This is a genomic window from Streptomyces sp. ISL-87 (assembly GCF_018614095.1).
GTDB lineage: Bacteria > Actinomycetota > Actinomycetes > Streptomycetales > Streptomycetaceae > Streptomyces.
In genome coordinates this window covers 1-56,687 of record NZ_JAGGOY010000145.1, presented here as the reverse complement: position 1 = coordinate 56,687, position 56,687 = coordinate 1, and the positions used below count along the sequence as shown (strand labels likewise).

55 protein-coding genes and 1 pseudogene (1 of these 56 running past the window's edge) are annotated in these 56,687 nt (G+C 70.8%); 34 read left to right on the top strand and 22 right to left on the bottom strand.

Features of this window, described 5'->3' with window-relative positions; genetic code table 11:
* On the bottom strand, positions 1 to 836 hold the 5' portion of the coding sequence (locus tag J7I97_RS37275; protein WP_214944561.1) for an AraC family transcriptional regulator. It extends 175 nt beyond the left edge of the window; 836 of the gene's 1,011 nt are visible here — the first part of the coding sequence; it begins with the start codon at positions 834 to 836; the stop codon falls past the left edge of the window.
* A gap of 118 nt (positions 837 to 954) precedes the next feature.
* On the opposite strand from J7I97_RS37275, the gene J7I97_RS37270 reads away from it, so the two are divergent.
* Positions 955 to 2,703, top strand: a complete 1,749-nt coding sequence (locus J7I97_RS37270) for a long-chain fatty acid--CoA ligase (protein ID WP_251059524.1) — start codon at positions 955 to 957, stop codon at positions 2,701 to 2,703.
* 88 nt (positions 2,704 to 2,791) lie between these two features.
* Here the strand turns inward: J7I97_RS37270 and J7I97_RS37265 are convergent, their stop codons facing one another.
* On the bottom strand, positions 2,792 to 3,193 hold the full coding sequence (locus J7I97_RS37265; protein ID WP_214944559.1) for a hypothetical protein: 402 nt from the start codon (positions 3,191 to 3,193) through the stop codon (positions 2,792 to 2,794).
* Positions 3,194 to 3,418: 225 nt separating this feature from the next.
* On the opposite strand from J7I97_RS37265, the gene J7I97_RS37260 reads away from it, so the two are divergent.
* Entirely contained in the window at positions 3,419 to 5,131 is a 1,713-nt protein-coding gene (locus J7I97_RS37260; protein ID WP_308369339.1) for a hypothetical protein, read from the top strand.
* A 215-nt stretch (positions 5,132 to 5,346) separates the two neighbouring features.
* Here the strand turns inward: J7I97_RS37260 and J7I97_RS37255 are convergent, their stop codons facing one another.
* The gene (locus J7I97_RS37255; protein ID WP_030012116.1) at positions 5,347 to 5,550 is read right to left on the bottom strand and encodes a cold-shock protein; all 204 of its coding nucleotides are present in this window, start codon (positions 5,548 to 5,550) and stop codon (positions 5,347 to 5,349) included.
* Between the two features lie 237 nt (positions 5,551 to 5,787).
* Between J7I97_RS37255 and J7I97_RS37250 the strand changes: the two genes are divergently transcribed.
* The 4 genes from J7I97_RS37250 to J7I97_RS37235 all read left to right on the top strand — a co-directional run bounded on the left by J7I97_RS37250 (position 5,788) and on the right by J7I97_RS37235 (position 10,865).
* Complete coding sequence (locus J7I97_RS37250) at positions 5,788 to 6,636, top strand: menaquinone biosynthetic enzyme MqnA/MqnD family protein (RefSeq protein ID WP_214944558.1); 849 nt, start codon at positions 5,788 to 5,790, stop codon at positions 6,634 to 6,636.
* 224 nt (positions 6,637 to 6,860) lie between these two features.
* Entirely contained in the window at positions 6,861 to 8,885 is a 2,025-nt protein-coding gene (locus tag J7I97_RS37245; protein WP_214944556.1) for a serine/threonine-protein kinase, read from the top strand.
* Between the two features lie 74 nt (positions 8,886 to 8,959).
* Positions 8,960 to 10,159, top strand: a complete 1,200-nt coding sequence (gene mqnC, locus J7I97_RS37240; protein ID WP_214944554.1) for a cyclic dehypoxanthinyl futalosine synthase — start codon at positions 8,960 to 8,962, stop codon at positions 10,157 to 10,159.
* 7 nt (positions 10,160 to 10,166) lie between these two features.
* On the top strand, positions 10,167 to 10,865 hold the full coding sequence (locus J7I97_RS37235) for a hypothetical protein (RefSeq protein ID WP_214944552.1): 699 nt from the start codon (positions 10,167 to 10,169) through the stop codon (positions 10,863 to 10,865).
* On the opposite strand, the gene J7I97_RS37230 is transcribed toward J7I97_RS37235, so the two are convergent.
* Both J7I97_RS37230 and J7I97_RS37225 read right to left on the bottom strand, forming a co-directional pair.
* On the bottom strand, positions 10,831 to 11,184 hold the full coding sequence (locus J7I97_RS37230) for a response regulator transcription factor (protein WP_214944550.1): 354 nt from the start codon (positions 11,182 to 11,184) through the stop codon (positions 10,831 to 10,833). The two genes, J7I97_RS37235 and J7I97_RS37230, sit on opposite strands and share 35 nt — an antisense overlap.
* A gap of 75 nt (positions 11,185 to 11,259) precedes the next feature.
* Positions 11,260 to 12,213 (bottom strand): DUF3152 domain-containing protein, encoded by a 954-nt coding sequence (locus J7I97_RS37225; RefSeq protein WP_214944548.1) that lies wholly within the window; start codon positions 12,211 to 12,213, stop codon positions 11,260 to 11,262.
* A 309-nt stretch (positions 12,214 to 12,522) separates the two neighbouring features.
* Here J7I97_RS37225 and J7I97_RS37220 point away from each other — a divergent pair, with 309 nt between their 5' ends.
* Together J7I97_RS37220 and J7I97_RS37215 are read left to right on the top strand one after the other, a co-directional pair.
* A complete protein-coding gene (locus J7I97_RS37220) occupies positions 12,523 to 13,227 on the top strand; it encodes a demethylmenaquinone methyltransferase (RefSeq protein WP_214944546.1) in 705 nt (234 codons plus the stop codon).
* 5 nt (positions 13,228 to 13,232) lie between these two features.
* Positions 13,233 to 14,144 (top strand): glutaminase, encoded by a 912-nt coding sequence (locus J7I97_RS37215; protein ID WP_214944544.1) that lies wholly within the window; start codon positions 13,233 to 13,235, stop codon positions 14,142 to 14,144.
* 21 nt (positions 14,145 to 14,165) lie between these two features.
* Here J7I97_RS37215 and J7I97_RS37210 read toward each other — a convergent pair whose 3' ends face one another.
* Positions 14,166 to 14,684, bottom strand: coding sequence for a GNAT family N-acetyltransferase (locus J7I97_RS37210; protein WP_214944542.1), 519 nt, complete (start codon positions 14,682 to 14,684; stop codon positions 14,166 to 14,168).
* Between the two features lie 97 nt (positions 14,685 to 14,781).
* Between J7I97_RS37210 and J7I97_RS37205 the strand changes: the two genes are divergently transcribed.
* Positions 14,782 to 16,065, top strand: a complete 1,284-nt coding sequence (locus J7I97_RS37205; protein ID WP_214944540.1) for a geranylgeranyl reductase family protein — start codon at positions 14,782 to 14,784, stop codon at positions 16,063 to 16,065.
* 61 nt (positions 16,066 to 16,126) lie between these two features.
* On the opposite strand, the gene J7I97_RS37200 is transcribed toward J7I97_RS37205, so the two are convergent.
* The 5 genes from J7I97_RS37200 to J7I97_RS37180 form a co-directional block, all read right to left on the bottom strand.
* A complete protein-coding gene (locus J7I97_RS37200) occupies positions 16,127 to 16,576 on the bottom strand; it encodes a DNA-binding protein (RefSeq protein WP_214944538.1) in 450 nt (149 codons plus the stop codon).
* A complete protein-coding gene (locus J7I97_RS37195; RefSeq protein ID WP_214944536.1) occupies positions 16,570 to 16,812 on the bottom strand; it encodes a hypothetical protein in 243 nt (80 codons plus the stop codon). The genes J7I97_RS37200 and J7I97_RS37195 overlap by 7 nt, the downstream gene beginning before the upstream one ends.
* Positions 16,813 to 16,958: 146 nt before the next feature.
* Positions 16,959 to 17,342 carry a hypothetical protein gene (locus tag J7I97_RS37190; protein WP_214944534.1) on the bottom strand — a complete coding sequence of 128 codons (384 nt, stop codon included), beginning with the start codon at positions 17,340 to 17,342 and terminating at the stop codon, positions 16,959 to 16,961.
* A gap of 59 nt (positions 17,343 to 17,401) precedes the next feature.
* Positions 17,402 to 17,710 carry a hypothetical protein gene (locus tag J7I97_RS37185; protein WP_214944531.1) on the bottom strand — a complete coding sequence of 103 codons (309 nt, stop codon included), beginning with the start codon at positions 17,708 to 17,710 and terminating at the stop codon, positions 17,402 to 17,404.
* A 194-nt stretch (positions 17,711 to 17,904) separates the two neighbouring features.
* Positions 17,905 to 18,765, bottom strand: coding sequence for a C40 family peptidase (locus J7I97_RS37180; RefSeq protein WP_214944529.1), 861 nt, complete (start codon positions 18,763 to 18,765; stop codon positions 17,905 to 17,907).
* 777 nt (positions 18,766 to 19,542) lie between these two features.
* Here J7I97_RS37180 and J7I97_RS37175 point away from each other — a divergent pair.
* Genes J7I97_RS37175 through nuoN form a run of 14 tightly spaced genes read left to right on the top strand, consistent with a single transcriptional unit; the run spans position 19,543 to position 35,476 of the window.
* A complete protein-coding gene (locus tag J7I97_RS37175; RefSeq protein WP_008738438.1) occupies positions 19,543 to 19,902 on the top strand; it encodes an NADH-quinone oxidoreductase subunit A in 360 nt (119 codons plus the stop codon).
* A 14-nt stretch (positions 19,903 to 19,916) separates the two neighbouring features.
* Positions 19,917 to 20,471, top strand: coding sequence for an NADH-quinone oxidoreductase subunit B family protein (locus J7I97_RS37170; RefSeq protein ID WP_007265818.1), 555 nt, complete (start codon positions 19,917 to 19,919; stop codon positions 20,469 to 20,471).
* The gene (locus tag J7I97_RS37165; RefSeq protein WP_214944527.1) at positions 20,468 to 21,190 is read left to right on the top strand and encodes an NADH-quinone oxidoreductase subunit C; all 723 of its coding nucleotides are present in this window, start codon (positions 20,468 to 20,470) and stop codon (positions 21,188 to 21,190) included. The genes J7I97_RS37170 and J7I97_RS37165 overlap by 4 nt, the downstream gene beginning before the upstream one ends.
* The gene (locus tag J7I97_RS37160) at positions 21,190 to 22,515 is read left to right on the top strand and encodes an NADH-quinone oxidoreductase subunit D (RefSeq protein ID WP_214944525.1); all 1,326 of its coding nucleotides are present in this window, start codon (positions 21,190 to 21,192) and stop codon (positions 22,513 to 22,515) included. Before J7I97_RS37165 ends, J7I97_RS37160 begins: the two co-directional genes overlap by 1 nt.
* Positions 22,512 to 23,258 (top strand): NADH-quinone oxidoreductase subunit NuoE, encoded by a 747-nt coding sequence (nuoE, locus tag J7I97_RS37155; RefSeq protein WP_214944523.1) that lies wholly within the window; start codon positions 22,512 to 22,514, stop codon positions 23,256 to 23,258. The genes J7I97_RS37160 and nuoE overlap by 4 nt, the downstream gene beginning before the upstream one ends.
* A complete protein-coding gene (gene nuoF / locus J7I97_RS37150) occupies positions 23,255 to 24,604 on the top strand; it encodes an NADH-quinone oxidoreductase subunit NuoF (RefSeq protein WP_214944521.1) in 1,350 nt (449 codons plus the stop codon). Before nuoE ends, nuoF begins: the two co-directional genes overlap by 4 nt.
* Positions 24,601 to 27,150 (top strand): NADH-quinone oxidoreductase subunit G, encoded by a 2,550-nt coding sequence (locus tag J7I97_RS37145; protein WP_214944519.1) that lies wholly within the window; start codon positions 24,601 to 24,603, stop codon positions 27,148 to 27,150. The genes nuoF and J7I97_RS37145 overlap by 4 nt, the downstream gene beginning before the upstream one ends.
* Positions 27,147 to 28,517 carry an NADH-quinone oxidoreductase subunit NuoH gene (gene nuoH, locus J7I97_RS37140; RefSeq protein ID WP_214944517.1) on the top strand — a complete coding sequence of 457 codons (1,371 nt, stop codon included), beginning with the start codon at positions 27,147 to 27,149 and terminating at the stop codon, positions 28,515 to 28,517. The genes J7I97_RS37145 and nuoH overlap by 4 nt, the downstream gene beginning before the upstream one ends.
* Entirely contained in the window at positions 28,510 to 29,145 is a 636-nt protein-coding gene (gene nuoI / locus J7I97_RS37135; protein WP_214944515.1) for an NADH-quinone oxidoreductase subunit NuoI, read from the top strand. Before nuoH ends, nuoI begins: the two co-directional genes overlap by 8 nt.
* The gene (locus J7I97_RS37130; RefSeq protein ID WP_214944513.1) at positions 29,142 to 29,945 is read left to right on the top strand and encodes an NADH-quinone oxidoreductase subunit J; all 804 of its coding nucleotides are present in this window, start codon (positions 29,142 to 29,144) and stop codon (positions 29,943 to 29,945) included. Before nuoI ends, J7I97_RS37130 begins: the two co-directional genes overlap by 4 nt.
* A complete protein-coding gene (gene nuoK / locus J7I97_RS37125; RefSeq protein WP_214944511.1) occupies positions 29,942 to 30,241 on the top strand; it encodes an NADH-quinone oxidoreductase subunit NuoK in 300 nt (99 codons plus the stop codon). The genes J7I97_RS37130 and nuoK overlap by 4 nt, the downstream gene beginning before the upstream one ends.
* A gap of 12 nt (positions 30,242 to 30,253) precedes the next feature.
* Positions 30,254 to 32,194, top strand: a complete 1,941-nt coding sequence (gene nuoL / locus J7I97_RS37120; RefSeq protein WP_214944509.1) for an NADH-quinone oxidoreductase subunit L — start codon at positions 30,254 to 30,256, stop codon at positions 32,192 to 32,194.
* Between the two features lies 1 nt (position 32,195).
* Entirely contained in the window at positions 32,196 to 33,824 is a 1,629-nt protein-coding gene (locus tag J7I97_RS37115; protein ID WP_214944507.1) for an NADH-quinone oxidoreductase subunit M, read from the top strand.
* Positions 33,825 to 33,829: 5 nt separating this feature from the next.
* Positions 33,830 to 35,476 (top strand): NADH-quinone oxidoreductase subunit NuoN, encoded by a 1,647-nt coding sequence (nuoN, locus tag J7I97_RS37110; protein WP_374195544.1) that lies wholly within the window; start codon positions 33,830 to 33,832, stop codon positions 35,474 to 35,476.
* Between the two features lie 65 nt (positions 35,477 to 35,541).
* On the opposite strand, the pseudogene J7I97_RS37105 reads toward nuoN, so the two are convergent.
* Positions 35,542 to 35,793: pseudogene (locus J7I97_RS37105) on the bottom strand (Uma2 family endonuclease); the annotation flags it as partial.
* An 88-nt stretch (positions 35,794 to 35,881) separates the two neighbouring features.
* Between J7I97_RS37105 and J7I97_RS37100 the strand changes: the two are divergent.
* Positions 35,882 to 36,070: a hypothetical protein gene (locus tag J7I97_RS37100; RefSeq protein ID WP_214944503.1), complete on the top strand. Its 189-nt coding sequence runs from the start codon at positions 35,882 to 35,884 to the stop codon at positions 36,068 to 36,070.
* Here J7I97_RS37100 and fahA read toward each other — a convergent pair.
* The gene (gene fahA / locus J7I97_RS37095) at positions 36,067 to 37,290 is read right to left on the bottom strand and encodes a fumarylacetoacetase (RefSeq protein ID WP_214944501.1); all 1,224 of its coding nucleotides are present in this window, start codon (positions 37,288 to 37,290) and stop codon (positions 36,067 to 36,069) included. The genes J7I97_RS37100 and fahA overlap by 4 nt on opposite strands.
* A gap of 140 nt (positions 37,291 to 37,430) precedes the next feature.
* Here fahA and J7I97_RS37090 point away from each other — a divergent pair, with 140 nt between their 5' ends.
* On the top strand, positions 37,431 to 38,252 hold the full coding sequence (locus J7I97_RS37090; protein ID WP_214944499.1) for an HAD family hydrolase: 822 nt from the start codon (positions 37,431 to 37,433) through the stop codon (positions 38,250 to 38,252).
* A 34-nt stretch (positions 38,253 to 38,286) separates the two neighbouring features.
* Here the strand turns inward: J7I97_RS37090 and J7I97_RS37085 are convergent, their stop codons facing one another.
* Positions 38,287 to 40,287, bottom strand: coding sequence for a CocE/NonD family hydrolase (locus J7I97_RS37085; protein ID WP_214944497.1), 2,001 nt, complete (start codon positions 40,285 to 40,287; stop codon positions 38,287 to 38,289).
* On the opposite strand from J7I97_RS37085, the gene J7I97_RS37080 reads away from it, so the two are divergent.
* From J7I97_RS37080 to J7I97_RS37060, 5 genes are all read left to right on the top strand, one after another.
* A complete protein-coding gene (locus J7I97_RS37080) occupies positions 40,280 to 40,507 on the top strand; it encodes a hypothetical protein (protein ID WP_214944495.1) in 228 nt (75 codons plus the stop codon). The genes J7I97_RS37085 and J7I97_RS37080 overlap by 8 nt on opposite strands.
* Before the next feature lie 70 nt (positions 40,508 to 40,577).
* Positions 40,578 to 41,588, top strand: a complete 1,011-nt coding sequence (locus tag J7I97_RS37075; protein WP_214944493.1) for a polyprenyl synthetase family protein — start codon at positions 40,578 to 40,580, stop codon at positions 41,586 to 41,588.
* 310 nt (positions 41,589 to 41,898) lie between these two features.
* Complete coding sequence (locus J7I97_RS37070) at positions 41,899 to 43,122, top strand: sigma-E factor regulatory protein RseB domain-containing protein (protein ID WP_214944491.1); 1,224 nt, start codon at positions 41,899 to 41,901, stop codon at positions 43,120 to 43,122.
* 95 nt (positions 43,123 to 43,217) lie between these two features.
* Entirely contained in the window at positions 43,218 to 43,421 is a 204-nt protein-coding gene (locus J7I97_RS37065) for a hypothetical protein (protein WP_251050317.1), read from the top strand.
* Positions 43,418 to 43,834, top strand: coding sequence for a hypothetical protein (locus tag J7I97_RS37060; protein WP_251050316.1), 417 nt, complete (start codon positions 43,418 to 43,420; stop codon positions 43,832 to 43,834). The genes J7I97_RS37065 and J7I97_RS37060 overlap by 4 nt, the downstream gene beginning before the upstream one ends.
* 39 nt (positions 43,835 to 43,873) lie before the next feature.
* Here the strand turns inward: J7I97_RS37060 and J7I97_RS37055 are convergent, their stop codons facing one another.
* From J7I97_RS37055 to J7I97_RS37045, 3 genes are all read right to left on the bottom strand, one after another.
* The gene (locus tag J7I97_RS37055; RefSeq protein WP_214944487.1) at positions 43,874 to 45,223 is read right to left on the bottom strand and encodes a M28 family metallopeptidase; all 1,350 of its coding nucleotides are present in this window, start codon (positions 45,221 to 45,223) and stop codon (positions 43,874 to 43,876) included.
* 215 nt (positions 45,224 to 45,438) lie between these two features.
* Complete coding sequence (rarD, locus tag J7I97_RS37050) at positions 45,439 to 46,383, bottom strand: EamA family transporter RarD (RefSeq protein WP_214944485.1); 945 nt, start codon at positions 46,381 to 46,383, stop codon at positions 45,439 to 45,441.
* 148 nt (positions 46,384 to 46,531) lie between these two features.
* A complete protein-coding gene (locus J7I97_RS37045) occupies positions 46,532 to 47,386 on the bottom strand; it encodes an SDR family oxidoreductase (protein ID WP_214944483.1) in 855 nt (284 codons plus the stop codon).
* 116 nt (positions 47,387 to 47,502) lie between these two features.
* On the opposite strand from J7I97_RS37045, the gene J7I97_RS37040 reads away from it, so the two are divergent.
* Positions 47,503 to 47,883, top strand: coding sequence for a helix-turn-helix domain-containing protein (locus tag J7I97_RS37040; protein WP_214944481.1), 381 nt, complete (start codon positions 47,503 to 47,505; stop codon positions 47,881 to 47,883).
* Positions 47,884 to 47,945: 62 nt separating this feature from the next.
* Here J7I97_RS37040 and J7I97_RS37035 read toward each other — a convergent pair whose 3' ends face one another.
* The 5 genes from J7I97_RS37035 to J7I97_RS37015 all read right to left on the bottom strand — a co-directional run bounded on the left by J7I97_RS37035 (position 47,946) and on the right by J7I97_RS37015 (position 54,881).
* Entirely contained in the window at positions 47,946 to 48,947 is a 1,002-nt protein-coding gene (locus J7I97_RS37035) for a 2-oxoacid:ferredoxin oxidoreductase subunit beta (protein WP_214944574.1), read from the bottom strand.
* A 109-nt stretch (positions 48,948 to 49,056) separates the two neighbouring features.
* Entirely contained in the window at positions 49,057 to 51,006 is a 1,950-nt protein-coding gene (locus J7I97_RS37030; RefSeq protein WP_214944479.1) for a 2-oxoacid:acceptor oxidoreductase subunit alpha, read from the bottom strand.
* A gap of 154 nt (positions 51,007 to 51,160) precedes the next feature.
* Complete coding sequence (locus J7I97_RS37025; RefSeq protein WP_214944572.1) at positions 51,161 to 51,820, bottom strand: response regulator transcription factor; 660 nt, start codon at positions 51,818 to 51,820, stop codon at positions 51,161 to 51,163.
* A gap of 205 nt (positions 51,821 to 52,025) precedes the next feature.
* Complete coding sequence (locus J7I97_RS37020) at positions 52,026 to 53,315, bottom strand: sensor histidine kinase (protein ID WP_251059521.1); 1,290 nt, start codon at positions 53,313 to 53,315, stop codon at positions 52,026 to 52,028.
* Positions 53,316 to 53,702: 387 nt separating this feature from the next.
* The gene (locus J7I97_RS37015) at positions 53,703 to 54,881 is read right to left on the bottom strand and encodes a sensor histidine kinase (protein ID WP_214944475.1); all 1,179 of its coding nucleotides are present in this window, start codon (positions 54,879 to 54,881) and stop codon (positions 53,703 to 53,705) included.
* 146 nt (positions 54,882 to 55,027) lie between these two features.
* Between J7I97_RS37015 and J7I97_RS37010 the strand changes: the two genes are divergently transcribed.
* The 3 genes from J7I97_RS37010 to J7I97_RS37000 form a co-directional block, all read left to right on the top strand.
* Entirely contained in the window at positions 55,028 to 55,435 is a 408-nt protein-coding gene (locus J7I97_RS37010; RefSeq protein ID WP_214944473.1) for an NADH-quinone oxidoreductase subunit A, read from the top strand.
* A complete protein-coding gene (locus J7I97_RS37005; protein WP_214944471.1) occupies positions 55,426 to 56,019 on the top strand; it encodes an NADH-quinone oxidoreductase subunit B in 594 nt (197 codons plus the stop codon). Before J7I97_RS37010 ends, J7I97_RS37005 begins: the two co-directional genes overlap by 10 nt.
* A partial coding sequence (locus J7I97_RS37000; RefSeq protein WP_214944469.1) for an NADH-quinone oxidoreductase subunit C occupies positions 56,016 to 56,687 on the top strand: 672 nt, incomplete at its 3' end. The genes J7I97_RS37005 and J7I97_RS37000, both read left to right, overlap by 4 nt.

Here is a 56,687-nt window from a genome sequence, read left to right as displayed (position 1 = left end):
TGCTGGAACGAGGTCCCCTCCCGCTGGAGCCGGCGCCGCAGCGTCGCCGGCGACACCGCCAGCCGGGCCGCCACCTCCCCGAGCGCCGGCAGCCGCGGCGAGCTGCGCAGCTGCTGGGTCAGGGTCCGGCGCACCTGCTCCGCGACCGTGGTCCCGTACTCCGGCCGGAACAGCAGGTCGAAGGGGGCGCGGCGCAGCATCGCGTCGAGCGCGGGTTCGTCCCGTACCAGCGGCGCGGTCAGCCAGTGCGCGGCGAAGGCGGCCTCCGTGCGGTCCCCGCCGAAGCGGACCGGGCAGTCGAACAGGACCTCGTACTCGTCCTTGTGCGGCGGCGGGGGGTACGAGAAGGCGGCATACGCGAGCGGGATGCGGCGCCCGATCAGCCAGCTGCTCAGCCGGTGCCAGATGGCGAGCACACACTCGGTGAGGAAACGTTCCTCGTCGCGGGCGAAGTCGTTGCGCACCGTGAACCGGGCCTCGGAGCCCTCGACTTCGAGGGCCAGCTCCGGCCCGCCGGGGAAGAGCCCGTAGAAGGCGGCCGCGCGCTCGACGGCCGCGCCCAGATCACGGCAGCCCAGCGAGGCGTGACACATCATCGCGAAGGTGCCCGGGCGGCTCGGTACGCAGGACAGCCCGAGGAACTCGTCCTGCGTGGTCCGGTACAGCGCCCGGAACAGCCGGGCGAACTGCGCGGGCGTGATCCGCGCCCGGTCGTCGCCGAGGAGCAGCGGCGGAATCTGCGCCTCCTGGAGCAGCGGCACCGTGTCGATGCCGCCGCGCGCCGCCCCCGCGAGCACGGCGCGCACATGGTGCACGGTGATCGTCCGCCTCCCCATGGGTCTGACGGTAGCCCCATTGAGCGCTGAGGTCAGCGGGGGTGACGCTTCCGGTCATGCCGCCGGGACCTTCCCGGTGCCTAGCTTCGTCGGTACGGACCCCAGGGAGGCGAGGGCGATGGACGCTGCACGGGACATGGCGCGACCGCAGACGCTGGCGGTGTTCACGGAGTGGGCGGGGGAGCGGTACGGGCAGGAGACCGCCCTGCGGTTCCGGCAGGGGGCGGGCTGGGCCACCGTCTCCTACGGGGAACTGCGCGCCCGCGTCCGGGAGGCGGGACGGGCGCTCCTCGGCCTGGGGGTGGCGGCCGGCGAGCGGGTGGCCGTGCTGGCGGAGACCCGGCCGGAGTGGACGTACACCCACTTCGGGATCCTGGCGGCGGGCGCGGTCCTGGTGCCGGTGTACCCGACGGCGGGGGAGGAGGAGCTGGCCTGGGTCCTGTCGGACTCGGAGGCGGTGGTGGCGGTCTGCGACGACACGGCGCAGGCCCGGCGGGTGGAGGTGCTGCGCGGGAAACTGCCGGGGCTGCGGGAGGTGGTGGTGATGGACGGGCTGAGGGGGCTCGACAAGGCCCCGGAGCCGGAACTCCTCGCCAGGGCCGGGTCGGTGGCGGCCTCGGCGGACGCCTCGATCGTGTACACCTCGGGCACGACGGGCCTGCCCAAGGGGTGCCGGCTCACGCACGGGAACCTGGGGGCGATCCAAGACGCGACGCTCCCGCTGATCCAGGGCGGGCCGGGGGACTCGACGTACCTGTACCTGCCGCTGGCGCATCTGCTGGCCCAGCTGATCCAGTTCACGACGCTGCTGGAGGGCGGGGAGCTGTGCTACTTCGGGGGCCGGATCGAGGACGTCCTCTCCGAGCTGGCCGAGGCGCGCCCCACCCACCTCCCGTCGGTGCCCCGGCTGTTCGAGAAGGTCCACGCGGTGGTGCTCTCGCTGGCGGAGTCCCAGGAGGGCGGGCGGAAGCGCTTCGAGGAGGCGGTCCGGGTCGGCGTACTGGAGGCGGAGGGCCGGCTTCCGGAGTCGGATCGCCCGGTCCACGAGGCGGCGGAGAAGTCCCTGTACTCCCTGGTCCGGGCCGCGTTCGGGGGCCGTCTGAAGTGGGCGCTGACCGGCGGGGCACCGATCGCCCCGGCGACGCTGGACTTCCTGCGGGCGTGCGGGATCGCTGTGTACGAGGGATACGGGATGACCGAGTCCGGCGGGGTGATCAGCCTCAACCACCCGGGGGCGGTGCGGTACGGCACGGTGGGCCGCCCGATCGCGGGCTGCGAGGTCCGCATCGCGCCGGACGGGGAGGTACTGGCCCGGGGGCCGATGGTGTTCCCGGGCTACCACGGCAACGCGGCCGAGACGGCGCGGACCCTGGACGCGCGGGGCTGGCTGCACACGGGCGACCTGGGCGAGCTGGACGGCGAGGGCTTCCTGCGCATCACGGGCCGCAAGAAGGAGCTGATCATCACCTCGGCGGGCAAGAACATCACCCCGACGGAGGTGGAGTTCGCCCTCCAGGCCTCCCGTTACGTCTCCCGCGCGGTGCTGATCGGCGACCACCGCCCGCACCCGGTGGCGCTGATCACCCTGGACGCGGAGGAGGTGGCGGCGTGGGCGGTCCGGGAGTCGCTCGACCCCGGGGAGTCCCTGGCCGGCCACCCGTCGGTCCGCGCCCTGATCGAGGAGGCGGTCGCGGCGGCCAACGCGACGGTCTCCCGCCCCGCCCGCGTCCGCGCGTTCCACCTCCTCGACGAGGACTTCTCGGTCGAGGCCGGCACCCTGACCCCCACCCTGAAACTCCGCCGCGCGGCCGTCTCGGCCCGCTACGCGGCGGAGATCGAGGCGCTGTACGGCGGAGCGCACGGGTAGGGCGGGGGCACGGGTAGGGCGGGGCGCACGGGTAGGGCGGGGGCACGGGCATGGGCCGGAGTACGCGGATTAGGGCGCAGCCGCGGACTCAGCTCTCCCGCGCGGCCTCCAGCCGGGCCACTTCCGCCGCGTGCTCGCTCATGCGCAGGGCGAAGGTGCCCGAGGCGTACTGGAAGGCGCCGCCGACGGCGAACGGCAGAGCGAGGAGGAGCAGGGCCAGCGGGTCGGCCAAGTCCCGTTCGGCGGCGCAGCGCTGGCCCTCGGCCTCGGCGTAGGACTTCCTGCCGGACTCCCCGGCGTCGTAGAAGACCCGGGAGCCGCAGTCCAGGTCGTGGCTCGTGCCGCTGATGCTGAACGGCGCCAGCAGCTGGTAGGCGACCCAGAGCCAGATCCCGAGCGCCACCAGGAGCAGGAACACGCCCCAGGTCTGCCTCCGGTCGGCGCGGTCGCGGAACGCCTTGTCGTAGATCAGTGCATTGGCATTGGTCATGGCCTAGAACCTAGCCGCCGCCCGTGAGAGGCGACTTGGGATCTTTTGTCCGCCCGGCTGGACGTCTCGGCCCGAGAGCGGGTGAAGCCGAGACGAATGGTGCGTCATATATGCGTCATATATCCGAGGGCGACGGCGAGTCAGATCCGAAGACCTGATAGACAGAACATTCATGGCTCGACCGGCCTGACGCCTTGCTGGCCGCCTTGGGGGGATCTCCGCACCGTGAAGCCGCTTCACCGTCACCTTGTCAACACCTCGCGCAAGGTCCTGTGCACGGCCGCGCTCGCGGCCAGCCTGACGACCGCAGCGGTGGTGACCAGTCCATCGACCGCCGACGCGGGCGAGTCCGAGCCGAGCCCGGACAGCCCCCAGGCCACCGACCGCGGAGACGCCCGGCTGGATCTGCCCGGCGACATCGCGGACCCGCAGGTGCCCCCGGCCACCACCGGCGGGGTGCCGGAGGGGGCCAGCGGCATACCCGGCACCGCCCTCGACGCCTACAAGCGCGCCGAACTCTCCGTGGCCGCCGCGCTCCCCGGCTGCAAGCTGCCCTGGCAACTGCTCGCGGGCATAGGCAGGATCGAGTCCGTGCACGCCTCCGGATACGGGCTCAAGACCGACGGATACACCGAGAAGCCGATCCGCGGGCCGCGCCTGGACGGCAACGGCTTCGCCGAGGTCCGCGACACGGACAAGGGTGAATGGGACGCGGACACCGCGTACGACCGGGCCGTGGGCCCGATGCAGTTCATCCCCTCGACCTGGGCGAAGTGGGGCGCCGACGGCAACGGCGACACCAAGCGCGACCCGAACAACATCTACGACGCCGCCCTGGGCGCGGGCCTCTACCTGTGCGCGGGCGACCGGAACCTGTCGGACCCGGCCGCGCTCGACCGGGCGATCCTCAGCTACAACAACTCGCGCGAGTACGTGAACACCGTGCTCGGCTACATGCGCCAGTACAAGGAAGGCGGCGTCGGCGAGATCCCGAACCCGCCCGTGGGGAGCTTCCCGACCCCGCCGACGACGGGCACCCTGCCCACGCCGCAGCCGCCGCGGACCACGCCGACGCCGACGCCGACGCCGTCGACCACCCCGTCGACGAAGCCGACGCCGACGCCCACCCCGACGCCGACTCCCAAGCCGACCCCGACGCCCACGCCCAAGCCCACCGAGCCGACGAAGCCGCCCACGCCGCCCGCCCCGAAGCTGGCCAAGCTGGAGGTGCTCGGCGACGCGGAGCTCAAGGCCGAGGCAGGGGCCTTCTTCACCACGGCCCCGCGGGTCAAGGCAGTGCTCAGCGACGGCAAGCCGGCGGCCGGGCAGGACGTCATCTTCGTCGTGGAGAAGGACGAGACGGGTGGCACCGCCTTCGGGACGGACGACAACCTGGTGGTCAAGACGAACGCCGAGGGCATCGCGCAGGCGCCCGGTCTGAAGGCGGGCGCCACGGCCGGCGCCTTCACCCTCCGGGCCTCGGCCTACACCTCGAGCCAGGTCACAGTCACCTTCAAGGGCACGGTCACGCCTCAGCCGGTCGTACTGACCCGGACCGACGGCACGCAGCCGATGGAGGCCGCCGCCGGTACGAGCATCAAGGGCGTGCAGCTGCTGGCCACGGTCGGCGGCAAGCCGGTCGCCGGTACGAAGACCACCGCCGCGCTGGTCGAGAAGGACGAGGCCGGGAAGTGGCAGCCGGTGGACCAGGCGACCGCGAAGGGCCCGTACTTCAAGGACGCGGACGGCGCGAAGCTGAACTCGCTGGACCTGGCCCCGACCACCGCCGACGGCAAGATCGCCCTGCCGGAGCTGTTCACCACGGACGTCGCCCCGGGTACGTACCACCTCCGCGTGATCACCTCGGAGGGCATCGAGCTCGTCCTGGACGTCAAGATCACCGCGAAGCTCGAAGCGGACCCGAAGCCGCAGCCCTAATTCCCTAGCTGTCTGCTCACGCGCCGCCCGCCCCCCCCGGCCCACCGGGGGGCGCGGGCGGCGCGCTTCATTGACGGTTCTCCGCCCGGCCGGGCCAGGCCGAGGCAAAAGGCAGGAGCCGCAAAAGGCAGGAGCCCCGTCCCCTCCGCTCGCACGGAGGAGGCAGGGCTCCTTGGGTACTGCTAATCCAACCGCGATCCGGCTGGCCCAGGCGACTAGGCCGGGGTGACGTTCTCCGCCTGCGGGCCCTTCGGGCCCTGCGTGACGTCGAAGTTCACGGTCTGGTTCTCCTCGAGGGAGCGGAAGCCAGACGCGTTGATCGCGGAGTAGTGGACGAAGACATCCGGGCCGCCGCCGTCCTGGGCGATGAAGCCGAAGCCCTTTTCAGCGTTGAACCACTTCACGGTTCCGGTAGCCATGAGCCCTCCTATGGGCCAAAGGGTCGCCCTGCTCCAGAACCTGCTAAGAAGTCTGAAAACTACAAAAGCCTGCGGGTCACATTCTCCGCAGGCCTCGTACTGCAAGGGAAACCAAACTGCAACTTGCGTCGAGCCTAGCACGCACCCTGCGGCCGAGACCAGAGGGAAAGATCACGTCACTCGGACGTTTGAGACCCGTGCGAAGGCTGACGTGGACACGGGGGCTAGTCTCGCGATGTGGACGTCTATCGCAGCCGGCCCCGCGTCGGCCACATCCAGTTCCTGAACTGCTTGCCGCTCTACTGGGGGCTGGCCAGAACCGGCACGCTGCTGGACCTGGAAATGACCAAGGACACCCCCGAGAAGCTGAGCGAGCGACTGGTCCAGGGGGAGCTGGACATCGCCCCGATCACCCTCGTGGAGTTCCTCCGCAACGCCGACCGGCTCGTCGCCTTCCCCGACCTCGCCGTCGGCTGCGACGGCCCGGTGATGTCCTGCGTGATCGTCTCGCAGGTGCCCCTGGAGCAGCTGGACGGCGCCCGCGTCGCCCTCGGCTCGACCTCCAGGACGTCCGTACGCCTCGCCCAGCTGCTGCTCTCCGAGAGGTACGGGGTCTCGCCCGACTACTACACCTGCCCCCCTGACCTGGGGCTGATGATGCAGGAGGCCGATGCGGCGGTGCTGATCGGCGACGCCGCGCTGCGCGCCTCGCTCCACGACGCCCCCCGGCTCGGCCTGGCCGTGCACGACCTGGGGCTGATGTGGAAGGAGTGGACCGGGCTGCCGTTCGTCTTCGCCGTCTGGGCCGCCCGCAAGGACTACCTCGACCGCGAACCGGCCCTCGTCCGCGAGGTCCACGAGGCCTTCCTCGCCTCCCGTGACGTCTCCCTGGAGGAGGTCACCAAGGTCGCCGAGCAGGCGGCCCGCTGGGAGGCCTTCGACGCCGAGCTGCTGGAGCGGTACTTCACCACCCTCGACTTCCGCTTCGGACCGGAGCAGCTGGCCGGCGTACGCGAATTCGCACGCCGGACGGGACCCACGACGGGCTACGCCGCGGACGTGTCCGTGGAGCTCCTCGACCGCTGATCAGGTTTACCCGGAGGTAGTCCGGAGAGTCCGGGAAGGGCGGATATGCCGTTTCCCGGGAATTCCCGACGCCTTCGCATTCCCGACACCCCGGCCGGGAATGCGAAAGGGAATACGAGAGGCGAATGCCAGGCCTTGTGATCTCCCCCGCTTGCCGTCCGGAAGGCCCGGGCAGCCCATAGGGTGCTGCTTGGCCACAGGGACACACGGGGGAGGGGGACGCGATGCAGCCGCTCGAAGCCGGCGAACCGCGGACCATCGGCGCGTACCGGCTGCTGGGCCGGCTCGGTGCGGGTGGCATGGGGCGGGTCTATCTCGGGCGCAGCGCGGGCGGCAGAACCGTCGCCGTCAAGATCGTGCACCCGCACTTCGCCTCCGACGAGGAGTTCCGGGCCCGGTTCCGGCGCGAGGTCGAGGCCGCGCGGCGGGTGGGCGGCGAGTGGACCGCGCCCGTGCTGGACGCGGATCCGGACGCGCCCGTGCCGTGGGTGGCCACCGGGTATGTGGCGGGCCCCTCGCTGGACAAGGCGGTGGCCGCGTACGGGCCGCTGCCCGAGCTCTCGGTACGGGCCATCGGCGCCGGGCTGGCCCGCGCCCTGGTCGCCGTGCACGGGCTGGGCCTCGTCCACCGGGACGTGAAGCCGTCCAACGTGATGCTGACCCTCGGGGGCACCTCCCGGGCCACGGGCTCCGCCGGAGGGCCCCGGCTGATCGACTTCGGGATCGCGCGGGCCACGGACGGCACGGCCTCGCTCACCTCCACCGGGGTCTCCGTCGGCTCGCCCGGCTACATGTCCCCCGAGCAGATCCTGGGCAAGGGGGTCACCGGGGCGGCCGACGTGTTCTCCCTGGGCGCGGTACTGGCCTTCGCGGCGACCGGGCGGCCCCCGTTCACCGGGGACAACTCGGCGACCCTCCTCTACAAGGTGGTCCACGAGCCGCCGGAGCTCGGCGACATCCCGGCCGGGGAGCTGCGCGAGCTGATCGCGGCCTGCCTGGCCAAGGCGGCCGCCGACCGGCCGACACCGCAGGCCGTCGAGGCCGCCCTCGGCGGCGCCCTGGGCGCCCCCGGCTGGCTGCCCGCGCCCCTGGTCGAGGAGGCCAGCCGGGCGGCCGTCGCCCTGCTGGACCTGGACGCCGGTCCCTCCGGGGGCGGGGCGGGGGATCCCTGGCCGGGGCCCGCGGCCGCCGCGGAATCCGCTTCGGGGCCGGTCCCGTTCACGGACTCCCCGTACGGGGGCCCGGGGGCCGGCTTCGGCGCCCCGGACCCGTCGTACGGCGGCGCGGCCTTCTCCGGCGCGGGCGGTGCGGGTGGCGCGGGCGGTGCGGGTGGTGCCGGTGGCGCGGGCGGTGCGGGTGGCGCGGGTGGCGCGGGCCCCTCGTACGGCGGCCCGGCCGGCTCCGGCGCGGCGGGCGCGGGTGGCTCGTACGGCGGCTCGGCCGTGCCCGGTGCGGGCGGCTCGTACGGCGGCCCACCCGGGCCCGGTGCGGGCGGCTCGTACGGCGGCCCACCCGGGCCCGGCGCGGGCGGCTCGTACGGTGGCGCGGCCGGCGCGGCCGGCCCCTACGGCCCCTACGGCAGCCCCACCGAGACGGCCGGCGGTGGGGTGCCGCAGCCGCGGACCGCGCCCGACGGCGACGGGCGCCAGGTCACCGTCAGCGCGGCCGGGCGCCGGTACAGCTGCACCGTCGTGCTCGCGGCGGCCGCCGTGGTGGCGGGGCTGTCCGCCGGGCTGTACGGGACGGGGCTGCTGCCCGGCCAGGGGGACAAGCGGGACGTGGCCTCCGACCCCGGTCCGCGGCCCTCCTCCTCGGCTCCCGCCGGATCGGTGCCGTCGGCCGGGCCGACCAGGAGCGACGCCACCGGCGGACAGCCCAAGGGCACCCGCAAGGACGTCCCCAAGGAGCTCACCGGTACCTGGAAGGGCACGGTCACCACCGCCCGCATGGGTGTCGCCAGCGAGTTCGAGATCACCATCAGGTCCGGCAAGGTCGGCGAGGTCGTCGCCCGGGACAAGTCGATCCTGCCCGTCCTCGGCACCGACTGCAGCGGCGACTGGAAGCTGTCCTCCGCCACCGACCGCTCCCTCGTGCTGGATACGTCCGGCGGCCCCAACCCGGCTCCCGGTATCTGCTCCAACGGCTCCGCCAACGAGCAGTTCACCCTCAACGGGAACGGAACGCTGCACTACAAGTCGGGCGACAACCCGGCAGGCAACCCCGAGGGCGACCTGACCCGTAGCCCCTGAAATCCACCGAGGGCCGCTGGCGTAGGCTGGATCGGTCCGAACCTCTTGACACACCGCCGAAAGGTGACGCACCGGTGACCGACCAGGCCGCTCTCCAGTCTGTCCTCGACCGTGCCGCCGCAGGGGGCCGGATCACCAAGGAAGAGGCGCTCGACCTCTACCGGCACGCCCCGCTGCACGCGCTCGGCCAGGCCGCCGACGCGGTACGCCGCCGCCGCTACGCCGGCACCGAGCACATCGCGACGTACATCATCGAGCGCAACATCAACTACACCAACGTGTGTGTCACGGCGTGCAAGTTCTGCGCCTTCTACGCGGCCCCGAAGGACACCAAGAAGGGCTGGTCCCGGGACCTCGACGACATCCTGCGCCGCTGCGCGGAGACCGTCGAGCTGGGCGGCACGCAGATCATGTTCCAGGGCGGGCACCACCCGGACTACGGCGTCGAGTACTACGAGCACCACTTCTCCGCCATCAAGAAGGACTTCCCGCAGCTGGTCATCCACTCCCTCGGCGCGTCCGAGGTCGACCACATGGCGCGGATCTCGGGCGTCTCGGCCGAGGAGGCCATCCGCCGTATCCACGCGGCCGGACTCGACTCCTTCGCGGGCGCCGGCGCCGAACTCCTGCCGGAGCGGCCGCGCAAGGCGATCGCCCCGCTCAAGGAGTCCGGCGAGCGCTGGCTGGAGATCATGGAGATCGCCCACAAGCTGGGCGTGGAGTCCACCTCCACCATGCTGATGGGCACCGGCGAGACCAACGCCGAACGCATCGAGCACATCGCGATGATCCGGGACACGCAGGACCGTACGGGCGGCTTCCGCGCCTTCATCCCGTACACCTACCAGCCCGAGAACAACCACCTCAAGGGCCGTACCCAGGCGACGGTGTTCGAGTACCTCCGCATGATCGCGATCGCGCGGCTCTTCCTCGACAACATCGCGCACATCCAGGGTTCCTGGCTGACCGTCGGCAAGGAGGCGGGCCAGCTCTCGCTGCACTACGGCGCGGACGACCTCGGCTCGATCATGCTGGAGGAGAACGTGGTCTCCTCGGCCGGTGCCAAGCACCGCTCCAACCGCCAGGAGATCATCGACCTGATCCGCAAGGCGGGCCGCACCCCGGCGCAGCGCGCGACGACCTACGAGCACCTCCTCGTGCACGACGACCCGGCGAACGACCCGGTCGACGACCGCGTGGTCTCGCACATCTCCTCCACCGCCATCGAAGGCGGTACGGCGCACCCCGAGCTGAAGCTCATCTCCACGAACTGACGCGCCCGTGCTGACGCTTCACACCGCCGAACTCCTCGTCGCCGCAGCGGGGTCCGCTCCGCTGCCCGGCGGGGCGGTCCTCGTCGAGGGCGACCGGATCATCCGGGTGGGCCCGTACGAGGAGCTCGCCGCCGCGTATCCGCACGCGCGGACCCGCCGCTGGCCCGGGGTGCTGACCCCGGGGCTGCTGGTGCACGGGGCGGACGCGCTGCTGGAGCGGACCTACTACCCCGACTACCCCGCCGACCCGTACGAGGTCACCGAGCTCGGTGCCGATCCGATCAGCGGTGCCGAGGCGCTGGACGGCCTGAAGATGACCGAGTCCCGCTGGGGCAACAGCGCCCGGCGGGCCACGCAGAAGCTGCTGGCCCGCGGGGTGGTGGCGGTGACCGGGCGGCTCACGATCCCGGCGGTGCGTACGGCGGTGGTCCGCTCGGGCCTGACCGTCCTGCCGCCCGCCTCCCGGCCGGGGGAGCGGGGGACCGGCGGCGACCCCGGGCAGGCGGCGTCCCACCCTGCGTCTTCCCTGGACCCGTTCGCCGGACGGGACACCGCCGAACAGGCCTTCTACGGGGTCCTGGAGGCGGGCGCCCCGGCCCGCTTCGCGGTGTTCGCGGCGGCGGACCCGCAGGCACTGCTGGAGCAGGGCGCGACCAGCTGCGTGGCCACGGTCATCGGGGGACGGCTGCTGCACCGCCGTCGCTGAGCGGGCCCGCTTCCGCTTCCGCTCCTGCTGCCGCTTCCGCTCCTGCTGCCGCTCCCGCGTCCTTGCGGGCAAGGGCGGCCAGCAGGCACGCTTGCAGCCGGCTGATCCCGCCGAGCTTCGCCCGGATGTTGTGCACGTGGAACTTGACGGTGCTGACGGACAGTTGCAGCTCGCCGGCGAGTTCCGCGTTGGAGGCGCCGGTGGCCAAGCAGAGGAACACGGCCGACTCCTGCTCCGTGAGCTGAACCTCCGTGCTCTGCACCTCCGGTCCGGCAGGCGGGGGGAACCAGGCGGGCACGGTGAAGCTGACGACGCGCACGGTGTGACTCCTTGCCCCCGGCCGGCCCTCGGACGACCAGCTCACCGGCTGATCCTGGGCGTCGGCTCTCCCTGTCTAAGGGACGTGCGGACCGGCCAGGTAGGTTCCGTTTGGGTCGAACGGCCAGGCGTTGGCCGTGCAGCCGAGCAGCCCCTTGATCTGCTGCATCATCGCGGGGGCGGGCTGACCCGGGCCCGGGCAGGTCTCGTGTTCGCGGCCGAGTTCGTGCCCCACCTCGTGGTTGACGATCAGCGCCCGGTACTCCTCCACCGCCCCGCTGAACTGCGGTGATCCCTCCTGCCAGCGTTTGAGGTTCACCACCACCGTGTGCCCGGCCCGGCAGTTGGTCTCGCCGATGAGCTCGGGGGTGACCACCTCGCACAGCCGGTCGGTGGTGGTGGGGGTGGCGATCTTCACGGTGAAGTCCACCGGCTGGCCGGGCCCGGCCAGCTGGAAGCCGTACGCCGGGTCCTTGATCCAGCCCCGCTGGTCCCCGAGGATCGCCTCGACGGAGCGGGCGGCCGTGTCGGGGTCGACCCCGCTGCCCTCCTCGACCTCGACCCGCCAGCGGCGCGCGGGCCCCTTGCCCTGTGGCTGCCCGGACACGGTGGAGGCCGCGAAGACCCCCGGTCCGGTCGAGGGGACCGGGGCCGGCGCCGAGGCGGAGGCCGATGCCGAGGGCGACGGGCTCCCCGACGGCTTGGCGGCCGTGGAACCACCTGCCGTGGAACCACCTGCCGCGGAGGCGGCGTGCGGGGGAGCGGGCGACCGCTTGCCGCCCTGCGGGGCCGGGTGTCCGCCCTCGCCCGCGGAGGCGTCCTCCCCGCCGTGCTCGGACCGCCCGCCCGGGCGGCCGTCCGCGACCGTCGTGAGCTCGCGGTCCGGGGCCATCGTGTACGCGGCCGCCGTGAGCGTGACGAGCGCCGCCGAGCCGATGAGCGTACGGCGGAGCCGCTTGCGCCGCTCGGCCGCCCGGCGGCTGACGCGGAGGCTGCGGCGGGAGCGACCGGTGGAATGGCCTGCCGGCATGGTGTGAAGCCCTTTTTTTGATCGAGGTGTTGATCGAGTTGTTCATGGAGGCGTCCATGGAGGCGTCCATGGAGGTGTCCATGGGGGTGTCCATGGGGGCCACCGAGTGTGACCGGAGCGGTGTCTGCTCCGCGTAAGTGATCACCGCCATGCCGCCCGGCCGCCCGCCGCCAGTCAACGGGGCGCGCCCGGTCCGGCGTAACTGTCCTTCGGGCCAGTTGTGCCCCGGGCGGGTCCGTGGACGGCCGCCTGCGAGAATGGCCCGGTATCCGCCTGCCCGTACCCGATCGACCCGAGGGGCCTACGCCAGTGACCCGCGCTTCCCTGGACAAGCAGCCGCACGAAGTCGCCTCCATGTTCGACGGTGTGGCGGCGAACTACGACCTCACCAACGACGTCCTGTCCCTCGGCCAGGCCCGGCTGTGGCGCAAGGAGGTCGCCAAGGCGGTCGGCGCGCGCCCCGCACAGAAGGTGCTCGACCTGGCCGCCGGTACCGCGACCTCCTCCCTGCCCTTCGCCGCGACCGGCGCGTACGTCGTCCCCTGCGACTTCTCCCTCGGCATGCTCCGCGAGGGCAAGAAGCGCAACCCGTGGCTGCCGCTGACCGCCGGCGACGCGACGAAGCTGCCGTTCAAGGACGACGTCTTCGACACCGTGACGATCTCCTTCGGCCTGCGCAACGTCCAGGACACCGGCGCCGCGCTGCGCGAGCTGTACCGGGTGACCAAGCCCGGCGGCCAGGTCGTCATCTGCGAGTTCTCGCAGCCCACGTGGGCGCTGTTCCGCACCGTCTACACGGAGTACCTGATGCGCGCCCTGCCGCCGGTGGCCCGCGCGGTGTCCTCCAACCCCGACGCGTACGTGTACCTCGCCGAGTCCATCCGCGAGTGGCCGGACCAGGCGGCGCTGGCCGCGCTGCTGCAGAAGGCCGGCTGGGGCAAGGTCGCCTGGCGCAACCTGAGCGGCGGCATCGTGGCGCTGCACCGGGGCGTCAAGCCCGCCGAGGGCCAGTAGGGGCAGTGGACTACCAGGCGCTGCTGGAGCAGATCGGGACCGACATCGCCCCGCTGGTGGGCAGTGGCACGCCCGCCGAGTACATTCCGGCGCTGGCGTCCGTGGACCCCAGGAAGTTCGGGATGGCGATCGCCGACCTCGACGGCAACGTCCACGGGGTGGGGGACTGGCAGGTCCCCTTCTCCACCCAGTCCATCACCAAGGTGTTCGCGCTCGCCCTGGCGCTGGCCGAGGGCGGGAACAGCCTGTGGGAGCGGGTGGGCCGGGAGCCCTCCGGCAACCCGTTCAACTCGCTGGTGCAGCTGGAGTACGAGAACGGCATCCCGCGCAATCCCTTCATCAACGCGGGCGCGCTGGTCGTGACCGACCGGCTCCAGACCCTGACCGGCGACGCGAGCAGCGAACTCCTGAAGTTCCTGCGGGAGGAGAGCGGCAACCCGGACCTCGGCTTCGACCCCGAGGTGGCGGCCTCCGAGCAGGAGCACGGCGACCGCAACGCGGCCGTGGCCCACTTCATGGCCTCGTACGGGAACATCGAGAACCCGGTGCCGACCTTGCTGGACCACTACTTCTGGCAGTGCTCCATCGAGATGAGCTGCGCCGACCTGGCCCGCGCCGGGCGGTTCCTGGCCCGGCACGGGCTGCGCGCGGACGGCTCGCGGCTGCTGACGCGCAGCGAGGCCAAGCAGATCAACGCGGTGATGCTGACCTGCGGGACGTACGACGCGGCAGGCGAGTTCGCCTACCGCGTCGGGCTGCCCGGCAAGAGCGGCGTGGGCGGCGGGATCGTCGCCGTCGTCCCCGGGCTGTGCACGCTGGCCGTGTGGAGCCCGGGGCTGGACAGCCGGGGGAACTCCGTCGCGGGTGTAGCGGCTCTGGACCGCTTCACCACGCTGACCGGCCTGTCCGTGTTCTGAATCTCCAGGTGGTCCCAGGTCTCAGAACTCCAGCCGGTAGCGGCGCCCCGGGTTGCCGCCCGGGGTGGTGAACTCCTCGGCCAGGTCCATCCCGAGCCGCTCGGCCACCGCGACGGACCGGGTGTTGCGGGCGTCGATCATCGCCACCACATGCGGAACGCCTGCCTCCCGCACCCGTTCCAGGGTGGCCAGCGCCGCCGCGTACGCGTAGCCGCGGCCCCAGTGCTCCCGCCCCAGCCGCCAGCCGATCTCGATCTCCCCGACCGGCCCCCAGCCCTTTTCCCGAGGCCAGGGCTGCGCGCCGGTGAAACCGATCACCGCGCCGTCCCCGTCGAGCAGGGTCCACAGGCAGTAGCCGAGCTGTGCGTCGTGCATCCGCTGCCGCGCGGTGAACTCCACGTAGAAGGACAGTTCGGCGGGGCCGCCGAGGAACTCCATGACGTCGGGGTCGTCGAAGACACCGTGCCAGGCGTGCGCGTCCTCGTGCGTGGGCACGCGCAGCTGTACGGCGGGGAGCGGCCGGGTCGGCGAGGTGGTCACAGGGGCAGCCCTTCGGTTCGCGATCTCTCTCGCTGCATAGACTGCACATGTCCGGTGCCGTTGGGCACCCTTTATCGAGCCTTCGGGAGACCCCGCAGTGACCGAGCCCCTCTCCGAACACTCCGCGGATGTGATCGTCGTCGGGGCCGGGCCCGCCGGCTCGACCACCGCCTACTACCTCGCCAAGGCCGGACTGGACGTCCTGCTTCTGGAGAAGACGGCGTTCCCGCGCGAGAAGGTGTGCGGCGACGGCCTGACCCCTCGCGCCACCAAGCAGCTGGTGGCCATGGGCGTCGACATCTCCGAAGAGGCCGGCTGGCTGCGCAACAAGGGCCTGCGGATCATCGGCGGCGGGCAGCGGCTCCAGCTGGACTGGCCGGAACTCGCCTCTTACCCGGACTACGGACTCGTCCGCAAGCGCGACGACTTCGACGAGACGCTGGCCCGGCAGGCGCAGAAGGCCGGCGCGCGGCTCTACGAGCGCTGCAACGTCGGCGAGCCGCTGCGCGACCCGCGCACCGGTCACATCACCGGTGTGCAGGCGAAGCTCGGCGAGGAGAAGACCCCGGTCACCTTCCACGCCCCGCTCGTGGTCGCGGCCGACGGCAACTCCTCCCGGCTCTCCCTCGCGATGGGCCTGCACCGGCGCGAGGACCGCCCGATGGGCGTGGCCGTGCGTACGTACTTCACCTCGCCCCGCCACGACGACGACTACCTGGAGTCCTGGCTGGAGCTGTGGGACCGGCGCGGCCCGCAGGACCGGCTGCTGCCCGGCTACGGCTGGATCTTCGGCATGGGCGACGGTACGTCGAACGTCGGCCTCGGCATCCTCAACTCCTCCGCCGCCTTCAAGGAGCTGGACTGGCGCGAGGTGCTCAAGGCGTGGTGCGCCTCGATGCCGGAGGACTGGGGCTACACCCCGGACAACATGACGCAGCCGATCCGCGGCGCGGCCCTGCCGATGGCCTTCAACCGGCAGCCGCACTACACCAAGGGCCTGCTGCTGGTCGGTGACGCGGGCGGTCTCGTCAACCCCTTCAACGGCGAGGGCATCGCGTACGCGATGGAATCCGGCCAGATCGCGGCCGACGTCATCGTGCAGGCGCACGCCCGGGCCACCCCGGCCCAGCGCGAGCTCGCGCTGCACAGCTATCCGAAGGTGCTCAAGGAGACCTACGGCGGCTACTACACGCTGGGCCGCGCGTTCGTGAAGCTGATCGGCAACCCGAAGGTCATGAAGGTCGCCACTCAGCGCGGCCTGACGCACCCGGTGCTCATGCGCTTCACGCTGAAGATGCTGGCCAACCTGACCGACCCGACGGGCGGCGACGCGATGGACCGCATCATCAACGGCCTCTCGAAGGTGGCCCCGAAGGCCTGATTGTTCAAGGCTGGGCTGCCCGGCACACTGCTGGGCGGCCCAGCGCACACCGGACGAGCTGTCAGACGTTGACGATCTTCACTTTCGGTGAGCCGGGAAGTTCCTCGGCGGCCTTGCATAGCGCCGGGATATGTGACTTGTCGGACGTGACGAGTAGTACCGGGGGTGTGCAGAGCGCCGCCGTGGCCACCACGAGTGCGTCCACGAGGCATTCGTGCCCGTCAAGGCCCGATACGTCCAGCAGCTTCGCCGCGGCGTCCATCACCGCGTCACTGACAGGCTTCACGTCGAAGCGGGACAGCAAGAACTGGAGGCGCTTGGCGGCATCCCCGCTTCTGCGTACCTCCAAGGGAGTCAGGGCGGACAGCGCCACTCGGCGGCCGCTCTGCTGAGCGACCTCGATGCGCGCGCGCATGGCCTCGTCGCCGTCGACGTGCAGCGAGAGCCATTGGGCGTCCAGGACGAGCGTGCCCTCGCTCTTGGCCTTGATCTTGAGGCGCTTGCTTACCACTCCTGTTCCGCCTGCCGCCGTGCCTCGGCGGAGACGGGGCCGTATGCCTTGCGGTCAGCGGCTACGACCTCACGGAGCTTCTGCGCGGCGAGCCACTCCTCCAAGGCTTCGGCCACAACGGAGGAGAAGCCGTTCTTGCCGGTGCGCTCCTCAACTTCCTTGATCAACGATTGTGCCAGCGACACGGATCTCTTACCGGCCCGCTCGGCGGCCTGGTGGGCGACGTGGCTGCTCATACCCAAAACGTAACACCGCCGGTAGGAAAAATCTCGTGGGGGCGTGGTGCGTGTAATCGCCACCGGTCCGCCAGGCCTGGCGCGGGGTATCCCGTGAATCACCGCTACCTCGATGGAATCAAGGTGGCCCCGAAGGCCTGACGGTGCTACCGGGCGGGCTGAGGCGGGGCCTCCCCGCCTCGGCCCGTCTCGTCGTTCCCGCCGCCGCGCGGGGCTTCGTACGAGGTCCCGCGCGAGGTCCCGCGCGAGGTCCCGTACGAGGTTTCGTGGGAGCGCCGGTACGAGCCCCCGTACGGGCTCTGCGTGCCGTGCACCGCGCGTATACACCGGGCCAGCAGCACCACCCCGCACACCATCAGCGCCGCCGAGGCGGTCCAGCTGAGGCCGAGCGTGACGGGGTGCCCGGGCTTTTGCCAGGGGCGGGCGGTGTTCAGCAGCCAGCCGCCGACCGCGAGGAGGGCCAGCCCGGCGGCGGCCGGGAGGGCGGTCGGGTCGCCGGGACCCTGCTGCTCGTACGCCTTGGTGATCACGGATCACCACCTCCTGGGGTGAATCGGGCGGGCGCGCGCCCCCATCTTCGCAGGTCCGGTCACCTCGCCGGCCGGCACTTCCGCAGGGCTTCGACGTAGTCCCGCTTGAGCGAGGACCACTGCTCGGGCGTGCCCCCCTCGGTCTCGTCGACCTCGGCGGTGACCGGGTCCGGATCCGGGTACCAGGAGACGCCCTCGGCCCGCAGGCACTCGGACTGCTGCCGCGCGGCCGCGAGCTGCCCGGGACTGGCCGGATCGGGCGAACGCCGCGGCGGGAGCATCGACTCACAGGCCTCGTGCGCCACTTCGTTCCGGGGCTTCGACTTGTCCTCGCGCGGCATCCCCGAATCCGTCCGCACGATGGTCACGCCCTGCTCCTTCAGGCAGTCCAAGTAAGCGATTTCCTCGGTGGTGGGCGGCGGGCTGTCGCTTGCCCTGGGTTCCGTGAAGCCGCCGCATGCCGTCAGGGAAAGGCCGGTCGCGGAGTTCTCCCCGACGCGAAAGGGCCGGTACTCCACCCCCGAGCGGGGGAGTACCGGCCCAATGCTGGCTTTCAGACGGCTCAGAGGACGCGAACGGCGCCCGTCGGCATGTCGTAGCTCAGGGAGCGCTCGACGATACCCGTGCTGGGGTTCTGGGCGCCCACGAACTTGCCGCCGCCGACGTAAATGGCGACGTGGTAGGCGCTGCCGCGGGAGCCCCAGTACAGGATGTCGCCCGGCTGGAGGGCGTTCAGGGAGACCGAGGAGCCCTTCGCGGACTGGTCCTGCGACATGCGCGGCAGCGTGACGCCGGCCTGGCGGTAGGCGGCCTGGACGAGACCGGAGCAGTCGAACGAGGACATGCCGGTGCCGCCCATGACGTACGGCTTGCCGACCTGCGCCCGGACGAAGTTCACGATGGCCGCGGCGGAGCCGGTGGCCGGGGTGCTGGAGCCGGAAGAGCTCTTGGACGGCGCGATGGCCGAGCCCGAACCGGAGCCGGAGGCGGAGGTGCTGGTCAGCGAGGTGCGGGCGGAGCTGCGGGTGGCGCGCTCGGCCGCGGCCTTGCGGTCCGCCTCCTCCTGCTCCTTCTTCTCGGCGTCGGCCTTCTCCTGGGCCTCTTCCTTGGCCTGCTTCGCCTCGGCGGCGGCTCCCGTACGGGCGCTCTCCTCCTGGGCGTTCAGCTCGCCTTCCAGGGCGGCGGCACGGGTGTTCTCGGCGGCCGTGGTGACGGCGGTGGCGACGTCGGCTGCCAGGTCCAGTTCGAGGACCGGCATTTCGAGGGTCGTCTCGGTCACGGGCTCGGCGGCGGGGGACGCGCTCGCCGTGCCGGCCATGGCCAGGGTGCTGAGGACGCCACCGGCAACTCCGGCGCGGACCGCGAGCTTCGAGGCGCTGCGGCGGGGCTTCCGGTGGCTGGGTATGTGAGCGGTGTGGGACATGAGTACAACCGCTATCAGGGGGTTGCGGTTCCCTTCAAGAAACGTGGTCTGCGCCACAGTTGCGCGCGAAGGGGACTAACCGGGCGCGCCGCGCGTCTTATTGACGCCGTAACGGGCGAAACGGACACGGCGTCACAGGGCTGTGATCATGGGTTTTCTGCAATAAGTCCGAATTGATCTGCTGCCTACCATCCCCGCGGACTCATGGCCAAGCCCTCTTTTTGCGGAATGAATCCCGAGTGGCGCAGGTCACAGGAACGTCACGCTGTACGGACGCTGTGGCCAGTCCGTGACCTCTCTGTGAGGGAGTCGCGCGGCTCGTGAACGGATGCACACCCTCCGCTCGCCTCCGTCCCCCGCCCGTCCGCGTCCACTCCCGTACTCGGGGGCTCCCTCGACCGGGCGACGCGGATCCCCTTACCACTGCTCCCGCAGTGAATGCCAATTTGCCTGCACTGGCCATCGTTTGATAGTGGCCCACGCCCTCCACCTGCGATAACGCGCCCGGATGTCACCTTTGGTGATCATGTGGATGCTTCGCGTATGAAGATCACGGCTCATCGGACTTCATGATCGTTCGTCAGGTGGTGGAGATCACAAACTCGGTGTTGTTACCCGTGTCGCAGATCACAGACCGGCAGGCATAGGATGCGCAGCAGTCCGGCTTGTGAACTGCCTCACATGCGATCCCCCCGGTGGGGTGATCTTCGCGAGGCGGGGCACGTGGCGCCGGCGCAGCGGTCCAACGGTCAAGGACGACTGGAAGGAGCGAGGAGCGTGAATGCGTACGCGCCCATCCTCGTGCTCGGCGCCCTCGGCGCAGGGTTTGCGATCTTCTCCGTGGTCATGGCCACGCTGATCGGTCCAAAACGGTACAACCGGGCAAAGCTCGAAGCGTACGAGTGCGGCATCGAGCCCACTCCGGTGCCGGCCGGCGGCGGTCGCTTCCCCATCAAGTACTACCTGACGGCGATGCTCTTCATCGTCTTCGACATCGAGGTTGTCTTCCTCTACCCCTGGGCCGTCACCTTCGACTCCCTGGGGATCTTCGGGCTCGTCGAGATGCTGCTCTTCGTGCTCACCGTCTTCGTCGCCTACGCCTACGTCTGGCGCCGCGGCGGCCTGGAATGGGACTGAGGGGCTGAATTTCCATGGGACTGGAAGAGAAGCTGCCGAGCGGCTTTCTGCTGACCACCGTCGAACAGGCCGCGGGCTGGGTGCGCAAGTCATCCGTCTTCCCGGCCACCTTCGGCCTCGCGTGCTGCGCCATCGAGATGATGACCACCGGAGCGGGCCGGTACGACCTGGCCCGCTTCGGCATGGAGGTCTTCCGCGGCTCCCCGCGCCAGGCCGATCTGATGATCGTGGCCGGCCGGGTCAGCCAGAAGATGGCGCCGGTGCTGCGGCAGGTGTACGACCAGATGCCCGCTCCCAAGTGGGTCATTTCTATGGGTGTTTGCGCCTCATCAGGCGGAATGTTCAATAACTACGCGATTGTCCAGGGCGTCGATCACATCGTTCCGGTGGACATCTACCTCCCCGGCTGCCCGCCCCGCCCCGAGATGCTGATGGACGCGATCCTCAAGCTCCACCAGAAGATCCAGGGCTCCAAGCTCGGCGTGAACCGGGAAGAGGCGGCGCGCGAGGCGGAGGAGGCGGCCCTCAAGGCCCTCCCCACCATTGAGATGAAGGGGCTCCTCCGGTGAGCGAGAGCACCACTCCCGACAACGGGAACAACGTTCCTGCCCCGAGGGGGTCCGCCGGCCCCGAGGTGATCGGCGTCCGCAAGGGCATGTTCGGCGCCGCGAACGGCGGCGACACCAGCGGCTACGGCGGCCTCGTGCGCACCGTGGCCCTGCCCGGGGCGACGAGCCGCCCCTACGGCTCCTACTTCGACGAGGTGGCCGACGAGCTCGAAGGCGCCCTGGAGGAGCAGGAGCTGGTCCCCGCGAACGCCATCGAGAAGACGGTGGTCGACCGGGGCGAGCTCACCTTCCACATCGCCCGCGAGCACCTGGTGCGGGTGGCCTCCACCCTGCGCGACGACCCGGCCCTGCGCTTCGAGCTCTGCACCGGCGTCTCCGGGGTGCACTTCCCCCACGACAAGGGCCGCGAGCTGCACGCCGTGTACCACCTGCGCTCGATCACTCACGGCCGGGTGGTGCGGCTGGAGGTGTCCGTCCCGGACGGCGACCCGCACCTCCCGTCGCTCGTCTCCGTCTACCCGACCAACGACTGGCACGAGCGCGAGACGTACGACTTCTTCGGCCTGATCTTCGACGGGCACCCCGCCCTCACCCGGATCATGATGCCGGACGACTGGCAGGGCTTCCCGCAGCGCAAGGACTACCCGCTCGGCGGCATCCCCATCGAGTACAAGGGCGCCCAGATCCCGGCTCCCGACCAGCGGAGGTCGTACAGCTGATGTCCACGTCAAACCACGCCTCCTCCCGGGAGACCACCGAAGGCCTCGTCTACACCGTCACCGGCGGCGACTGGGACGAGATCGTCCAGTCGGCGGCCCGCGCGGACGACGAGCGGATCGTCGTCAACATGGGTCCCCAGCACCCGTCCACCCACGGAGTGCTCCGCCTGATCCTGGAGATCGACGGCGAGACCGTCACCGAGGCCCGCTGCGGCATCGGCTACCTGCACACCGGCATCGAGAAGAACCTCGAATACCGGAATTGGACGCAGGGCACCACCTTCGTGACGCGCATGGACTACCTGACGCCGTTCTTCAACGAGACGGCGTACTGCCTGGGTGTCGAGAGGCTGCTCGGCATCACGGACCAGATCCCGGACCGCGCCACCGTCATCCGCGTCCTGCTGATGGAGCTCAACCGGCTCTCCTCCCACCTGGTGTGCATCGCCACCGGCGGTATGGAGCTGGGCGCGACCACGATCATGATCTACGGCTTCCGCGACCGCGAGCTGATCCTCGACGTCTTCGAGCTGATCACCGGCCTGCGGATGAACCACGCGTTCGTCCGCCCCGGCGGCCTCGCCCTGGACCTGCCCCCGGGCGCCGTCGACCAGCTGCGCGACTTGATCAAGACCATGAAGAAGAACCTGCCGGAGTACGACAAGCTCGCCACCGGCAACCCCATCTTCAAGGCCCGCATGCAGGACGTCGGCTACCTCGACCTCACCGGCTGCATGGCGCTGGGCGCCACGGGCCCGATCCTGCGCTCGGCGGGCCTGCCGCACGACCTGCGCAAGTCGGACCCGTACTGCGGCTACGAGAACTACGAGTTCGACGTGCCGACCACCGAGAGCTGCGACGCCTACGGGCGGTTCCTGATCCGCCTGGAGGAGATGCGCCAGTCGCTGCGGATCGTCGAGCAGTGCCTGGAGCGGCTGGAGCCGGGCCCGGTGATGGTCGCCGACAAGAAGATCGCCTGGCCGGCGCAGCTCGCGATGGGCCCGGACGGGCTCGGCAACTCGCTGGACCACATCAGGAACATCATGGGCACCTCCATGGAGGCCCTCATCCACCACTTCAAGCTGGTGACCGAGGGCTTCCGGGTACCGGCCGGCCAGGTGTACGCGGCCGTCGAATCCCCCAAGGGCGAGCTCGGCGTCCACGTCGTCTCCGACGGCGGCACCCGCCCCTACCGGGTCCACTTCCGCGACCCGTCCTTCACCAACCTCCAGGCCATGGCAGCGATGTGCGAGGGCGGCCAGGTCGCCGACGTCATCGTCGCCGTCGCCTCCATCGACCCCGTGATGGGAGGCGTCGACCGATGACAGAGATCTCGCTGGGCATGCCCCAGCTGCCCGCCCCCGACTACCCGGCGGAGGTACGCGAGCGGCTGGCGGCCGACGCCGCCGACGTCATCGCCCGCTACCCCGACAGCCGCTCCGCGCTGCTGCCGCTGCTGCACCTGACGCAGGCGGAGGAGGGCTACGTCTCGCGCACCGGCATCCGGTTCTGCGCCGAGACGCTGGGCCTGACCACCGCCGAGGTCACCGCCGTCGCCACCTTCTACACGATGTACCGGCGAGGTCCCTCCGGCGACTACCAGGTGGGCGTCTGCACGAACACGCTGTGCGCGGTGATGGGCGGCGACGCCATCTTCGAGGAGCTCAAGGAGCACCTCGGGGTCGGCAACAACGAGACCACCCCGGACGGCAAGGTCACGCTGGAGCACATCGAGTGCAACGCGGCCTGCGACTACGCCCCCGTGGTGATGGTCAACTGGGAGTTCTTCGACAACCAGACCCCCGAGTCCGCCAAGGCCATGGTGGACGACCTGCTGGCCGGCCGCCCGGTCCAGCCGACGCGGGGCGCACCGCTGTGCACGTACAAGGAGACCGCCCGGATCCTGGCCGGTTTCCCGGACGAGCGCGCGGGAGCCGTGGAGGCGACCGGCGGCGCCGGCCCGGCCTCCCTCATCGGCCTGCGTATCGCCCGCGGCGAGTCCCCGCAGCACGGCAAGGTCGTGCACCCGCGTGGCGAGGCCGCGGCTGCCACCGAGGAGGGGGAGTGATGACCGTGACCGCGGAGATGCACGAGAACGGCGCGCCCGAGAAGCTGCTGGCACCCGTGCTGTCGGCCTTCTGGGACGAGCCGCAGTCGTGGACGCTGGAGACCTACCGGCGCCACGAGGGGTACGAGGGCCTGCGCAAGGCGCTCGCGATGACCCCGGACGACCTCATCGCGTACGTGAAGGACTCGGGTCTGCGCGGGCGCGGCGGCGCGGGCTTCCCCACCGGAATGAAGTGGCAGTTCATCCCGCAGGGCGACGGAAAGCCGCACTACCTCGTCGTGAACGCGGACGAGTCGGAGCCGGGAACCTGCAAGGACATCCCCCTTCTCTTCGCCAACCCGCATTCCCTCATCGAGGGAATGATCATTGCCTGCTACGCGATCCGGTCGGAGCACGCCTTCATCTACCTGCGCGGTGAGGTCGTGCCGGTGCTGCGGCGCCTGCACGAGGCGGTGCGTGAGGCGTACGAGGCCGGCTACCTCGGCGAGAACATCCTGGGGAGCGGGCTGAAGCTCGACATCACGGTGCACGCGGGAGCGGGCGCGTACATCTGCGGCGAGGAGACGGCGCTGCTCGACTCCCTCGAAGGCCGGCGCGGTCAGCCCCGGCTGCGTCCTCCCTTCCCTGCCGTGGAGGGGCTCTACGCGTGCCCCACTGTCGTCAACAACGTCGAGTCCATCGCCTCGGTTCCCTCGATCCTGAACAGGGGCAAGGACTGGTTCAAGGCGATGGGGACCGAGAAGTCCCCCGGCTTCACGCTGTATTCGCTCTCCGGGCACGTCTCCGGCCCCGGCCAGTACGAGGCCCCGCTCGGCATCACCCTGCGCCAGCTGCTCGACATGAGCGGCGGGATGCGCCCCGGGCACCGGCTGAAGTTCTGGACTCCCGGCGGCTCCTCCACCCCGATGTTCACGGACGAGCACCTCGACGTCCCGCTCGACTACGAGGGCGTGGGCGCGGCCGGGTCGATGCTCGGCACCAAGGCACTCCAGTGCTTCGACGAGACGACCTGCGTGGTCCGGGCGGTGACCCGCTGGACCGAGTTCTACGCCCACGAGTCCTGCGGCAAGTGCACCCCCTGCCGCGAAGGCACCTACTGGCTGGTCCAGCTGCTTCGCGACATCGAGGCGGGCAAGGGCTTGATGTCCGACCTCGACAAGCTGAACGACATCGCCGACAACATCAACGGCAAGTCCTTCTGCGCGCTCGGCGACGGCGCGGCCAGCCCGATCTTCTCCTCGCTCAAGTACTTCCGCTCGGAGTACGAGCAGCACATCACGGGCAAGGGCTGCCCCTTCGACCCCAAGAAGTCGACCCTCTGGGCTGACACGGAGGTGAACGCATGACCGTCACCACCAACGCTCCCGCCGGTGGCGGCGAGGCCGCGGGGCCGTCCAACAACCCCGGGAACCCCGGGAACCCCGAGAACACGGTGTCCCTGACCATCGACGGCATCGAACTGTCGGTGCCCAAGGGGACCCTGGTCATCCGGGCCGCCGAGCAGATCGGCATCGAGATCCCCCGGTTCTGCGACCACCCCCTCCTCGACCCGGTCGGCGCCTGCCGCCAGTGCATCGTCGAGGTCGAGGGCCAGCGCAAGCCGATGGCCTCCTGCACCATCACCTGCACCGACGGCATGGTCGTCAAGACTCAGCTCACCTCCCCGGTCGCCGAGAAGTCCCAGCGCGGGGTGATGGAGCTGCTGCTCATCAACCACCCGCTGGACTGCCCCGTCTGCGACAAGGGCGGCGAGTGCCCGCTGCAGAACCAGGCCATGTCCCACGGCCAGTCCGACTCCCGTTTCGACGGTAAGAAGCGGACCTACGAGAAGCCGGTGGCGATCTCCACCCAGGTGCTGCTCGACCGCGAGCGGTGCGTGCTGTGCGCGCGCTGCACCCGGTTCTCCACCCAGGTGGCCGGCGACCCGATGATCGAGCTCCTGGAACGCGGCGCGCTCCAGCAGGTCGGCATCGGCGAGGGCGACCCCTTCGAGTCGTACTTCTCCGGCAACACCATCCAGATCTGCCCCGTCGGCGCCCTCACCTCGGCCGCCTACCGGTTCCGCTCCCGCCCGTTCGACCTCGTCTCCTCCCCGAGCGTGTGCGAGCACTGCGCGGGCGGCTGCGCGACCCGGACCGACCACCGCCGCGGCAAGGTGCTGCGCCGGCTGGCCGCGGAGGACCCCGAGGTCAACGAGGAGTGGATCTGCGACAAGGGCCGCTTCGGGTTCCGCTACGCGCAGCGCCCGGACCGGCTCACCACCCCGCTGGTGCGCAACGCCGCCGGGACCCTGGAGCCGGCGAGCTGGCCCGAGGCCCTGGAGGCCGCGGCCGCCGGGCTCGCCGCCGCGCGCGGCCGGGCCGGGGTCCTCACCGGCGGCCGGCTCACCGTCGAGGACGCCTACGCGTACGCCAAGTTCGCCCGCGTCGTGCTGGACACCAACGACATCGACTTCCGGGCCCGGATCCACAGCGCGGAGGAGGCCGAGTTCCTGGCCGCCACCGTGGCGGGGACCGGCAAGGACCTCGACGGCAAGGGGCTGACGTATTCCGCGCTGGAGGCGGCGCCCGCGGTGCTGCTCGTCGGCATCGAGGCGGAGGAGGAGGCACCCGGCGTCTTCCTGCGGCTGCGCAAGGCCCACCGCAAGCACAAGCAGCGGACCTTCGCCCTCGCCCCCTTCGCCACCCGGGGCCTGGAGAAGGCGGGCGGCACCCTGCTGGCGTCCGCCCCCGGCACCGAGCCCGAGTGGCTGACGGCGTTGTCCGGAGAGGGCCTGGCCTCCCGGCCCGGGCTGGAGCAGGGCGGCCACGCGGCCGCCGACGCGCTGCGCGAGAGCGGCGCGGTCATCGTCGTAGGGGAGCGCCTCGCGGCGGTGCCCGGTGCGCTGACCGCCGCCGTACGGGCGGCCGCCGCGACCGGCGCGAAGCTGGTGTGGATCCCGCGCCGGGCCGGGGAGCGGGCCGCCGTCGAGGCGGGCGCGCTGCCGTCCCTGCTGCCCGGCGCCCGCCCGGCCACCGATCCGCGGGCCCGCGACGAGGTCGCCACCGCCTGGGACCTGGACGAACTGCCGCACCGCTACGGCCGCGACACCGGACAGATCATCGAGGCCGCCGCCGGACGCGAGCTCTCCGCCCTGCTGGTCGCGGGTGTCGAGGTCGCGGACCTGCCGGACCCGGCCCGGGCGCGGGTCGCCCTCGAGGAGGCCTTCGTGGTCTCCCTGGAACTGCGGCCCACCGAGGTCACCGCCCACGCGGACGTGGTCTTCCCGGTCGCCGCGGTGGCCGAGAAGGCGGGCGCGTTCATCAACTGGGAGGGCAGGCTCCGCCCGTTCGAGGCGGCCCTCAAGCCCGACCAGATGACCCGCCGGCTCGCCCCGGCCGACGCCCGCGTGCTGCACATGCTGGCCGACGCCGCCGACCGGCCGATCGCGCTGCCCGACGTACACGCCGTACGCCGGGAGCTCGACCGGCTCGGCCAGTGGGCCGGGGAGCGGGCGTCCGAGCAGTCCACGGACACCGTGCCGCTGCCCCGTCCGGGCGTCGGCGAGGCGGTCCTCGCGGGCCACCGGCTCCTCCTCGACCAGGGCCGCCTCCAGGACGGCGACGACGCCCTGGCCGGCACCCGGCACGAGGCCAGCGCCCGCCTGTCGGCCGCCACGGCCGCCGAGACGGGCGTCAAGAACGGCGACGTCCTCGCGGTCACCGGCCCGGCCGGCTCCGTGGAACTCCCGCTCCGGATCACCGAGATGCCCGACCGCGTGGTCTGGCTCCCGCTGAACTCCACCGGCTCCGGCGTCCTCGCCGACACCGGAGCCCGCCCGGGCAACCTGGTCCGCATCGGCCCGGCGACCCCGGCCGGCGCGGGCGACACCACTGCGGAGGTGGGCGCGTGAACGCGGTACAGCTTGCCGCCGAGGACCTCTCCCTGTTCGGCAGGGACGTCTGGTGGCTCGTCGTCATCAAGGCGGTCTTCTGCTTCGCCTTCCTGATGGTGACCGTGCTCTTCTCCATCGTGTGGGAGCGCAAGGTCGTCGCCTGGATGCAGCTGCGCATCGGCCCCAACCGGCACGGCCCCTGGGGCATGCTCCAGTCGCTCGCCGACGGCGTGAAGCTGATGCTCAAGGAAGACATCATCGTCAAGCGGGCCGACAAGGTGGTGTACGTCCTGGCTCCGATCGTCGCGGCGATCCCGGCCTTCATGGCCATCGCGGTGATCCCCTTCGGCCCCCCGGGCGACGAGGTGTCCATCTTCGGGCAGCGCACCACGATGCAGCTGACCGACCTGCCGATCGCGATGCTCTACATCCTCGCGGTCGCCTCGGTCGGCATCTACGGCATCGTGCTGGCGGGCTGGTCGTCCGGCTCGACGTACCCGCTGCTCGGCGGCCTGCGCTCCTGCGCGCAGATGATCTCGTACGAGATCGCGATGGGCGCGGCCTTCGCCTCGGTCTTCCTCTACTCCGGGTCGATGTCGACCTCGAAGATCGTGGAGGCGCAGGCGGACCGCTGGTACATCATCCTGCTGCCGGTCTCGTTCATCATCTACGTCATCACGATGGTCGGCGAGACGAACCGCGCCCCCTTCGACATGCCGGAGTCCGAGGGCGACCTGGTCGGCGGCTTCAACACCGAGTACTCGTCGATCAAGTTCGCGCTGTTCATGCTGGCCGAGTACGTCAACATGGTCACCGTCTCGGCGGTCTCGGTCACCCTCTTCCTCGGCGGCTGGCGGGCCCCGGCGCCGATCTCCACGTACTGGGAGGGCGCGAACCACGGCTGGTGGCCGATGCTCTGGTTCGTCATCAAGGTCCAGCTGCTGCTGTTCTTCTTCATCTGGCTCCGCGGCACGCTGCCCCGCGTGCGCTACGACCAGCTGATGAAGCTCGGCTGGAAGGTCCTGATCCCCGTCTCCGTGGTCTGGCTGATGCTGGTCGCCACCGTGCGCGCCCTGCGGAACGAGAACTACGACTTCCAGGAGATCGTGCTCTACGTCGGCGGTGGGGTCATCGCGATCCTGCTGCTGTCCTTCGTCGCCGATCTCTTCCGCGACAAGAAGGAGAAGGCGGCCGCCCAGGAGGCCGCAAAGGCCGGAGCGGCCGCGGAGTTCGACCCGCTGGCGGGCGGCTTCCCCGTACCGCCCAAGCCCGGCCAGCACCTGGCACCCGTACCGCGCCGACGGCCTCGCACCGAGCGGGAGCTGATTGTCAGTGGCGGAGCGAATACTGACAGTGACCGAGAGGAGGGTGCTGAGAATGTCTGACGCCGACCAGAACGAGAAGTGGCAGAACCCGGTGGCCGGCTTCGGCGTGACCTTCAAGGCCATGTTCAAGAAGCGCCTCACCGAGCAGTACCCGGAGCAGCAGAAGACCACCGCTCCGCGCTTCCACGGACGGCACCAGCTCAACCGCCACCCGGACGGTCTGGAGAAGTGCATCGGGTGCGAGCTGTGCGCCTGGGCCTGCCCCGCCGACGCGATCTATGTGGAGGGCGCGGACAACACCGAGGAGGAGCGCTACTCCCCGGGCGAGCGGTACGGCGCGGTCTACCAGATCAACTACGCCCGCTGCATCCTGTGCGGGCTGTGCATCGAGGCGTGCCCGACGCGGGCGCTGACGATGACGAACGAGTTCGAACTGGCCGACGTCAGCCGCGAGTCGCTCATCTACACCAAGGAGCAGCTGCTCGCCGGTCTGACCGAGGGCATGGTCGAGGCCCCGCACGCGATGTACCCGGGCACGGACGACCAGGACTACTACCGCGGTCTGGTGGCCGGGGCGGCTCCCGGCACGGTCCGGCAGGTCGCGCCAAGCAAGGGTGGGCCGGTCAGGGGCGAAACCGCCCCGGAGAACGGCGAATCCCCGGCCGCGTCCGAGGAGGTGGACGCGTGAGCACGCTCGCCGCGGCCGCCTCCACGGCGGAGGCCGTCCAGTTCTGGGTACTCGGCACGGTCGCCGTGATCGGCGCGCTGTGCACCATCCTGATGAAGAAGGCCGTCCACAGCGCCCTGTGCCTGGCCGGGACGATGATCGTCCTGGCGGTCTTCTACCTCGCCAACGGGGCGTACTTCCTGGGCGTCGTCCAGATCATCGTCTACACCGGCGCGATCATGATGCTCTTCCTCTTCGTGGTCATGCTCGTCGGCGTCACCGCCGCGGACTCGCTCAAGGAGACGCTCAAGGGCCAGCGCTGGCTGGCCGTGCTGTGCGCGCTCGGCTTCGGCACCCTGCTGATCGCCGGCATCGGCAACGCGGGGCTCACCCACTTCAACGGGCTCGGCCGGGTTAACTCCGGCGGCCACGTGGAGGGCCTGGCGGAGCTGATCTTCACCAAGTACGTGTTCGCCTTCGAGATCACCGGCGCGCTGCTGATCACCGCGGCCGTCGGCGCGATGGTGCTCACCCACCGCGAGCGCACCGAGCGGGCCGCCACCCAGCGCGAGCTCGCCGAGCGGCGCGTACGCGAGGGCGTCCAGCTCCCGCCGCTGCCCGCCCCCGGTGTCTACGCCCGGCACAACGCGGTGGACGTCGCCGGCCTGCTGCCGGACGGCACCCCGTCCGAGCTGACCGTCAGCAAGACGCTGCGCTCCCGCGGCCAGATCCGGGACGTCTCCAGCGAGGCGCTGGACGACCTGAAGGCGCTGGAGCAGCGGTCGGCGGAGCGCCTCGGCCGTGAGGAGGCCTCGAAGTGAATCCGGTCAACTACCTGTACCTGGCCGCCCTGCTGTTCACCATCGGGGCGTCCGGAGTGCTTATCCGGCGGAACGCGATCGTGCTGTTCATGTGCGTCGAGCTGATGCTCAACGCCTGCAACCTCGCCTTCGTCACCTTCTCCCGGATGCACGGCAACCTCGACGGTCAGATCATCGCGTTCTTCACGATGGTCGTCGCCGCCGCGGAGGTCGTGGTGGGCCTCGCGATCATCGTGTCGCTGTTCCGTACCCGCCACTCGGCCTCGGTCGACGACGCCAGCCTGATGAAGCTGTAAGGGGCGCTCACAGTGGAGAATCTGATTGCGCTGCTGGTAGCGGCCCCCCTGCTCGGAGCGGCGGTGCTGCTGTGCGGCGGCCGGCGCCTCGACAAGGCCGGCCACTGGCTCGGCACCCTGCTCGCCGCCGCCTCCTTCGGCATCGGCGCGGCCCTGTTCGCGGACATGCTGGGGCGCGGCGCCGAGGACCGAGCCCTCCACCAGCGGCTGTTCAGCTGGATTTCGGTGGAGGGATTCCAGGCCGACATCGCCTTCCAGCTCGACCAGCTGTCGATGACCTTCGTCCTGCTCATCACCGGGGTGGGCACGCTCATCCACGTGTACTCGATCGGGTACATGGAGCACGACGAGCGCCGCCGCCGCTTCTTCGGCTACCTGAACCTGTTCCTCGCGGCGATGCTGCTGCTGGTCGTCGCGGACAACTACCTGCTGCTGTACGTCGGGTGGGAGGGCGTGGGCCTGGCCTCGTACCTGCTCATCGGGTTCTGGCAGCACAAGCCCAGCGCGGCCACCGCCGCGAAGAAGGCCTTCCTGGTCAACCGGGTCGGCGACATGGGCCTGTCGATCGCCATCATGCTGATGTTCACCACCTTCGGGACCTTCACCTTCGGGCCGGTGCTCGGCGCGGTGGGGGAGACCTCCGAGGGCAAGCTGACGGCCATCGGCCTGATGCTGCTGCTGGCCGCGTGCGGTAAGTCGGCCCAGGTACCGCTCCAGTCCTGGCTCGGTGACGCGATGGAGGGCCCGACCCCGGTCTCGGCCCTGATCCACGCGGCCACCATGGTCACCGCCGGCGTGTACCTCATCACCCGGTCCGGGGCGATCTTCAACGCCGCGCCGGACGCGCAGACCGCGGTGGTCGCGGTCGGCGCGGTGACGCTCCTCTTCGGTGCGATCGTCGGTTGTGCGAAGGACGACATCAAGAAGGCCCTCGCGGGCTCCACGATGTCCCAGATCGGCTACATGATCCTGGCGGCGGGCCTCGGCCCCATCGGGTACGCCTTCGCGATCATGCACCTGGTGACGCACGGCTTCTTCAAGGCCGGCCTCTTCCTCGGCGCGGGTTCCGTGATGCACGGGATGAACGACGAGGTGGACATGCGGCGCTACGGCGGTCTGCGCAAGTACATGCCGGTCACCTTCGTGACCTTCGGCCTCGGCTACCTCGCCATCATCGGCTTCCCGGGCCTGTCGGGCTTCTGGTCCAAGGACAAGATCATCGAGGCGGCCTTCGCCAAGGGCGGCACCGAGGGCTGGATCCTCGGCGCGGTCACCCTGCTGGGCGCGGGCATCACGGCGTACTACATGACCAGGGTCATGGTCCTCACCTTCTTCGGTGAGAAGCGCTGGCAGCCGGCCCCCGACCCGGACAAGACGCCCAGCGTCGAGCCCGGCGCCGAGGCGCACCCCGGGGAGATGCCGCACCCGCACGAGTCCTCGAAGTCCATGACGATCCCGATGATCGTGCTGGCCTTCGGGTCGGTCTTCGCCGGCGGGCTCCTCAGCCTCAACGAGGTGTTCGTGAAGTGGCTGGAACCGGTCACCTCGTTCGAGCACGGCCACCCGCCCATCGGCGCCGGGGCCATCACCGCCTCGACGGTCGTGGTCATGCTCATCGGCGTGGGCATCGCGTACATGCAGTACGGCCGCAAGCCCGTCCCGGTGGTCGCCCCGCGCGGCTCGCTCCTCACCCGGGCGGCCCGGCGGGACCTGCTCCAGGACGACTTCAACCACGTCGTGCTGGTGCGCGGCGGGGAGCACCTGACCCGCTCGCTCGTGTACGTCGACCACAGCCTGGTCGACGGGGTGGTCAACGGGACGGCCGCCTCGGTCGGCGGACTGTCGGGCCGGCTGCGCAAGCTGCAGAACGGCTACGCCCGCAGCTACGCGGTCTCGATGTTCGGGGGCACGGCGATCCTGATCGCCGCGACCCTGCTGATGAGGGCGGTGTGAGATGAGTTTCCCGCTTCTGACGGTGACGGCCGCGGTCCCCGCGGCCGGCGCGGTCCTGACGGCGGCCGTACCGGCCGCCCGCAGGACCGCCGCCAAGTGGCTCGCCCTGCTCTTCTCGCTGGCGACACTGGCCCTGGCCGTGCTCGTCGCGGTCCGTTTCGAGCCCGGTGGCGGCCGCTACCAGCTCACCGAATCCCACGCCTGGATCGCCGACTTCGGCGTCCGGTACGAACTCGGAGTCGACGGCATCGGGGTGGCGCTCATCGCGCTCACCGCCGTTCTGATGCCGTTCATCATTCTGGCCGGCTGGCACGACGCGGACCCGCTGGAGAACAAGAGTCAGCGCTGGCGGCCGACGCAGGGCTTCTTCGCCCTGATCCTGCTGGTCGAGGCGATGGTGGTCATCTCCTTCGAGGCCACCGACGTCTTCCTCTTCTACATCTTCTTCGAAGCCATGCTCATCCCGATGTACTTCCTCATCGGCGGCTTCGGGGACCGCGCCACTTCCTCCCGATCTGCCGCTGACGCGGCGGGCGGGCCGGACGAGAACGCGGCCGCGCAGCGCTCGTACGCGGCGGTCAAGTTCCTCCTCTACAACCTGGCGGGCGGCCTGATCATGCTGGCCGCGGTCATCGGGCTGTACGTGGTCGCCGGGAGCTTCTCGCTCCAGGAGATCACCGCCGCCCGCGCCGCGGGCACGCTCGACATGGCGACCAACACCGAGCGTCTCCTCTTCCTCGGCTTCTTCTTCGCCTTCGCGGTGAAGGCCCCGCTGTGGCCGCTGCACACCTGGCTGCCGAACGCGATGGGCGAGGCCACCGCACCGGTCGCCGTACTGATCACCGCGGTGGTCGACAAGGTCGGCACCTTCGCGATGCTCCGCTTCTGCCTGGGGCTGTTCCCGGAGGCCAGCAAGTGGGCCACGCCGGTGATCCTGGTCCTGGCCCTGATCAGCATCGTCTACGGCGCGCTGCTCGCGGTCGGGCAGCGGGACATCAAGCGGCTGGTCGCCTACGCCTCGATCTCGCACTTCGGCTTCATCATCCTGGGCATCTTCGCGATGACCTCCCAGGGCCAGTCGGGCGCGACCCTCTACATGGTCAACCACGGGCTGTCGACGGCGGCGCTGATGCTGGTCGCCGGCTTCCTGATCTCCCGGCGCGGCTCGCGGCTCATCGCCGACTACGGCGGCGTGCAGAAGGTGGCCCCGGTCCTGGCCGGCACCTTCCTGATCGGCGGCCTCGCCACCCTGTCACTGCCGGGCCTCGCGCCCTTCGTCAGTGAATTCCTGGTCCTGGTCGGCACGTTCGCCCGGTATCCGGTGGCCGGCGTCATCGCCACCTTCGGCATCGTGCTGGCCGCGCTCTACACCCTGGTGCTCTACCAGCGCACCATGACCGGCCCCGTGAAGGAGGAGGTCCGCGCGATGCCGGACCTGCGCCTGCGGGAGGTGCTGGTGGTCGCCCCGCTGATCGCGCTGCTGATCGGGCTGGGTATCTACCCCAAGCCGCTGACCGAGATCGTCAACCCGGCGGTGCAGCACACCATGTCCGACGTGAAGCGGACGGACCCGAAGCCCGAGGTGGCTGTCGAGGCCGTGCCCGCCAAGAATGGGGAGGCGGCGAAGTGAGCACATTGACTGCTGCCCAGGGCCTGTTGACACTGGCGGCCGCCGATCCGGTGGACCGGATCCCGGCCCCGCACATCGAGTACGGGCAGCTCGCACCCACGCTGATCGTGGTGGGCGCGGCCGTCCTGGGCGTCCTCGTGGAGGCCTTCGTACCGCGCAAGGCCCGGTACTACGTCCAGGTGTTCCTGGCAGTCGCCGCGCTGGCCTCGGCCTTCGCGGCGGTCGTCGGCCTCGCGGCCGGCGGGTACGGGAGCAGCAAGGCGCACATCGCGGCGATGGGCGCCATCGCCGTGGACGGCCCGGCGCTGTTCCTCCAGGGCACCATCCTGCTGGCCTCGATCGTCGCGGTCTTCACCTTCGCCGAGCGGCGCCTCGACCCGGCCGCGCACGGCAACCGGGTGGACTCGTTCGCCGCCCAGGCGGCCTCCGTACCGGGCAGCGAGAGCGAGAAGGCCGCCGTCAAGGCGGGCTTCACCACCACCGAGGTCTTCCCGCTGGCGCTGTTCGCGATCTCCGGGATGCTGATCTTCCCGGCGGCGAACGACCTGCTGACGCTGTTCGTGGCCCTGGAGGTCTTCTCCCTCCCGCTGTACCTGCTCTGCGCCGTCGCCCGCCGCCAGCGGCTGATGTCGCAGGAGGCCGCGGTCAAGTACTTCCTGCTGGGCGCGTTCTCCTCCGCGTTCCTCCTCTTCGGCATCGCGCTGGTCTACGGGTACGCCGGCTCCGTCTCGTACGCGGTGATCGCGGACGTGGTGAACGGCACGGTCCAGCAGATCGACCCGGCGCTGGCCGACACCATGGGCAACGACGCGCTGCTGCTGATCGGCGGCGCGCTGATCCTGATGGGCCTGCTGTTCAAGGTCGGCGCGGTCCCCTTCCACATGTGGACCCCGGACGTCTACCAGGGTGCGCCGACCCCGGTGACGGGCTTCATGGCGGCGGCGACGAAGGTGGCCGCCTTCGGCGCCCTCCTGCGTCTGCTGTACGTGGTCCTGCCGGGGCTGCGCTGGGACTGGCGGCCGGTGATGTGGGCCGTGGCGATCGTGACCATGCTGGCGGGCGCGGTGATCGCCGTGACCCAGACGGATGTGAAGCGGCTGCTGGCCTACTCCTCGATCGCGCACGCGGGGTTCATCCTGGCCGGTGTGATCGCCACCTCGGCGGAGGGCGTCAAGTCCGTCCTCTTCTACCTGGGCGCGTACTCGTTCGTGACGATCGGCGCCTTCGCGGTGGTCACGCTGGTGCGCGACGCGGGCGGGGAGGCCACGCACCTGTCCAAGTGGGCCGGACTGGGACGGCGTTCGCCGCTGACGGCGGCAGTCTTCGCGGTGTTCCTGCTGGCCTTCGCCGGCATCCCGCTGACGTCCGGCTTCGCCGGAAAGTTCGCCGTGTTCAAGGCGGCGGCGGAGGGCGGGGCCGGTGCGCTGGTCGTGGTCGGTGTGATCTCGTCCGCGATCGCCGCGTTCTTCTACATCCGGGTGATCGTGCTGATGTTCTTCAGCGAGCCGAAGGCCGACGGCCCGACGGTGGCCGTGCCGTCGCCGCTGACGATGACCACCATCGCGGTGGGCGTTGCGGTCACGCTGGTGCTGGGTGTGGCGCCGCAGTACTTCCTGGACCTGGCGGGGCAGGCGAGTACGTTCGTGCGGTAGCCGTCACTGGGTACGTGTCAGGGCCCGGCTCCCTTCGGGGGGCCGGGCCTGACTCGTCTGCCGTCCTACTCCGCGCCGCGGCGTTTGGGCGTGATCTCTGTGAGGTCGAGGTCGATGGGGAAGGGGACGGAGACCTTCAGGCGGTCGTGGAAGATGCCGGTGGCCACGTACGCCTTGGTGGCCGGGTCGAGTTCGTAGACGTAGACCACGGCCCGTCCCTCCTTGTTATCCACCCGCCAGAAGTGCGGGATCTTGGCGCGGGCGTATGTGACGGGTTTCGTCTCCCGGTCGCGCTCGACCGACTCCGGGGAGACCACGGGCCGGCGGGCGGGTGGGTGCCGGGCAGGCAGTGGGGGCAGCCGAGGGCGCCCGGGCCGGCCGGCGAGCTTGGCGGTACGAGGAGGCATGCGAGCAGCATCACCTCGGGCCTCCAGGGCCGCCACGTGGGCGGGCTCCACGGGCGACGGGGCGGACGGGGCTTCCGGCCCCGTCCTCGTCCTCGTCCTCGTCCTCGTCCCCGTCCCGGTCCTCGGCCCCGTCCCGGTCCTCGGCCCCGGCCCCGCCGGAGCCGGCCGTCCCAAGGGGCAGGATTAGCGGGATCCCACAATGCGGCCGGTGACCTCGCCGAGGCCCACGCGGGCGCCGTCGGCGCCGGGGGCCCAGGCGGTCATGGTGACCGTGTCGCCGTCCTCCAGGAAGGTGCGCTTGCCGTCGGCGAGCTCGATGGCGTCGCGGCCGTTCCAGGTCAGCTCCAGGAGGGAACCGCGCTGGCCGACCTCCGGGCCGCTGACGGTGCCGGAGCCGAACACGTCGCCGGTACGGAGGGACGCGCCGTTGACCGTCATGTGGGCCAGCTGCTGGGCGGCGGTCCAGTACATCGACGCGAACGGCGGCCGGGCCACCTCCTGCCCGTTGATGGAGACGCTGATGTGCAGGTCGAAGCCGCCGGGCGTCTCGGCGCCGGCATCGTCGAGGTACGGCAGGAGCGGGAAGTCCCGGGCGGGCGGGGCGACGCGGGCCGCGTCCAGGGCCTCCAGCGGGGTGACCCAGGCGGAGACGGAGGTGGCGAAGGACTTGCCGAGGAAGGGGCCGAGCGGCACGTACTCCCAGGCCTGGATGTCCCGCGCGGACCAGTCGTTGAGCAGGAACAGGCCGAAGACGTGGTCCTCGAACTCACCCAGGCCCACCGGTCGGCCCAGCTCGGAGGGGGCGCCGACGACGAAGCCGACCTCGGCCTCGATGTCGAGCTTCACGGACGGGCCGAAGACCGGCGCCGGGTCGGTGGGGGCCTTGCGCTGCCCGGAGGGGCGTACGACGTCGGTGCCGGACACCACGACGGTGCCGGAGCGGCCGTGGTAACCGATGGGCAGGTGCTTCCAGTTGGGGGTGAGCGCGTCCCCGTCGGGCCGGAACATCTTGCCGACGTTGGTGGCGTGGTGCTCGCTCGCGTAGAAGTCGACGTAGTCGGCGACCTCGTACGGGAGGTGCAGGGTGACGGCGTCGAGGGGCGTGAGGTGCGGCTCGACGGTCCCCCGGTGGCCGGGGTCGGTGACCCAGGCGGTCAGTGCGCGGCGCACGTCCCGCCAGGCGGTGCGGCCGGCGGCGAGCAGGGGGTTCAGCGAGGGCTGCCCGAGCAGTCCGGCGTACGGGGACCCGAGCGCGGCCGCGGCCGCCCCGGCGTCGAGCACGTACCCGCCGATCCGCACACCGATCCGGTGGCGCGGGTCCTCCGGTGTGGAGAACACGCCGTAGGGGAGGTTGTGCGGCCCGAACGGGTCGCCCTCGGGAACATCGAGGGGGCTCTGCTGGGGCATGGGGTACTGCCTCGCTTTCGATGCGGCCCGGGGGTGTCCCGGGGACTGGTTGCCACGTTACGTGGCTGGTGGGGCCCGCGGGAGGCCGGATTCGGGCTCTATTTGTAGGACTTGTCCAAAGGGGTCCGTATCCTTGCGCCGTGACTTCCGCCCCGCTTTCGGCCCTCCCCTTCGCCTTGATCGCCACTGACCTGGACGGGACTCTGCTGCGCGCCGGAGACACCGTCTCGGCCCGCTCGTACGCGGCGCTCGCGACGGCGCGCGCCGCCGGCGCCCAGCACATCATCGTCACCGGCCGGCCGGTTCCGCAGGTACGGCATGTCCTGGACGACCTCGGCTACACGGGGCTCGCGGTGTGCGGGCAGGGCGCGCAGGTGTACGACGCGGCGGCCGGGCGCCTGCTGCACTCCGTGGGCATGGACCGGGAGCTGGCGGAGGTGGCGCTGGGGAAGATCGAGGCGGAGATCGGCGAGGTGTACGCGGCGGTCAACCAGGAGGGCGTGGACGCGGAGATGCTGATAGGGCCGGGCTACCGGATGTGGCACCCGCACCTGCCGACGGTCCGGGTGCGGCGGCGGGCCGATCTGTGGGCCGCGCCGATCAACAAGGTGCTGCTCCAGCACCCGGAGCTGGACGACGACGAACTGACCCGGGTCGCGCGGGGGGTGGTCGGGCACCTGGTGAACGTCACCATGGCCGGGGAACACACGGTGGAGCTCCAGCCGCCGGGCATCGACAAGGCGAGCGGGCTGGCGCGGGCGGCGGCCGTCCTGGGGGTCTCGGCGGCGTCGACGATCGCGTTCGGGGACATGCCCAACGACGTCCCCATGTTCGCGTGGGCGGCGCACGGCGTGGCGATGGCGAACGCCCACCGGGAACTGGTGGCCGTCGCCGACGAAGTCACCCTTTCGAACGAGTCGGACGGCATCGCGGTGGTCCTGGAACGCCTGTACGAGAGCTGACGCCCCGACGCGCGGGGAACGAGCCCCGCAGGAGTCAGCAGGCGGCCCGGGGCAGCCGGCGTTCCCACGTCCGGTGGAAGACGATCTCGTCCCCCTCCCGGCACACCACCTCGTTGGACGTCAGGAACCCGCCCTCGTCGCACGAGATCTCCGACCGGGTCTCCACCCTCGCGTCCCACGTCAGCTCGGGCCGGTGCAGCCGGATCCGCCATTCCGAGCGGGTCCGGGCCGAGAGGGGGTCCGCCTCCTGGATCTCGTACACCTCCACCGCGTCCTCGGTGAACTCCAGCCCGTCCGGATACACCCGCGTGCCCCCGTACCGGGGATCCACCTCCAGCCGCCAGACCCCCCGCGCGACGTCCCGTACCACCAGCCGTTCTGGACGCGGTTCGTCCAGCGTGGCCGGGTGGACCACCCCCAGCGGCTCCGACTGTTCCGGTGCCTCGAACACGATCCCGGGCTCTGACGGACCACCGGCCCGTACCGGGAGCTCCAGCGTGCTGCCCGCCGGGTCCAGGGTCCAGCCCGCCTCGGAGCCGGCTCTCGGCCAGATCCACGGCCAGTAGGCGGAGGAAAGGGCGAGGCGGATGCGGTGGCCCGGCGGGAACGAGTGGCCGATTCCGCTCAGCTCGAACGTGACCTCCTCGTGTGAGCCCACCGGCCACGGCACCGCCCGCTCCCGCCCCCGCCGCGCCGAGAGGTTCAGGGCGCCCCGGGTGACCAGGGTGGACGACCCGTCAGGTGCCACATCGCACAGGCGGGCGATGATCTGCCCGTACGGAACGTCCATCCGCAGCCGGGCCGTCACCCGCGGGCGGCCCAGGATCCGCACGGCCTCGTCGCCCACCGGGAACTCGAAGCACGCCGACTTCGCATCCTCCGCCCGCTGATCGGGCGGCAGGTCCGCGTCGTTGCCGAACGGGGAGAGCCGGCCCGCGTCCAGCCCGGTGTGCTGCGGGGACGCTACCGCCACCGGAGGGCCCTGGAGCCCGTAGGAGACGGGGATGACGGACGCGGACGGCCAGGCCGAGTCACCCACCCAGCGGCCCTCCATCCGCTCGTACACCGTCGCCGGCGGGTGTGACTCGCTGATCCAGGAGCGGAGCAGCGGCTCGCCCATCACCCCGTTCTCCACCCCCTTGAGCCAGTGGTCCCACCAGCGCAGCGTCTCCTGGAGGAACCCGATCGCCGGGCCCGGCGGACGGTCCCGGTCGGGGTACTGGTGGGACCAGGGGCCGATGATCCCCCGCACCCGGTCCGACGGCAGCGCCGACACCAGCCGCAGCACCGTGTCCCGGTACGGGTCGTGCCAGCCGCCCACCGCCAGGACGGCCGCGCCGATCGCCCCGTAGTCCTCACAGACGCTGCCGTGCCTCCAGTAGCCGTCCCGCGTCTGGTGCGAGAGCCAGGTGTGGATCAGTGGTTCCACCGATTCGAGGCGGGCCAGCCACTGGTCACGCCAGCCGTCGCCCACGAACAGCGGGTCCGGCGGCCGTGCGGAGAAGGCCAGCATGGCCGCCGCCCACGCGTGCGTGCCCACGGCCAGCACCGAGCCGCCCATGTAGTGCACGTCGTTGTCGTACCGGTCGTCCGTCGAGCAGACCGTGACCACGGCCTTCAGCGCCCGCGGCGCCAGCGCCGCGATCTGGAGGGAGTTGAGGCCGCCCCACGAGATGCCGAACATGCCGACCGAGCCCGTGCACCACGGCTGCGCGGCCAGCCATTGGACGACCGCGACCCCGTCGGCCAGCTCCCGCGCGTCGTACTCGTCGCCCGGCGCGCCCCCGCTGCACCCGTGCCCGCGCACGTCCACCCGTACCGAGGCGTAGCCGTGCCCCGCGTACCAGGGGTGGCGCTGCCAGTCGCGTGGCGCGGTCCAGTCCGTCAGCCGGTACGGGAGGTACTCCAGCAGCGCCGGGACCGGCTCGTCCGTCACCGGGCGCCAGATCCGGGCGTACAGCTCGACACCGTCGGGGAGCGGGATCCGGACATCCTCGCGCGTGGTCTCGTACGGGAATTCGGTACGGATGATCATCGGAAAGATTCCCTCACCAATCGCCTCGGTGGACGGGGTGCGCCGTTCGCCGCCGCCACGGCGTAGTGGCAGCGGGCTGATCTGGACAAAACGCATTCTCCGGTTGATTCGGCTTCTCAAGAACATACCGGTGCGCTTCGGGCGCTGCGCGTGTGGTGACGGGGCCGGAGTCGGACAGGCGCTCTCGGTGATCGAAAACAGACCGGATACGCTGGCTTGAGTGATGGCAGCGACACATCGACAATCCATGTGATCGTCAGCGTGATCGTCAGCAGACAGGAGTACCCCTCGTGACCGTCGTCGGGCCGTTCGGACTGAGCGTGCGGGACCAGGCTCTTGAGACCGATGTCCAGGCCGGACTGGCCGCCGTCGAGGCGGGTCTGCTGGAGGCCACCAAGAGCGAAGTCCCCTTCATCACCGAGGCCGCACAGCACCTGGTGCGCGCCGGAGGCAAGCGCTTCCGGCCGCTGCTGGTGATGCTGGCCTCCCGCTTCGGGGATCCCTACGCACCGGGGATCGTGCCGTCCGCCGTGGTCGTGGAGCTCACCCATCTGGCGACGCTCTACCACGACGACGTCATGGACGAGGCCGACGTCCGCCGCGGGGTGGCCAGCGCCAACGCGCGCTGGGGCAACTCGGTGGCCGTCCTCACGGGTGACTTCCTGTTCGCCCGCGCCTCGCACATCCTGGCGGACCTCGGACCCGAGGCCGTACGGATCCAGGCCGAGGCCTTCGAGCGGCTGGTGACGGGCCAGATCCTGGAGACGGCCGGCCCGCGCGACGGGCGCGACCCCGTCGAGCACTACCTGGACGTCATCGCCGGCAAGACCGGCTCGCTGATCGCGGTTTCCGGCCGTTTCGGCGCGCTGATGTCCGGGGCCGACGAGTCCGTCGTCGACATCCTCACCCAGTACGGCGAGCGGCTCGGCACCGCCTTCCAGCTCGCCGACGACGTCCTCGACATCGCCTCCGACTCGCACGAGTCCGGCAAGACCCCGGGCACCGACCTGCGCGAGGGCATCCCGACGCTGCCCGTGCTGCGGCTGCGCGAGACGGCGGCCCAGGGCGGCGCCCCCGAGGACCTGGAGCTCGTACAGCTCCTGGACGGCGACCTGACCGACGACGCCCGGCACGCCGAGGTGCTGGCCCGGCTGCGGGTGCACCCCGCGCTGGAGCAGGCCCGTCGCGACACGATCCGGTACGCGCAGGACGCGCGGGCCACGCTCGCGCCGCTGCCGGAGTGCTTCGCGAAGTCGGCACTGGAGGAGCTGTGCGACGCGGTGGTGCACCGCGCCGGCTAGTGCCGTGGCCGGAAGGGTTTGCCGGGGCGGCACCTAGCGGCTGCTTCGACCGGCGCGCAGCGCCCGCGTCATACCGATGGCAGAGGCCGGGGCCCTGCATCCCCTACGGGTAGGGGATGCAGGGCCCCGGTCGTCTCATCCCTGGGTTGTACGCGGAGTTGAGTCCGGGGAGTGACGCCTCACCCCCCTCGCCTTTGGTCAGATAGAGGCACATCCCCACCAGATCGGGTGAGAGTGGCGGCGAGGGGTGGACGTGTATTCATGCACTGACGGGTAGTCGCCGCCGTACACACAGAGGCAGGGCAGACAGATGGCAACGAACACGAAGACCCGCAAGGCCGCCCGGTACGCCGTACCGGTCGCGGTGTTCGGTGTGGCCGCGGCGACCATCGCGATGGTCCCCGCCTTCGCCAACGGGGGCGGGCCGGACCTGCCGAAGGTGACGGCACAACAGCTCATCGAGAAGATCGCCGCGTCGGACGTGGAGCAGATCTCCGGCACCGCCAAGATCAGCACCGACCTGGGCCTGCCGACCCTGGCGACCGGCCTGCTCGGCGGCGGGGGCGTTGCCGGGGGTTCGGCCGACCCGCAGGACAAGGTCGCGCAGCTGGCGAACGGCACGCACACCTTCCGGGTCGCGGCCGACGGCCCGGACCGCCAGAAGCTCACGTTCCTGGACGGCAAGGACGAGTACAGCCTCATCCACAACGGCGCCGACGTGTGGGGGTACGACAGCAAGTCCAATGAGGTCTGGCACGAGAACGACCCCGAGGCGGGGAAGCGCGCGGGCGAGCGGCACAAGACGGGCGACCGGCTCCCGGCCTCGCCCCAGCAGCTGGCCCAGGACGTCCTGAAGGCCGCCGGCCCGACCACGGAAGTCAGCGTGGGCGACACCGCGCAGGTGGCCGGGCGGGACGCCTACCAGCTGGTGCTGAAGCCCAAGCAGGCCGGCTCCACCGTCGGCTCCGTCCAGATCGCGGTCGACGCCAAGAACGGTGTGCCGCTGCGCGTGCAGCTGCTGTCCAGCCAGGGCGGCAAGCCGATCGTGGACGCGGGCTTCACCAAGGTGGACTTCGCCAAGCCGTCCGCCGACACCTTCGCCTTCAAGGCCCCCAAGGGTGCGAAGGTGACCGAGGGCGCGGCCGAGGACGCCAAGGGCAAGGGCGACCACGGCAAGGGCGACCACGGCAAGGAGTGGAAGGCCCTGGAGTCCTTCCCGGGCCTGGAGGGCCTGACCGGCGGCGGCGCCGGCAAGGGCGATGTGAAGGTGCTCGGCGAGGGGTGGGCGACCGTCGCCCGCATCGACACCGGGGCCGGCATGAAGGACCTCGAGGGCGCGGCGAACGACAAGAACGCGCCCAAGGAGGCCAAGCAGTTCCTCGACTCCCTCGGGGACAAGGTCAAGGGCAAGTTCGGCGAGGGCCGGGTCTTCTCGACCCGCCTGGTCAACGCCCTGATCACGGACGACGGCAAGGTCTACGTCGGCGCGGTCACCAAGGACGCGCTCGTGAAGGCGGCCGACTCCGCCAAGTAGGCGCCACGCCTGAAGGGTGGGCCGGGACTGTGTCCCTGCCCACCCTTCTGCCGTTCCGGCCCCCCGTACAGCACGCCCGCTGTACCGTGAAAAGCATGTCGAGACATGTCACCATCCGCCTGGACGAAGAGTTCCACGAACGCCTCAAGGCGCGCGCGGCGGCGTTGGGGACGACGGTTACCGCGCTGATCACCGAGGTCACGGAACGCGAGCTCGACGAGGACCGGAAGAGCTTCCTGTCGGGCATCGACGAGTTCGCCGACCACTGGGGCTACTTCCAGGAGCGGTTCGGCAATTGAAGATCACCATGGAGTGGGCCTGGACCGCCCTGGCCCACCATCTCCCCTCGGATCCCGCCGTATGGGACCCCTCCGGGGTGGCCGCCGCCGTCGCCAGGCACCAGAACGACCTCGTTCTAGTGCCCGAACAGCCCGCCCCGGACACCGCGTGGCGGGCTGCCGCGTTTCTGCACACCCTCGCGGTGTGCCCGGCGCTGGAATCCCCGATGAACGAGTTCTACGCGGCCGCGGCCACCCGCTCGTACCTGCGGGTGGCCGGGGCCAAGCAGCTGCCCTCGCCGGAGGAGCTCGGCGATCTGGTCGAGGCGGCGAAGCTGGGGCGCGCGGACATCGCGGCGGTCGCCGAGGAGCTGCGCGCCCGGATCCAGGAGCCGCTGTCGTCCTCGGCGCGGGCGAGCACCGAGGACGCGTAGGCCCTTCGGGGGCGCAGGCGCCTTCGTGGGCAGGGTGCCCTAGAAGGTGATCTTCCAGCTGTTGATGTAGCCGACGTCCTGCGCCGCCACGTCCTTGACCTGGAGCTTCCAGACCCCGTTGGCCACCTCGCTCGACGCGTTCACCGCGTACGAGGCGATCACGTTGTCGGCGGAGTCCGAACCGGAGGAGTTCTTCAGCCGGTAGGCGGTGCCGTCCGGGGCGATCAGGTCGATCACCAGGTCACCGCGGTAGGTGTGGACGATGTTGACGTCGACCTTGGTGGTGGCCGGGGCGTTGCCCGTGACGCCCGACACCGTGATCGGCGAGGTCACCGCGGCAGCGGGGGAGTCCGGGATGTTCACGTCCGCCGTGTTCTCGAAGGACGGGCCGGGCGGCACCGTGGTGGCGGCGCCCAGGTTCCAGACGGCGTAGGCGATGGCGTCGGAATTCCGGTCCAGGGCGGTGTCGTCGATGTTCGCCGTGGTGTCGCAGGAGGCGTGGTAGCAGGCGTCGAAGGCCTTGCCGGAGGTGCCGCCCCACTTCTGGGCCTGCGCCGCCGTCTTGGTGTAGTCGGCGCCGGAGAACAGACCGCCGACCGGGATGCCGGCGTTCTTGAACGGGGCGTGGTCGGAGCGGCCGTCGCCTTCGGTTTCGATCTCCGTCGGGATGTTCAGACCGGCGAAGTACGTCTTGAAGGTCTGCTCGATGGCCGGGTCGTCGTCGTAGACGAAGTAGCCCGGATTCGGCGAGCCGATCATGTCGAAGTTCAGGTAGCCGGAGAACTTCGCCTTCTCGGTGCTCGACAGGCTGTTGACGTAGTACTTCGAGCCGACGAGCCCCAGCTCCTCCGCGCCCCACCAGCCGAAGCGCAAGTGCTTCGTCGGCTGGAGGCCCGCGCGTGACACGGCCAGCGCGGTCTCCAGCACGGCCGCCGAGCCGGAGCCGTTGTCGTTGATGCCCGGGCCCGCGCTCACCGAGTCCAGGTGCGAGCCCGCCATCAGCACGGAGTTGGGGTCGCCGCCCGGCCAGTCGGCGATCAGGTTGTAGCCGGTGGCGCCGCTGGTGGTGAAGGTCTGGAGGGTCGTGGTGAAACCGGCGGCGTCCAGCTTGGCCTTGACGTAGTCGATCGAGGCCTTGTAGCCGGCCTTGCCGTGGGCGCGGTTGCCGCCGTTGTTGCCGGCTATGGACTGAAGCTGCGCCAGGTGTGCCTTGACGTTGGCCAGCGGGATGTCGGGCGGCGTCGGCGCCGCGGTGGCCGCCGCGGTGGCCGCCGCGGTGGCCGCTGGTGCGGCGAGCGCGGCGGGGGCGGCGAGTGCGGCGGGGGCGAACAGGCCGGCGACCGCGATCGCGGTCACGGCGGCGAGGCGCCGGGAGACGGACAGGCTCATGTGGGGGCTCCGGGATTCCGTTTGGGGATGTGAACGGAACGTGCGGGGCTGGCGAGGGTGAGCATGGGTACGCCAGTGCGAGCCTGATGTTCAGCGAGAGTATGACTAGCCGTCAAGAACGCAATTCGGTCAGGGTGGTTCGGTAAGCGGACGATCCCCGCCGCGGGAGTTCCGCAGCGGGGATCGTGGGGGCGATGACGGGTGCTCTGTTGCTGTTACGCCGGTTCGCGCGCCGGTGCGGCCACGACGGCGGGGGCCGCCTCCAGCATGGCCCGGGACCGCCGGGCCGTCCGCAGCGCGTCCCAGGTCAGCAGCGCGAGCGCGCCCCAGACCAGGGAGAAGCCGGCCCAGCGCTCGGGCGGCATAGCCTCGTGGAAGTACAGGACGCCCAGCCCGAACTGGAACACCGGCGCCATGTACTGGAGCAGCCCGAGCGTGGACAGCGGGACCCGGATCGCGGCCGCCCCGAAGAAGACCAGCGGGATCGCGGTGACCAGCCCGGTCGCGGCGAGCAGGGCGGAGTGCCCGAGGCCCTCTGTGGCGAAGGTGGACCGGCCCTGGACGGCGAGCCACAGCAGGTAGCCGAGGGCGGGGAGGAACAGCAGCGCGGTCTCGGCGGCCAGCGACTCCACGCCGCCCATGTTGAGCTTCTTCTTGATCAGCCCGTACGTCGCGAAGGAGAAGGCGAGGACCAGCGAGATCCACGGCGGACGCCCGTAGCCGATGGCGAGCACCAGCACGGCGGCGAAACCGATGGCGACCGCCACCCACTGGGCGCGGCGCAGCCGCTCACCGAGCAGCAGCACGCCGATGGCGATGGTGACGAGGGGGTTGATGAAATAGCCGAGGCTGGCCTCGACCACCTGCCCGTGGTTGACGGCCCAGATGTACAGGCCCCAGTTCACGCTGATCACGGACGCGGCGAGGGCGGTCAGGCCGAGCTTGCGGGGCTGTCGCAGCAGTTCCCGTATCCAGTCCCAGCGGCGCATGGCGAGCAGGGCCACCCCGACCACGGCCAGGGACCACACCATGCGGTGGGCCAGGATCTCGATGGCACCGGAGGGCTTGAGGAGCGGCCAGAAGAGGGGGACGAGCCCCCAGAGTCCGTATGCGCCGAATCCGTAGAGCAAACCCGTGCGCTGCTCGGTCTCTGCCTTCACGGGGCCTCCTGTGCGAAATCCAGCCAACCTCACGAAGGTAGCGCCGCGAGGGTCGAATGTCATGCCCGTTACGGGGCGATACTCATGACATCGCTGCGGTGTCCGCTAGCCGGGGCGCGGTGTCCGCTACGCGAGGCGCCGGTGTCCGCTACGCGAGGGCAGTGGCGATCGCCTCGGACACCGGAGTCGTCGGCCGCCCGATGAGCCGGGACAGGTCGCCGCCGGTGCCGGCCAGCCGCCCGCGCGCGATGGCCGCGTCCACGTCGACGAGGATCGCCGCGAAGCCCTCCGGGACCCCGGCGCCGGTCAGGATCGACAGGTGCGCCTCGGCCGGGACCTCGGTGTACGAGATCTCCCGGCCGGACCGCTCCGAGACCTCGGCGGCGTACTCCGCCAGGCTCCAGGCGGTGTCGCCGGAGAGTTCGTAGACCTGGTTCAGGTGGCCCTCGCCGGTCAGCACCACCGCCGCGGCGGCCGCGTAGTCGGCCCGCGCCGCCGAGGCGATCCGGCCCTCGCCAGCGCTGGCCACGACCGCCCCGTGCTCCAGGACGGTGCCCAGGTGGCCGGTGTAGTTCTCGTGGTACCAGCCGTTGCGCAGGAAGGTGTACGGCAGGCCGGAGTCGAGAATCGCCTGCTCGGTGGCCTTGTGCTCGGCGGCCAGGTCGAAGTCCGCCTCGGGCCCGCCCAGTACCCCGGTGTACGCGAGCTGCGCCACGCCCGCCGCCCGTGCGGCCTCGATCACGGCGGTGTGCTGCGGGACGCGCCGCCCGACCTCGCTGCCGGAGATCAGCAGCACCCGGTCGCCGGCCCGGAAGGCGCCGGCCAGGCCCGCGGGGTCGTCGTAGTCGGCGATCCGTACCTCGACCCCGCGCGCGGCGAGGTCGGCTGCCTTCTCCTTGTTCCGGACGGCGACGGCGACGCGGTCGGCGGGGACCCGCTCCAGCAGCTCGTTGAGGACGAGACGGCCGAGGGCTCCGGTGGCTCCGGTGACGACGATGCTCATGGTTGCTCTCCTGGTTTCTTGCTGGGGTGACGCCGTGACGCCGTGACGCCTGATGTCACTACCGTATGGAGAGCGCTAACTTTTGGGTAGTACCCACTTCGAAGTAAGGTACTGGCATGGGAGTAAGTGTCGTAAGTGTCAACGGGGTGAAGGCTCCGATGTGCCCCTCCCGTGGGGTGCTGGAACACGTCACCAGCCGCTGGGGCGTCCTGGTCCTGGGCGCGCTCGTCGAGCGGTCGTACCGCTTCAGCGAGCTGCGCCGGGAGGTGGGCGGCGTCAGCGAGAAGATGCTGGCGCAGACTCTGCAGACGCTTGAGCGCGACGGATTCCTGCTGCGGGACGCGAAGCCGGTGATCCCGCCGAGGGTGGACTATTCGCTCACGGAGCTCGGGCGCGAGGCCGCCGAGCAGGTGTGGGCGCTCGCCCGCTGGACCGAGCGGCGTACGGCCGACGTACAGGCGGCGCGGGTCGCGTACGACGAGGCCCGGACCCCTTAGCGAGCGGGATCCGGGCCGGGTGGTCGGTCGTACCGGGGTCAGCCTGGTTGGTCGTACCGGGGTCAGCCCACGACCGTCCAGGTGTCGTTGCCGCCGAGCAGTGTGGCGAGGTCGCCCTTGCCGCGCTGGTCGATGGCCGTGTCGAGCTGCTCGGCCATGAGGGTGTCGTAGACGGGCCGCTCGACGCTGCGGAACACCCCGATGGGGGTCTGGCGCAGGGTGTCGGGGTCGGCCAGCCGGGACAGCGCGAAGGCGGTGGTGGGTGACGCGGTCGTCGCGTCGTGGACCAGGATCCGCGACTCGTTCTCCGGAGTCACGGCCACCACTTCCAGGTCGCCGGTCGCCGGATCGCGGACCACGCCCTTGTGCCCGTCGACGCCGAAGCGGATCGGCTGCCCCTGCTCCAGCCGGATCACGGCCTCCTGGGCCTGGTCCTTGTCCTTGAGGACCTCGAAGGCGCCGTCGTTGAAGATGTTGCAGTTCTGGTAGATCTCCACCAGCGCCGTGCCCTGGTGGTCGGCCGCCTGGCGCAGCACCTCGGTGAGGTGCTTGCGGTCCGAGTCGACCGTCCGCGCCACGAACGAGGCCTCCGCGCCGATGGCCAGGGACACCGGGTTGAACGGCGCGTCCAGCGAGCCCATCGGGGTCGACTTGGTGATCTTGCCGAGCTCGGAGGTGGGTGAGTACTGGCCCTTGGTCAGACCGTAGATCCGGTTGTTGAACAGCAGGATCTTGAGGTTGACGTTCCGTCGCAGGGCGTGGATCAGGTGGTTTCCGCCGATGGACAGCGCGTCGCCGTCGCCGGTGACCACCCACACCGACAGGTCGCGCCGCGAGGTCGCCAGACCCGTCGCGATCGCCGGGGCGCGGCCGTGGATGGAGTGCATCCCGTAGGTGTTCATGTAGTACGGGAAGCGGGAGGAGCAGCCGATTCCGGAGACGAAGACGATGTTCTCCTTCGCCAGGCCGAGCTCGGGCATGAAGCCCTGGACGGCGGCGAGAACGGCATAGTCCCCGCAGCCCGGGCACCAGCGCACTTCCTGGTCGGACTTGAAGTCCTTCATGGACTGCTTCGCCTCTGCCTTGGGCACCAAGGAGAGGAGCGTGGGAGCCCCGGTCGTGGGAGCCCCGGTCGTGGAAGCCTCAGTCGTGGGAGCCTCAGTCGTGGGAGCCTCAGTCATTGGTGGCCTCCTTGAGAACCTTGGCGAGCTGCTCGGCCTTGAACGGCATTCCATTCACCTGGTTGTACGACTGGGCATCGACCAGGTACTTCGCCCGGATCAGGGTGGCGAGCTGCCCGAGGTTCATCTCCGGCACCACTACCTTCTCGTAACGCTTCAGGACCTCGCCCAGATTCCTGGGGAAGGGGTTGAGGTGGCGCAGGTGGGCCTGCGCGATGGGGACTCCCGCGATCCGCAGCCGGCGCACGGCGGCGGTGATCGGCCCGTACGTCGAGCCCCAGCCGATCACGAGGGTCCGCGCCTCGTCCGGATCGTCGACCTCGACATCCGGAACGGCGATTCCGTCGATCTTGGCCTGACGGGTGCGGACCATGAGGTCATGGTTGGCCGGGTCGTAGGAGATGTTGCCCGTGCCGTCCTGCTTCTCGATGCCGCCGATCCGGTGCTCAAGGCCGGGCGTGCCCGGGACCGCCCAGGGGCGGGCCAGCGTCCGCTCGTCGCGCTTGTAGGGCCAGAACACCTCGCTGCCGTCGGCCAGCTCGTGGTTCGGACCGGTCGCGAACTTCACCGTCAGGTCGGGCAGGTCCGCGACGTCCGGGATCCGCCAGGGCTCGGAGCCGTTCGCGAGGTACCCGTCGGAGAGCAGGAACACCGGGGTCCGGTACGTCAGCGCGATACGGGCGGCGTCGAGCGCCGCGTCGAAGCAGTCCGCCGGCGTCCTGGGGGCCACGATCGGGACCGGCGCCTCGCCGTTGCGCCCGTACATGGCCTGGAGCAGATCCGCCTGCTCCGTCTTGGTCGGCAGGCCCGTGGACGGCCCGCCCCGCTGGATGTCCACGATCAGCAGCGGCAGCTCCAGGGAGACCGCCAGGCCGATCGTCTCGGACTTCAGCGCCACACCCGGCCCGGACGTGGTCGTCACCCCGAGCGCGCCGCCGAAGGCCGCCCCCAGGGCCGCGCCGATGCCGGCGATCTCGTCCTCGGCCTGGAAGGTGCGCACGCCGAAGTTCTTGTGCTTCGACAGCTCGTGCAGGATGTCGGAGGCCGGGGTGATCGGGTACGAGCCCAGGTAGAGCGGCAGATCGGCCTGCTGGCCGGCCGCGATCAGTCCGTACGCCAGCGCCAGGTTCCCGGAGATGTTGCGGTAGGTGCCGGGCGGGAAGGCGCGGGTGGCGGGGGCCACCTCGTAGGAGACGGCGAAGTCCTCGGTGGTCTCGCCGAAGTTCCAGCCGGCCCGGAAGGCGGTGACGTTCGCCTCGGCGATCTCGGGCTTCTTCGCGAACTTCTGCCGCAGGAAGGCCTCGGTGGCCTCGGTGGGCCGGTGGTACATCCAGCTCAGCAGGCCCAGCGCGAACATGTTCTTGCTGCGCTCGGCCTCCTTGCGCGACAGCCCGAAGTCCTTCAGCGCCTCCACCGTCAGCGTGGTCAGCGGCACCGGGTGGATGCTGTACGCGTCCAGCGAGCCGTCTTCCAGCGGCGAAGTCTCGTAGCCGACCTTGGCCATCGGGCGCTTGGTGAACTCATCGGTATTGATGATGATCTCCGCGCCGCGCGGCACGTCCGCGATGTTCGCCTTCAGGGCCGCCGGGTTCATCGCGACCAGCACGTTCGGGGCGTCGCCCGGCGTCAGGATGTCGTGATCGGCGAAATGCAGCTGGAACGAGGACACGCCCGGCAGGGTTCCGGCAGGTGCCCGGATCTCGGCGGGGAAGTTCGGCAGCGTGGAGAGGTCGTTACCGAACGAAGCCGTCTCCGAGGTGAACCGGTCACCGGTCAACTGCATACCGTCACCCGAGTCACCCGCGAAGCGAATGATCACCCGATCGAGGCGGCGTACTTCCTTGCCGCCCCCGCCTGGATGCCGGGCTGTCCGCTGTTCGCCGACTACGGCCTCTTCGGCCCCGTCGGCCTGCTCGGCTGGACTACTGACCTGGCTGGTCACTGAACTGGACCTCCTTCGAGGCGGGCGCTCGCTCCCAAGGTCAACCCTACGTCCGTGAGGGTCCGCATCCCCGGGTCGCCCGAATTCTGGACCACCCCTTCGGGTGGCCTGTCCGACAGACGTCGTGCTGCATACCTGACAGAGTGTCAGTGGATCAAGACTTCAGGTAGGTAAGAACCGCCAGCACACGCCGGTGATCCCCATCACTCGGGGACAGGCCCAGCTTCATGAAGATGTTGCTGACGTGCTTCTCCACCGCCCCGTCACTCACGACCAGCTGCTTCGCCACGGCGGAATTGGTCCGCCCCTCGGCCATCAGCCCCAGTACCTCGCGCTCGCGGGGGGTCAGACCCGCCAGGACGTCCTGCTTGCGGCTGCGGCCGAGCAGCTGGGCCACGACCTCGGGATCCAGGGCCGTACCGCCCTTGGCCACCCGGACCACCGCGTCCAGGAATTCCCGTACCTCGGCCACGCGGTCCTTCAGCAGGTACCCCACCCCGGTGCTCGAACCGGCCAGCAGTTCCGTGGCGTACTGCTCCTCCACGTACTGCGACAACACGAGCACACCTATCCCGGGGTAGTCGCGCCGCAGCCGTACGGCGGCCCGTACGCCTTCGTCGGTGTGGGTCGGCGGCATCCGCACATCGGCGACCACCACATCCGGCAGCGCGTCCTCCGCCGCCAGCTCCGCCACCGTCTTGATCAGGGCTTCCGCGTCCCCGACGCCCGCGACGACGTCATGCCCCCGGTCGGTCAGCAGCCGGGTCAGGCCCTCGCGCAGCAGCACTGAATCCTCGGCGATGACCACACGCACCCTGTCGTCCACGACTCAGCAGCTCCCGCATCCACTCATGTCCGGTGTCCCTGGCATAGCCAAGCATCCCAGCCTCGCGGCTCGATCAAGGCGGGTCCGGGCCAACAAGTGGGGTTACGGGAACGGTTCCAGGCGGCGACGGGACATTCCACGACGCTCAGGCGGCCCAATCAGGCGGCTCCTCGGGCGGCCCCCACGGGGACCCTCACACGCGCCAGGGGAGCTCGGCGGTGACGGTGGTGCCGCCGCCTGCCGGAGAGTCCACGACCAGCACCCCGTCCACGGCGTCCAGTCGCTCGGTGAGCCCGGCCAGCCCGCCCCCGGGCCGGGTGCCCGCCCCGCCCCGCCCGTCGTCGGCGACCTGGAGCAGCAGCCGGTCCCTGGATTTCCACACGTCGACACTCGCGCTGCGGGCCCGGGCATGCCTGCTGACGTTCTGCAGCAGCTCCGACACGGTGAAGTACGCGATCCCCTCGATCGCCGCCGTGGGCCGGGCCGGGAGATCCACGGCCACCCGCACCGGTACGGCGCACCGCGAGGCCACCGAGGACAGCGCCGCGTCCAGGCCACGGTCGGTCAGCACCGCCGGATGGATGCCCCGTGCCAGATCCCGCAGCTCCTGGAGGGCGATCTTCACCTCTCCGTGTGCCTCGTCCACCATCCGGGCGGCGGCCTGCGGGTCCTCGTTCAGCTTCTCCTTCGCGAGCCCCAGATCCATGGCCAGCGCCACGAGCCGCGCTTGCGCCCCGTCGTGCAGGTCCCGCTCGATGCGCCGCAGGTCGGCGGCCGCGGTGTCGACCACCACGCCCCGGTCGGACTCCAGCTCGCTGACCCGGTGGGCGAGGCGGGACGGCCCGAGCAGCGCGCTGACCAGCACCCGGTCGACGGTGGTCAGGGCCCGCACCACCCAGGGGGTGGCCAGCGTGACCACCAGACCGAGAAGGCAGGCCAGGGCGATCTCGGCGGGGGAGTCCAGGTAGAAGGAGTAATCACCCTTCTGGAAGAGCTCCAGCCCGGGCTGATCGGTATACGCCGGGAACACCCACCACCACACGGGATACAGCAGGAAGGCCCACCCGTACGCCCAGAACACCAGCGCCAGGCTGAAGGCGAACACGGCCCACGGAAAGTGGATCACGCAGTACAGCACGTGCCGCCAGGCGCTCCCGCTCTTGAGCAGCGCCCCCATCGCGACGAGCGCCCCGCCCTCGCGGGCCTTGACCGGCTCCGGACCGGCGACGTCCACGCGCAGCAGCCCGCGCACCCGGGCCCGCTCCAGCCGCCCGAACCCGCGGCACATGGCGAGCACCCCGGCGAGGACGGGAACCCCGAGGAAGGTGACGAGCAGCCCGGCGCCGAGGCTCACACCGGTGATGGCGAGCGAGAAGTACAGCGTGCTGAGCGGCAGCCCGAGCACCAGATACCCGAACTCCCGCCACACCCGCCCCTCCACAGGCCCCCGCAACACCCCACCGACCCCGATCCCCTTGCCCATAACCCCATCCCACCCTTCCGACCAGCCCTCAACCCCTCCACCCTGACCCCGCCCCTCCCCCCAAACCATCCGGCGAGTCGGCCTGTCCCCCGGGGGGTTAACCCCACCCCAGCCGCCCTCCAGCCCCGCCGGCGTTGAGCCATGGCGGCAGCGGCGCCGCACCACACTCCAGCCCCCGCCGGCGTTGAGCCGCGGCGGCAGCGGCGCCGCACCACACTCCAGCCCCGCCGGCGTTTGAGGCGCGGGGTCTGGGGCGGAGCCCCAGGAAGCCGGCCCGCAGGGCACCCGCGAGCGGAACGACCCACCCACCCCCGGGACGGCCCCCGCACACGCAAAAGGGCCCCCGGGCCAGCCGCGCCCCAGGGACCCCAAACCCCCGCCAGAGGCCTACGCCCCCCGGTCCCGCCAAGGCAGCTCGGCCGTGGCCACGGTCCCCGCCCCATCCGGCGAGTCCACCACCAGCACCCCGTCCACCGCCCCAAGCCGCTCCGCGAGCCCCGCCAACCCCGACCCGTCCACCGCACGCGCTCCGCCACGGCCGTCATCCGAAACCCGGATCAGCACCCGCGCCCCCGCCCGCCACACCTCCACGCTCGCGCCCCGCGCCCCCGCCCCCGCGTGCTTGCTCACGTTCTGCAACAGCTCCGACACCACGAAGTACGCGATGCCCTCGATCGCCTCCGCCGGCCGCGACGGCAGATCCACCGCCACCTTCACCGGCACCACGCACCGCGACGCCACCGACGACAGCGCCGCATCCAGCCCCCGGTCCGTCAGCACCGCCGGATGGATCCCCCGCGCCAGGTCCCGCAGTTCCTGGAGCGCCAGCTTCACTTCCCCGTGCGCCTCGTCCACCATCGCCGCCGCCCCCTCCGGGTCCTCCAGCAGCTTCTCCTTCGCCAGGCCCAGCCCCATCGCCAGCGCCACCAGCCGCGCCTGCGCCCCGTCGTGCAGATCCCGCTCGATGCGCCGCAGGTCAGCCGCCGCGGTGTCCACGACCACCCCCCGGTCGGACTCCAGCTCCGCGATCCGCCGCTCCAGCTCGTCGGACGGCGACAGCAGCCCCCGTACCATCGCCCGGTCCACGTTCGCCAGCCCCCGCGCCACATACGGCAGCACCGGCCACAGCACGAACAGCCCGGTCAGCGCTACCGTGAAGGTGAGTACCCCCCACGGCAGCCGTACCAGCTCGTACAGCACGGTCCGCCACGCCACCGGATCCTTGACGCTCGTCCACAGCCAGGGGAAAAACCCGCCGGCCCGCTTCGGCCCGGGAAGCGGAGTCGGCTCGTCCACCCGTACACCCAACAGCGCCCGCGCCCGGGCCCGGTCCAGCCGTCCCAACTGGCGAGACAAGAAAAGACCGCATGCGAGCAACGGAAGTCCGACCGCGGTCACCGACAGACCGCCCGCGGTCGACACCATGCCAACCGTGTAAACAAAGCCGACCAGCGCCAGCGGCAGATTGCTCAGCAGGTACGCAATCTCCTTCCAGGTAACGGCGCTGAGCGCGGCGCGTACGGGAGGAGGCCGGTCATTGTCCGGGGCTTGATTGATCACGGTCATGCGGCACAGCCTGCCAAGTGCGACCCACCGATGCCATGGGGTGGCCGGGTGCTGTGAACGGGGGATAACCCCACCCCGTGTGAGGCAGGCCCTAGACTCCCGTGCGTAACAGATCGTCGACAGTGGCCGAGGAGCGAGGAACGGACGTGCCCGACCCAACGGTATCGACCGTAACCGTGCTCGCGGCGGACTACTTCCGGAGTTATTCGGTCGTTGGCCTGCTCGCGCTCCTCGGTGTGCTTTTCGTCGCCGGGGCCTTCGGCGCCGGCCGCCTGCTGCGGCCCATGGTCCCGACCCCCGAGAAGCTGCTGACCTACGAATGCGGCGTGGACCCTGTGGGCGAGGGCTGGGCGCACACCCAGGTCCGCTACTACGTCTACGCCTTCCTGTACGTCATCTTCGCCGTCGACTCGATCTTCCTGTTCCCCTGGGCGACGGTGTTCGCCGCCGCCGGCTACGGCGCCACGACGCTGGTGGAGATGTTCATCTTCCTCGGCTTCCTGGCCGTCGGCCTGCTCTACGCGTACAAGAAGGGCGTCCTCGAATGGACGTGACACCAGCGGCCGAGCCTCAGCTGCTCCCGGAGCCGAAGCGCCTGGGAGTGCTCTCCCGCCTCGCCCCCGAGCCCATGAAAGTGGTCCTGAACTGGGGCCGCCGGTACAGCCTGTGGGTCTTCAACTTCGGCCTCGCCTGCTGCGCGATCGAGTTCATCGCCGCGTCCATGGCCCGGCACGACTTCATCCGGCTCGGCGTCATCCCGTTCGCGCCCGGCCCGCGCCAGGCCGACCTGATGATCGTCTCGGGCACCGTCACCGACAAGATGGCCCCGGCGGTCAAGCGGCTGTACGAGCAGATGCCGGAGCCGAAGTACGTCATCTCCTTCGGCGCCTGCTCCAACTGCGGCGGCCCGTACTGGGACTCGTACTCGGTGACGAAGGGCGTCGACCAGATCATCCCGGTCGACGTCTACGTGCCGGGCTGCCCGCCGCGCCCCGAGGCGCTGCTCCAGGGAATCCTCAAGCTCCAGGAGAAGATCGCTCGGGAGTCGCTGGCGGACCGCTACCAGTCGGGGCCGTCGGCGGCCCAGCTGACCAGCGGCCTGGTCACCCCTCCGCCGGTGGGGGAGACCCGCGCATGAACCTGTACGACTCCCTCCCCGACGCCGCCGCCACCATCTTCGGCGCGGAGGCCGTGGCCGAGTTCTCGTACGACGTCCTCACGGTGGACGTCCCGGTCGGGAGCTGGATCTCCTCGCTGGAAATCGCCCGGGACAAGCTGGGCTGCACGTACTTCGACTGGCTGAGCGCGGTCGACGAGCCGGGAACGGGCTTCCGCGTCTGCGCGCACGTCGTCTCGCTGGAGAACCACCGGGTACGCCGCCTCCTCCTGCGCACGACGGTCCCGCACTCGGCGCCCTCCCTGCCCTCCGCGGTCGCGATCTACGCGGGCGCGGAGTGGCACGAGCGCGAGACCTTCGAGATGTTCGGGGTCGTTTTCACGGACCACCCCCACCTGGTCCACCTTCTCCTCCCGGAGAACTTCGAAGGCCACCCGCTGCGCAAGGACTTCGTCCTGGCCGCGCGCGTCGCGAAGGCCTGGCCGGGCGCGAAGGAGCCGGGCGAGGCCCACGACCCGGACGCCCCGAAGCGCCGCCAGATGCTCCCGCCGGGCGTCCCGGACCCGAACGAGTGGGGCCCCCTGAAGGGCCAGCTCCCCCCGGCCCCGACCCGCACCCCGCGCACCCCCCGCGAGGGCGCCCCCACCCGCCGCCCCCGCCCGGCAACCACCCCGCCGGAGGCCGACACC

What these genes read in the sequence shown, in the direction of transcription:
- J7I97_RS37270 (WP_251059524.1), top strand. Translation starts at nt 955, where the DNA reads ATGGACGCTGCACGGGACATGGCGCGACCGCAGACGCTGGCGGTGTTC.
- J7I97_RS37265 (WP_214944559.1), bottom strand. Translation starts at nt 3,193, where the DNA reads ATGACCAATGCCAATGCACTGATCTACGACAAGGCGTTCCGCGACCGC.
- J7I97_RS37255 (WP_030012116.1), bottom strand. Translation starts at nt 5,550, where the DNA reads ATGGCTACCGGAACCGTGAAGTGGTTCAACGCTGAAAAGGGCTTCGGC.
- J7I97_RS37245 (WP_214944556.1), top strand. Translation starts at nt 6,861, where the DNA reads ATGCAGCCGCTCGAAGCCGGCGAACCGCGGACCATCGGCGCGTACCGG.
- J7I97_RS37225 (WP_214944548.1), bottom strand. Translation starts at nt 12,213, where the DNA reads ATGCCGGCAGGCCATTCCACCGGTCGCTCCCGCCGCAGCCTCCGCGTC.
- J7I97_RS37195 (WP_214944536.1), bottom strand. Translation starts at nt 16,812, where the DNA reads ATGAGCAGCCACGTCGCCCACCAGGCCGCCGAGCGGGCCGGTAAGAGA.
- J7I97_RS37180 (WP_214944529.1), bottom strand. Translation starts at nt 18,765, where the DNA reads ATGTCCCACACCGCTCACATACCCAGCCACCGGAAGCCCCGCCGCAGC.
- J7I97_RS37170 (WP_007265818.1), top strand. Translation starts at nt 19,917, where the DNA reads ATGGGACTGGAAGAGAAGCTGCCGAGCGGCTTTCTGCTGACCACCGTC.
- J7I97_RS37160 (WP_214944525.1), top strand. Translation starts at nt 21,190, where the DNA reads ATGTCCACGTCAAACCACGCCTCCTCCCGGGAGACCACCGAAGGCCTC.
- nuoE (WP_214944523.1), top strand. Translation starts at nt 22,512, where the DNA reads ATGACAGAGATCTCGCTGGGCATGCCCCAGCTGCCCGCCCCCGACTAC.
- J7I97_RS37145 (WP_214944519.1), top strand. Translation starts at nt 24,601, where the DNA reads ATGACCGTCACCACCAACGCTCCCGCCGGTGGCGGCGAGGCCGCGGGG.
- nuoI (WP_214944515.1), top strand. Translation starts at nt 28,510, where the DNA reads ATGTCTGACGCCGACCAGAACGAGAAGTGGCAGAACCCGGTGGCCGGC.
- J7I97_RS37115 (WP_214944507.1), top strand. Translation starts at nt 32,196, where the DNA reads ATGAGTTTCCCGCTTCTGACGGTGACGGCCGCGGTCCCCGCGGCCGGC.
- J7I97_RS37100 (WP_214944503.1), top strand. Translation starts at nt 35,882, where the DNA reads ATGCGAGCAGCATCACCTCGGGCCTCCAGGGCCGCCACGTGGGCGGGC.
- fahA (WP_214944501.1), bottom strand. Translation starts at nt 37,290, where the DNA reads ATGCCCCAGCAGAGCCCCCTCGATGTTCCCGAGGGCGACCCGTTCGGG.
- J7I97_RS37080 (WP_214944495.1), top strand. Translation starts at nt 40,280, where the DNA reads ATGATCATCGGAAAGATTCCCTCACCAATCGCCTCGGTGGACGGGGTG.
- J7I97_RS37085 (WP_214944497.1), bottom strand. Translation starts at nt 40,287, where the DNA reads ATGATCATCCGTACCGAATTCCCGTACGAGACCACGCGCGAGGATGTC.
- J7I97_RS37070 (WP_214944491.1), top strand. Translation starts at nt 41,899, where the DNA reads ATGGCAACGAACACGAAGACCCGCAAGGCCGCCCGGTACGCCGTACCG.
- J7I97_RS37065 (WP_251050317.1), top strand. Translation starts at nt 43,218, where the DNA reads ATGTCGAGACATGTCACCATCCGCCTGGACGAAGAGTTCCACGAACGC.
- J7I97_RS37055 (WP_214944487.1), bottom strand. Translation starts at nt 45,223, where the DNA reads ATGAGCCTGTCCGTCTCCCGGCGCCTCGCCGCCGTGACCGCGATCGCG.
- J7I97_RS37045 (WP_214944483.1), bottom strand. Translation starts at nt 47,386, where the DNA reads ATGAGCATCGTCGTCACCGGAGCCACCGGAGCCCTCGGCCGTCTCGTC.
- J7I97_RS37040 (WP_214944481.1), top strand. Translation starts at nt 47,503, where the DNA reads ATGGGAGTAAGTGTCGTAAGTGTCAACGGGGTGAAGGCTCCGATGTGC.
- J7I97_RS37035 (WP_214944574.1), bottom strand. Translation starts at nt 48,947, where the DNA reads ATGAAGGACTTCAAGTCCGACCAGGAAGTGCGCTGGTGCCCGGGCTGC.
- J7I97_RS37020 (WP_251059521.1), bottom strand. Translation starts at nt 53,315, where the DNA reads ATGGGCAAGGGGATCGGGGTCGGTGGGGTGTTGCGGGGGCCTGTGGAG.
- J7I97_RS37015 (WP_214944475.1), bottom strand. Translation starts at nt 54,881, where the DNA reads ATGACCGTGATCAATCAAGCCCCGGACAATGACCGGCCTCCTCCCGTA.
- J7I97_RS37005 (WP_214944471.1), top strand. Translation starts at nt 55,426, where the DNA reads ATGGACGTGACACCAGCGGCCGAGCCTCAGCTGCTCCCGGAGCCGAAG.